Source organism: Pseudomonas sp. NFPP07, assembly GCF_900115645.1.
In the GTDB taxonomy this organism is placed as follows: Bacteria; Pseudomonadota; Gammaproteobacteria; order Pseudomonadales; family Pseudomonadaceae; genus Aquipseudomonas; species Aquipseudomonas chlororaphis.
On sequence record NZ_FOXG01000006.1, the window covers coordinates 456,470 to 512,869 of the forward strand.

At 64.0% G+C, this 56,400-nt stretch carries 52 protein-coding genes and 1 pseudogene (2 of these 53 only partly in view); 26 read left to right on the forward strand and 27 right to left on the reverse strand.

Features of this window, described 5'->3' with window-relative positions; genetic code table 11:
• The 7 genes from dnaB to BM019_RS17990 form a co-directional block, all read left to right on the forward strand.
• Positions 1 to 1,187 carry the 3' portion of a replicative DNA helicase gene (gene dnaB, locus BM019_RS17960; RefSeq protein ID WP_007921486.1) on the forward strand. Its footprint begins 211 nt before the window's first position, so the window shows 1,187 of its 1,398 coding nt (coding positions 212-1,398); its start codon lies off the left edge, out of view; it ends in the stop codon at positions 1,185 to 1,187.
• A gap of 226 nt (positions 1,188 to 1,413) precedes the next feature.
• Positions 1,414 to 3,714: a YgiQ family radical SAM protein gene (locus tag BM019_RS17965; protein WP_009041914.1), complete on the forward strand. Its 2,301-nt coding sequence runs from the start codon at positions 1,414 to 1,416 to the stop codon at positions 3,712 to 3,714.
• A gap of 112 nt (positions 3,715 to 3,826) precedes the next feature.
• Positions 3,827 to 4,345 (forward strand): hypothetical protein, encoded by a 519-nt coding sequence (locus tag BM019_RS17970; protein WP_092419094.1) that lies wholly within the window; start codon positions 3,827 to 3,829, stop codon positions 4,343 to 4,345.
• Between the two features lie 173 nt (positions 4,346 to 4,518).
• Positions 4,519 to 7,794: a transglutaminase family protein gene (locus BM019_RS17975; RefSeq protein ID WP_092419096.1), complete on the forward strand. Its 3,276-nt coding sequence runs from the start codon at positions 4,519 to 4,521 to the stop codon at positions 7,792 to 7,794.
• 87 nt (positions 7,795 to 7,881) lie between these two features.
• Positions 7,882 to 10,368, forward strand: coding sequence for a circularly permuted type 2 ATP-grasp protein (locus BM019_RS17980; RefSeq protein WP_092419098.1), 2,487 nt, complete (start codon positions 7,882 to 7,884; stop codon positions 10,366 to 10,368).
• The gene (locus tag BM019_RS17985) at positions 10,368 to 11,273 is read left to right on the forward strand and encodes a transglutaminase family protein (RefSeq protein ID WP_092419100.1); all 906 of its coding nucleotides are present in this window, start codon (positions 10,368 to 10,370) and stop codon (positions 11,271 to 11,273) included. The genes BM019_RS17980 and BM019_RS17985 overlap by 1 nt, the downstream gene beginning before the upstream one ends.
• Before the next feature lie 116 nt (positions 11,274 to 11,389).
• Complete coding sequence (locus BM019_RS17990; protein WP_092419102.1) at positions 11,390 to 11,809, forward strand: NUDIX hydrolase; 420 nt, start codon at positions 11,390 to 11,392, stop codon at positions 11,807 to 11,809.
• Between the two features lie 24 nt (positions 11,810 to 11,833).
• Here BM019_RS17990 and BM019_RS17995 read toward each other — a convergent pair whose 3' ends face one another.
• Positions 11,834 to 12,019: a hypothetical protein gene (locus BM019_RS17995; RefSeq protein WP_092419104.1), complete on the reverse strand. Its 186-nt coding sequence runs from the start codon at positions 12,017 to 12,019 to the stop codon at positions 11,834 to 11,836.
• A 69-nt stretch (positions 12,020 to 12,088) separates the two neighbouring features.
• Positions 12,089 to 12,676 (reverse strand): LOG family protein, encoded by a 588-nt coding sequence (locus BM019_RS18000; RefSeq protein ID WP_092419106.1) that lies wholly within the window; start codon positions 12,674 to 12,676, stop codon positions 12,089 to 12,091.
• Positions 12,677 to 13,025: 349 nt separating this feature from the next.
• Between BM019_RS18000 and azu the strand changes: the two genes are divergently transcribed.
• A complete protein-coding gene (azu, locus tag BM019_RS18005) occupies positions 13,026 to 13,472 on the forward strand; it encodes an azurin (RefSeq protein ID WP_007921507.1) in 447 nt (148 codons plus the stop codon).
• 223 nt (positions 13,473 to 13,695) lie between these two features.
• Here azu and nadE read toward each other — a convergent pair whose 3' ends face one another.
• The 3 genes from nadE to BM019_RS18020 all read right to left on the reverse strand — a co-directional run bounded on the left by nadE (position 13,696) and on the right by BM019_RS18020 (position 16,888).
• Positions 13,696 to 14,523: an ammonia-dependent NAD(+) synthetase gene (gene nadE, locus BM019_RS18010; protein ID WP_009041922.1), complete on the reverse strand. Its 828-nt coding sequence runs from the start codon at positions 14,521 to 14,523 to the stop codon at positions 13,696 to 13,698.
• A gap of 3 nt (positions 14,524 to 14,526) precedes the next feature.
• Positions 14,527 to 15,753, reverse strand: a complete 1,227-nt coding sequence (pncB, locus tag BM019_RS18015; protein ID WP_009046709.1) for a nicotinate phosphoribosyltransferase — start codon at positions 15,751 to 15,753, stop codon at positions 14,527 to 14,529.
• 229 nt (positions 15,754 to 15,982) lie between these two features.
• Positions 15,983 to 16,888: a LysR family transcriptional regulator gene (locus tag BM019_RS18020; protein ID WP_062823826.1), complete on the reverse strand. Its 906-nt coding sequence runs from the start codon at positions 16,886 to 16,888 to the stop codon at positions 15,983 to 15,985.
• A 163-nt stretch (positions 16,889 to 17,051) separates the two neighbouring features.
• Between BM019_RS18020 and BM019_RS18025 the strand changes: the two genes are divergently transcribed.
• From BM019_RS18025 to BM019_RS18070, 9 genes are all read left to right on the forward strand, one after another.
• Positions 17,052 to 18,542, forward strand: a complete 1,491-nt coding sequence (locus tag BM019_RS18025) for an L-piperidine-6-carboxylate dehydrogenase (RefSeq protein ID WP_092419108.1) — start codon at positions 17,052 to 17,054, stop codon at positions 18,540 to 18,542.
• Positions 18,543 to 18,750: 208 nt separating this feature from the next.
• On the forward strand, positions 18,751 to 20,034 hold the full coding sequence (locus BM019_RS18030) for an L-pipecolate oxidase (protein WP_009041925.1): 1,284 nt from the start codon (positions 18,751 to 18,753) through the stop codon (positions 20,032 to 20,034).
• A 362-nt stretch (positions 20,035 to 20,396) separates the two neighbouring features.
• On the forward strand, positions 20,397 to 21,533 hold the full coding sequence (locus tag BM019_RS18035; RefSeq protein WP_007925216.1) for a branched-chain amino acid ABC transporter substrate-binding protein: 1,137 nt from the start codon (positions 20,397 to 20,399) through the stop codon (positions 21,531 to 21,533).
• A 180-nt stretch (positions 21,534 to 21,713) separates the two neighbouring features.
• The gene (locus tag BM019_RS18040; protein WP_007925218.1) at positions 21,714 to 22,628 is read left to right on the forward strand and encodes an ABC transporter permease subunit; all 915 of its coding nucleotides are present in this window, start codon (positions 21,714 to 21,716) and stop codon (positions 22,626 to 22,628) included.
• Positions 22,629 to 22,630: 2 nt separating this feature from the next.
• Positions 22,631 to 23,926, forward strand: coding sequence for a high-affinity branched-chain amino acid ABC transporter permease LivM (livM, locus tag BM019_RS18045; protein ID WP_085533650.1), 1,296 nt, complete (start codon positions 22,631 to 22,633; stop codon positions 23,924 to 23,926).
• A complete protein-coding gene (locus tag BM019_RS18050) occupies positions 23,923 to 24,798 on the forward strand; it encodes an ATP-binding cassette domain-containing protein (RefSeq protein ID WP_009041928.1) in 876 nt (291 codons plus the stop codon). Before livM ends, BM019_RS18050 begins: the two co-directional genes overlap by 4 nt.
• Positions 24,795 to 25,514, forward strand: a complete 720-nt coding sequence (locus BM019_RS18055; protein ID WP_007925221.1) for an ABC transporter ATP-binding protein — start codon at positions 24,795 to 24,797, stop codon at positions 25,512 to 25,514. The genes BM019_RS18050 and BM019_RS18055 overlap by 4 nt, the downstream gene beginning before the upstream one ends.
• 1,007 nt (positions 25,515 to 26,521) lie before the next feature.
• On the forward strand, positions 26,522 to 27,289 hold the full coding sequence (locus BM019_RS18065; RefSeq protein ID WP_009041929.1) for an SDR family oxidoreductase: 768 nt from the start codon (positions 26,522 to 26,524) through the stop codon (positions 27,287 to 27,289).
• A 256-nt stretch (positions 27,290 to 27,545) separates the two neighbouring features.
• On the forward strand, positions 27,546 to 28,451 hold the full coding sequence (locus tag BM019_RS18070; protein WP_062823821.1) for a cation diffusion facilitator family transporter: 906 nt from the start codon (positions 27,546 to 27,548) through the stop codon (positions 28,449 to 28,451).
• A gap of 101 nt (positions 28,452 to 28,552) precedes the next feature.
• Here BM019_RS18070 and BM019_RS18075 read toward each other — a convergent pair whose 3' ends face one another.
• From BM019_RS18075 to BM019_RS18105, 7 genes are all read right to left on the reverse strand, one after another.
• Positions 28,553 to 29,686: an AGE family epimerase/isomerase gene (locus tag BM019_RS18075; protein ID WP_092419110.1), complete on the reverse strand. Its 1,134-nt coding sequence runs from the start codon at positions 29,684 to 29,686 to the stop codon at positions 28,553 to 28,555.
• Between the two features lie 170 nt (positions 29,687 to 29,856).
• Entirely contained in the window at positions 29,857 to 30,429 is a 573-nt protein-coding gene (locus tag BM019_RS18080) for a HupE/UreJ family protein (RefSeq protein ID WP_092419112.1), read from the reverse strand.
• 37 nt (positions 30,430 to 30,466) lie between these two features.
• Entirely contained in the window at positions 30,467 to 31,081 is a 615-nt protein-coding gene (ureG, locus tag BM019_RS18085) for an urease accessory protein UreG (RefSeq protein WP_007925234.1), read from the reverse strand.
• A gap of 231 nt (positions 31,082 to 31,312) precedes the next feature.
• Positions 31,313 to 31,987, reverse strand: coding sequence for an urease accessory protein UreF (locus BM019_RS18090; protein WP_085533656.1), 675 nt, complete (start codon positions 31,985 to 31,987; stop codon positions 31,313 to 31,315).
• Complete coding sequence (gene ureE, locus BM019_RS18095; protein ID WP_062823818.1) at positions 31,984 to 32,484, reverse strand: urease accessory protein UreE; 501 nt, start codon at positions 32,482 to 32,484, stop codon at positions 31,984 to 31,986. Before ureE ends, BM019_RS18090 begins: the two co-directional genes overlap by 4 nt.
• Before the next feature lie 269 nt (positions 32,485 to 32,753).
• Positions 32,754 to 33,386 carry a TetR family transcriptional regulator gene (locus BM019_RS18100; protein WP_009041936.1) on the reverse strand — a complete coding sequence of 211 codons (633 nt, stop codon included), beginning with the start codon at positions 33,384 to 33,386 and terminating at the stop codon, positions 32,754 to 32,756.
• A 238-nt stretch (positions 33,387 to 33,624) separates the two neighbouring features.
• Positions 33,625 to 34,089, reverse strand: a complete 465-nt coding sequence (locus BM019_RS18105; protein WP_092419114.1) for a hypothetical protein — start codon at positions 34,087 to 34,089, stop codon at positions 33,625 to 33,627.
• A 388-nt stretch (positions 34,090 to 34,477) separates the two neighbouring features.
• On the opposite strand from BM019_RS18105, the gene BM019_RS18110 reads away from it, so the two are divergent.
• On the forward strand, positions 34,478 to 36,553 hold the full coding sequence (locus BM019_RS18110) for an AsmA family protein (RefSeq protein WP_092419116.1): 2,076 nt from the start codon (positions 34,478 to 34,480) through the stop codon (positions 36,551 to 36,553).
• 131 nt (positions 36,554 to 36,684) lie between these two features.
• On the opposite strand, the gene BM019_RS18115 is transcribed toward BM019_RS18110, so the two are convergent.
• Positions 36,685 to 37,596 (reverse strand): LysR substrate-binding domain-containing protein, encoded by a 912-nt coding sequence (locus BM019_RS18115; RefSeq protein WP_092419118.1) that lies wholly within the window; start codon positions 37,594 to 37,596, stop codon positions 36,685 to 36,687.
• A gap of 142 nt (positions 37,597 to 37,738) precedes the next feature.
• Between BM019_RS18115 and BM019_RS18120 the strand changes: the two genes are divergently transcribed.
• The 3 genes from BM019_RS18120 (at position 37,739) to BM019_RS18130 (ending at position 39,719) form a co-directional block, all read left to right on the forward strand.
• Entirely contained in the window at positions 37,739 to 38,377 is a 639-nt protein-coding gene (locus tag BM019_RS18120) for an FMN-dependent NADH-azoreductase (RefSeq protein WP_092419119.1), read from the forward strand.
• A gap of 9 nt (positions 38,378 to 38,386) precedes the next feature.
• Positions 38,387 to 38,692 carry a DMT family transporter gene (locus BM019_RS18125; RefSeq protein WP_007932767.1) on the forward strand — a complete coding sequence of 102 codons (306 nt, stop codon included), beginning with the start codon at positions 38,387 to 38,389 and terminating at the stop codon, positions 38,690 to 38,692.
• A 136-nt stretch (positions 38,693 to 38,828) separates the two neighbouring features.
• Positions 38,829 to 39,719, forward strand: a complete 891-nt coding sequence (locus BM019_RS18130) for an esterase/lipase family protein (protein WP_092419121.1) — start codon at positions 38,829 to 38,831, stop codon at positions 39,717 to 39,719.
• 103 nt (positions 39,720 to 39,822) lie between these two features.
• Here the strand turns inward: BM019_RS18130 and BM019_RS18135 are convergent, their stop codons facing one another.
• Positions 39,823 to 40,710: a DMT family transporter gene (locus BM019_RS18135; protein WP_092419123.1), complete on the reverse strand. Its 888-nt coding sequence runs from the start codon at positions 40,708 to 40,710 to the stop codon at positions 39,823 to 39,825.
• A gap of 96 nt (positions 40,711 to 40,806) precedes the next feature.
• Here BM019_RS18135 and BM019_RS18140 point away from each other — a divergent pair, with 96 nt between their 5' ends.
• The 3 genes from BM019_RS18140 to BM019_RS18150 all read left to right on the forward strand — a co-directional run bounded on the left by BM019_RS18140 (position 40,807) and on the right by BM019_RS18150 (position 43,131).
• Positions 40,807 to 41,595: an AraC family transcriptional regulator gene (locus tag BM019_RS18140; protein WP_062823813.1), complete on the forward strand. Its 789-nt coding sequence runs from the start codon at positions 40,807 to 40,809 to the stop codon at positions 41,593 to 41,595.
• A 71-nt stretch (positions 41,596 to 41,666) separates the two neighbouring features.
• The gene (locus BM019_RS18145) at positions 41,667 to 41,957 is read left to right on the forward strand and encodes a PsiF family protein (protein WP_007932771.1); all 291 of its coding nucleotides are present in this window, start codon (positions 41,667 to 41,669) and stop codon (positions 41,955 to 41,957) included.
• A 163-nt stretch (positions 41,958 to 42,120) separates the two neighbouring features.
• Complete coding sequence (locus BM019_RS18150; protein ID WP_092419125.1) at positions 42,121 to 43,131, forward strand: AI-2E family transporter; 1,011 nt, start codon at positions 42,121 to 42,123, stop codon at positions 43,129 to 43,131.
• 126 nt (positions 43,132 to 43,257) lie between these two features.
• Here the strand turns inward: BM019_RS18150 and BM019_RS18155 are convergent, their stop codons facing one another.
• Entirely contained in the window at positions 43,258 to 44,523 is a 1,266-nt protein-coding gene (locus tag BM019_RS18155; protein ID WP_009041945.1) for an Hsp70 family protein, read from the reverse strand.
• Between the two features lie 299 nt (positions 44,524 to 44,822).
• Here BM019_RS18155 and BM019_RS18160 point away from each other — a divergent pair, with 299 nt between their 5' ends.
• On the forward strand, positions 44,823 to 45,761 hold the full coding sequence (locus tag BM019_RS18160; RefSeq protein ID WP_009041946.1) for a DnaJ C-terminal domain-containing protein: 939 nt from the start codon (positions 44,823 to 44,825) through the stop codon (positions 45,759 to 45,761).
• Positions 45,762 to 45,801: 40 nt separating this feature from the next.
• Entirely contained in the window at positions 45,802 to 46,104 is a 303-nt protein-coding gene (locus BM019_RS18165; protein WP_009041947.1) for a chaperone modulator CbpM, read from the forward strand.
• 180 nt (positions 46,105 to 46,284) lie between these two features.
• On the opposite strand, the gene BM019_RS18170 is transcribed toward BM019_RS18165, so the two are convergent.
• From BM019_RS18170 to urtB, 12 genes and pseudogenes are all read right to left on the reverse strand, one after another.
• Positions 46,285 to 47,421 (reverse strand): sensor histidine kinase, encoded by a 1,137-nt coding sequence (locus BM019_RS18170; RefSeq protein WP_085533669.1) that lies wholly within the window; start codon positions 47,419 to 47,421, stop codon positions 46,285 to 46,287.
• 389 nt (positions 47,422 to 47,810) lie between these two features.
• Entirely contained in the window at positions 47,811 to 49,511 is a 1,701-nt protein-coding gene (ureC, locus tag BM019_RS18175; RefSeq protein WP_009041949.1) for an urease subunit alpha, read from the reverse strand.
• Between the two features lie 141 nt (positions 49,512 to 49,652).
• A complete protein-coding gene (locus BM019_RS18180; RefSeq protein ID WP_009041950.1) occupies positions 49,653 to 49,961 on the reverse strand; it encodes an urease subunit beta in 309 nt (102 codons plus the stop codon).
• The gene (locus tag BM019_RS18185; protein WP_092419127.1) at positions 49,958 to 50,491 is read right to left on the reverse strand and encodes a GNAT family N-acetyltransferase; all 534 of its coding nucleotides are present in this window, start codon (positions 50,489 to 50,491) and stop codon (positions 49,958 to 49,960) included. Before BM019_RS18185 ends, BM019_RS18180 begins: the two co-directional genes overlap by 4 nt.
• 6 nt (positions 50,492 to 50,497) lie before the next feature.
• Positions 50,498 to 51,031, reverse strand: a complete 534-nt coding sequence (locus BM019_RS18190) for a GNAT family N-acetyltransferase (RefSeq protein ID WP_092419129.1) — start codon at positions 51,029 to 51,031, stop codon at positions 50,498 to 50,500.
• An 8-nt stretch (positions 51,032 to 51,039) separates the two neighbouring features.
• Positions 51,040 to 51,342, reverse strand: a complete 303-nt coding sequence (gene ureA / locus BM019_RS18195; protein ID WP_007927275.1) for an urease subunit gamma — start codon at positions 51,340 to 51,342, stop codon at positions 51,040 to 51,042.
• Between the two features lie 130 nt (positions 51,343 to 51,472).
• The gene (locus BM019_RS18200; RefSeq protein WP_092419131.1) at positions 51,473 to 52,312 is read right to left on the reverse strand and encodes an urease accessory protein UreD; all 840 of its coding nucleotides are present in this window, start codon (positions 52,310 to 52,312) and stop codon (positions 51,473 to 51,475) included.
• Between the two features lie 42 nt (positions 52,313 to 52,354).
• The gene (gene urtE / locus BM019_RS18205) at positions 52,355 to 53,053 is read right to left on the reverse strand and encodes an urea ABC transporter ATP-binding subunit UrtE (RefSeq protein WP_007932913.1); all 699 of its coding nucleotides are present in this window, start codon (positions 53,051 to 53,053) and stop codon (positions 52,355 to 52,357) included.
• Positions 53,054 to 53,078: 25 nt separating this feature from the next.
• Positions 53,079 to 53,156 (reverse strand): annotated as a pseudogene (locus tag BM019_RS31060) (transcriptional regulator); the annotation flags it as partial.
• A gap of 30 nt (positions 53,157 to 53,186) precedes the next feature.
• The gene (urtD, locus tag BM019_RS18210) at positions 53,187 to 54,047 is read right to left on the reverse strand and encodes an urea ABC transporter ATP-binding protein UrtD (protein WP_009041955.1); all 861 of its coding nucleotides are present in this window, start codon (positions 54,045 to 54,047) and stop codon (positions 53,187 to 53,189) included.
• Complete coding sequence (urtC, locus tag BM019_RS18215) at positions 54,044 to 55,123, reverse strand: urea ABC transporter permease subunit UrtC (protein WP_092419133.1); 1,080 nt, start codon at positions 55,121 to 55,123, stop codon at positions 54,044 to 54,046. The genes urtD and urtC overlap by 4 nt, the downstream gene beginning before the upstream one ends.
• Positions 55,123 to 56,400: the 3' portion of an urea ABC transporter permease subunit UrtB gene (gene urtB / locus BM019_RS18220; RefSeq protein WP_092419135.1), read on the reverse strand. 225 nt of this gene lie beyond the right edge of the window; the window shows 1,278 of its 1,503 coding nt (coding positions 226-1,503); its start codon lies off the right edge, out of view — the gene reads right to left on this strand; its stop codon occupies positions 55,123 to 55,125. Before urtB ends, urtC begins: the two co-directional genes overlap by 1 nt.

The window sequence follows — 56,400 nt, forward strand, 5'->3', positions numbered from 1 at the left end:
AGAACATGCCGATCGACGTCGTGACCCTGTCCGAACAGCTGGACAAGGAAGGCCAGACGTCCCAGGTCGGCGGCCTGGGTTACCTGGGCGAACTGGCGAAGAACACGCCGTCGGTGGCCAACATCAAGGCCTATGCGCAGATCGTTCGCCAGCGCGCCACCCTGCGCCAGCTGATCGGCATCAGTACCGAGATCGCCGACAGCGCCTTCAACCCCGAAGGCCGCACCGCCGAAGAGATTCTCGACGAAGCCGAACGGCAGATCTTCCAGATCGCCGAAGCGCGTCCGAAGACCGGCGGGCCAGTAGGCGTCAACGAGTTGCTGACCAAGGCCATCGACCGCATCGACACCCTGTTCAACACCGACAACGCCATCACAGGCCTGTCCACCGGCTACACCGACCTCGACGAGAAGACCAGCGGCCTGCAGCCCGCCGACCTGATCATCGTCGCCGGTCGTCCGTCCATGGGTAAGACCACCTTTGCCATGAACCTGGTGGAAAACGCCGTACTGCGCAGCGACAAGGCAGTGCTGGTGTACTCCCTCGAGATGCCAGGCGAATCGCTGATCATGCGTATGCTGTCGTCCCTCGGCCGTATCGACCAGACCAAGGTGCGTTCCGGCCAGCTGGAAGACGACGACTGGCCGCGCCTGACCTCGGCGGTCAACCTGCTCAACGATCGCAAGCTGTTCATCGACGACACCGCCGGTATCAGCCCTTCGGAAATGCGCGCGCGGACCCGCCGCCTGGTGCGTGAGCACGGCGACATCGCCCTGATCATGATCGACTACCTGCAGCTGATGCAGATCCCGGGTTCCAGCGGCGACAACCGGACCAACGAGATTTCCGAGATCTCCCGTTCCCTCAAGGCCCTGGCCAAGGAATTCAACTGCCCGGTAGTGGCCCTGTCCCAGCTCAACCGCTCCCTCGAGCAGCGCCCGAACAAGCGCCCGGTAAACTCCGACTTGCGCGAATCCGGAGCGATCGAGCAGGACGCCGACGTCATCATGTTCGTGTACCGGGACGAGGTGTATCACCCCGAGACCGAGCACAAGGGCATTGCCGAGATCATCATCGGCAAGCAGCGGAACGGCCCCATCGGCTTTATCCGCCTGGCGTTCATCGGCAAGTACACCCGCTTCGAGAACCTCGCGCCGGGCAGCTACAACTTCGACGACGACGAATAAACAGCCGTAGCCGCTGCCGCAGGCTGCGATAAGGGCCGCAGGAGCTTCGTTCGATGGGTAAGCGTTGCGTCTGCCGCGCAGCCGATCGCAGTCTGCGACAGCGACTACAGGCCACCGATTTCCGACCATAGTCGTCGGAATTGGTCATTTTTTGTGCTATATTCCGCGCCCGCGAATTTCTCTGTAAATAAACGCGCCCTCATCTACACCTATACCGGTCATCGACATGCAAGCAGCCAAGCCGTTATTTGACTATCCCAAGTACTGGGCCGAATGTTTCGGACCGGCGCCGTTCCTGCCGATGAGCAGGGCGGAGATGGATCAGCTCGGCTGGGATTCCTGCGACATCATCATCGTCACCGGCGATGCCTACGTCGATCATCCGTCGTTCGGCATGGCGATCATCGGCCGGCTGCTGGAGTCCCAGGGCTTTCGCGTCGGGATCATCGCCCAGCCGAACTGGCAGTCCAAAGACGACTTCATGAAGCTCGGCGAGCCGAACCTGTTCTTCGGCGTCGCAGCCGGCAACATGGACTCGATGATCAACCGCTACACCGCGGACAAGAAAATCCGCTCCGACGACGCCTACACCCCGGGTGGCCTGGCGGGCAAGCGTCCGGACCGCGCCAGCCTGGTCTACAGCCAGCGCTGCAAGGAAGCCTACAAGCACGTGCCGATCGTCCTGGGCGGCATCGAAGCCTCCCTGCGCCGCATCGCCCACTACGACTACTGGCAGGACCGGGTGCGCAACTCGATCCTGATCGACGCCAGCGCCGACATCCTGCTCTACGGCAACGCCGAGCGGGCGATTGTCGAAGTCGCCCAGCGCCTGTCCTACGGGCACAAGATCGAAGACATCACCGACGTGCGCGGCACCGCGTTCATTCGCCGTGACACGCCGCAGGGCTGGTACGAAGTGGACTCCACGCGTATCGACCGTCCGGGCAAGATCGACAAGATCATCAACCCGTACGTCAACACCCAGGACACCCAGGCCTGCGCCATCGAGCAGGAAAAAGGCCCGGTCGAAGATCCCCAGGAAGCCAAGGTCGTGCAGATCCTGGCCAGCCCGAAGATGACCCGGGACAAGACCGTGATCCGCCTGCCGTCCATGGAAAAGGTGCGTAACGATCCAGTGCTCTACGCTCACGCCAATCGGGTGCTGCACCTGGAAACCAACCCGGGCAACGCCCGTGCGCTGGTGCAGAAACATGGCGAGATCGACGTCTGGTTCAACCCGCCACCCATCCCGATGACCACCGAAGAGATGGACTACGTGTTCGGCATGCCGTATCAGCGCATCCCGCACCCGGCATACGGCAAGGAGAAGATCCCGGCCTACGACATGATCCGGTTCTCGGTGAACATCATGCGTGGCTGCTTCGGCGGCTGCACCTTCTGCTCGATCACCGAGCACGAAGGGCGGATCATCCAGAACCGTTCCGAAGAGTCGATCATTCGCGAGATCGAAGAGATTCGCGACAAGGTTCCGGGTTTTACCGGCGTCATCTCCGACCTCGGCGGCCCGACCGCGAACATGTACCGCATCGCCTGCAAGAGCCCGGAAATCGAATCCGCGTGCCGCAAGCCGTCCTGCGTATTCCCTGGCATCTGCCCGAACCTGAACACCGACCACTCGTCGCTGATCCAGTTGTATCGCAGCGCCCGTGCGTTGCCAGGGGTGAAGAAGATCCTGATCGCTTCCGGCCTGCGCTACGACCTCGCGGTCGAGTCGCCGGAGTACGTCAAGGAACTGGTGACCCACCACGTTGGTGGCTACCTGAAGATCGCCCCGGAACACACCGAGGAAGGTCCGCTCAACCAGATGATGAAACCGGGCATCGGTAGCTACGACCGGTTCAAGCGGATGTTCGAGAAGTACTCCAAGGAAGCGGGCAAAGAGCAGTACCTGATTCCGTACTTCATCGCCGCGCACCCGGGCACCACCGACGAAGACATGATGAACCTGGCCCTGTGGCTCAAGGGCAACGGTTTCCGCGCCGACCAGGTGCAGGCGTTCTACCCGTCGCCGATGGCCACCGCCACCGCGATGTACCACTCGGGCAAGAACCCGCTGCGCAAGGTCACCTACAAGAGTGACGGGGTGACCATCGTCAAGAGCGAGGAGCAGCGTCGCCTGCACAAGGCGTTCCTGCGTTACCACGACCCGAAAGGCTGGCCGATGCTGCGTGAAGCGCTGACCCGCATGGGCCGCGCCGACCTGATCGGGCCGGGCAAGAACCAGTTGATTCCTTTGCATCAGCCGTCGACCGACAGCTACCAGAGCGCCCGTCGCAAGAACTCGACGCCGGCTGGCAGCCACAAAGTGGCCAAGGAAACCACCAGGATCCTCACCCAGCACACCGGCCTGCCTCCACGCGGCAGCGACGGTAGCAACCCGTGGGACAAGCGCGAACAGGCCAAGGCCGCCGCGATGGCCCGCAACAAGCAGGCCGCCAAGGAGCGCACGGATGCGGCCAAGGGCAAAGGCAAGAAGCCGGCCCGCAAACCGGTCGTGCCCCGCTAAGGCCACTGCTGTACGGACACAACGCCAACCCCAGGGTTGGCGTTGTGCATTTCGGCGTTCGGGTTTGTTAAGGTGCGCCTCCAGGATTGGCATCAACTCAAGGAAGCGCCGCGTGTTACGTCGCCGCAAAACCCCGCAACAACGGCAGGTCGAAGACCGGCTGCTACGCCTCAAGACCGCCGAATGGCTCGCCTGGCAGCCCTATGTGCGGCGTTTCGGGGTGATTCATATCGCGGTGATGATGACGACGGTCTTCAGCATCTCGCTGACCGCCGCGCAGGTGCCCCATCTGTATTTCCCCCGTGACTTCCAGGTCGCCAACTACGCCGCGATGGCCATGCTGGGCGCTGGCCTGCTGATGAGCCTGTGTTTCCTGCTGGTGATCCGCGGCTACCCGCGTGGCGCCTGGGCCTTGTTCGGCGCGCTGGTGTTCTGCCTGGCATGCGCGCTGCTGGTCTCGCTGGACTCCCGCCAGCGACTGTTCCCGGCCTTTGTCCTGTGCATTCCCCTGGCCGGGCTGTACCTGATGAGCACCCGGCGCTACCAGCGCGGGCTCAAGGTGCTGCAAGTGGCGGCGCGCAAACGCCGGCGCCTGCAGCGACTGGAAGCCGGCCTGAAGCGCGTGCGCTGACCGCCGGTTACATCCTGTCGCCACATTTATGTGCAACCCTGCGCACGCCGAAGCACGCACCGCTCGCTTTTGGTGCTGTACTGCCCACAGCCGTTGGGGAAAGCCCCGGGACTGGTGCTCTGGCATAAGTCTTGCGCGCTTTCGTGTACGTTCAGGTCCGCAGGAGGCACGCCGTGTCGATCCATGTCGCATTGCACCATGTCACGCATTACCGCTACGACCGCGCGGTCGAACTCGGCCCACAGATCGTTCGCCTGCGTCCGGCGGCCCATAGCCGCACGCGGATTCTCTCCTATGCGCTGAAGGTTCAGCCCGAGCAGCACTTCATCAACTGGCAGCAGGATCCCCAGGGCAACTACCTGGCGCGCCTGGTCTTCCCGGAGAAGACCGACGAGCTGCGGATCGAAGTCGATCTGCTGGCGGAGATGGCGGTGTTCAATCCGTTCGATTTCTTCCTTGAGCCCTACGCCGAGAAAATCCCCTTCGCCTATGCCGCCGACGAGCAGCGCGAGCTGGCGCCTTACCTGGAAACCCTGCCACTGACGCCGAAGTTCAAGGCTTACCTCGAGGGCATCGACCGCACGCCGATACCGGCGGTGGATTTCCTGGTGGCCCTGAACCAGCGCCTGAGCGAAGACATCGGCTACCTGATCCGCATGGAGCCCGGCGTGCAGACGCCGGAGCAGACCCTGGACAAGGCTTCCGGCTCCTGCCGCGACTCCGCCTGGCTGCTGGTGCAGCTGCTGCGCAACCTGGGGCTGGCCGCGCGCTTTGTTTCCGGCTACCTGATCCAGCTGACCGCCGACGTCAAATCCCTCGACGGCCCGTCCGGCACCGAGGTCGACTTCACCGACCTGCACGCCTGGTGCGAGGTGTACTTGCCCGGCGCCGGCTGGATCGGCCTGGACGCCACTTCCGGGCTGTTTGCCGGGGAAGGCCATATCCCGTTGGCCTGCAGCCCCGATCCGTCCTCGGCGGCACCGATCAGCGGCCTGGTGGAGCCTTGTGAATGCGAGTTCGGCCACGAGATGTCGGTGGAGCGGGTCTGGGAAGCGCCGCGGGTCACCAAGCCCTACACCGAGGAGCAATGGCTGGCGATCCAGGCCCTGGGCCGGCAGATCGATGCCGATCTGCTGGCAGGCGACGTGCGCCTGACCATGGGCGGCGAGCCGACCTTCGTCTCGATCGACGACCCGGATGGCGCCGAATGGAACACCGCGGCCCTCGGGCCGAACAAGCGCCGGCTGTCCGCCGAGCTGTTCCAGCGCATGCGCAACCACTACGCGCCCAAGGGCCTGGTGCATTTCGGCCAGGGCAAGTGGTACCCGGGCGAGCAATTGCCGCGCTGGTCGCTGAACTGCTACTGGCGCCGCGACGGTGTGCCGATCTGGCACAACGCCGCGCTGATTGCCGACGAGCATGAAGACTATGGCGCCGACAGCGAGCTGGCCGGGCGTTTCCTCGCCAGCGTCGCCGAACGCTTGAAGCTGCCCGCGCGCTTTGTATTCCCGGCCTATGAAGACAACTTCTACTACCTGTGGCGCGAAGGCACCTTGCCGCAGAACGTCAGCGCCGAGGATTCGCGGCTGGCGGACGAGCTGGAGCGGGCGCGCCTGCGCAAGGTCTTTAGCCAGGGCCTGGACAAGGTCATCGGCCAGGTCCTGCCGCTGGCCCGTACCGCCAGGGGCGACCAGTGGCAGAGCGGCCGCTGGTACCTGCGCGACACCCATTGCCGGTTGATCCCGGGGGATTCGCCCCTGGGTTATCGCCTGCCGCTGGCGTCCCAGCCCTGGGTGACGGCGGCGGAGTACCCCTATGTGCACCCCACCGACCCGAACCAGGAGCTGCCCGAGCTGCCGGACAGCGCGCAACTGCGCGAACACGGCGAAGCGGCCGCAGCCGATGAGCGGGTGCCGCAGATCGACCAGTCCGCCGACTGGCTGACCCGCACCGCCTTCTGCGCCGAAGCGCGGGGCGGGCGCTTGTACCTGTTCATGCCGCCCCTGGAGCGCCTGGAGGATTACCTGGAGTTGGTCAGCGCCATCGAGGCCACCGCCGAGGAGTTGCATTGCCCGGTACTGCTGGAGGGCTACGAGCCGCCGAGCGATCCGCGCCTGAGCAACTTCCGCGTCACCCCCGATCCGGGCGTGATCGAGGTCAACGTGCAGCCGTCCGCCAGTTGGGACGAGCTGGTGGAGCGCACCGAATTCCTCTACGAGGAGGCCCGGCAGACCCGCCTGACCACCGAGAAATTCATGATCGACGGGCGCCACACCGGCACCGGCGGCGGCAATCATTTCGTGCTGGGTGGCGCGACGCCGGCGGATTCGCCGTTCCTGCGCCGGCCGGACCTGTTGCGCAGCCTGATCAGCTACTGGCACAACCACCCGTCGTTGTCCTATCTGTTCTCCGGGTTGTTCATCGGCCCCACCTCCCAGGCACCGCGGGTCGACGAGGCGCGCAACGATGCGTTGTACGAGCTGGAAATCGCCTTCGCGCAGATACCCGAACCGGGCGAGGAGTGCCCGCCATGGCTGGTCGACCGGCTGCTGCGTAACCTGTTGATCGATGTCACCGGCAACACCCATCGCGCCGAGTTCTGCATCGACAAGCTGTACTCGCCGGATGGCGCTACAGGCCGCCTGGGTCTGCTGGAACTGCGCGCCTTTGAAATGCCGCCCCATGCACGCATGAGCCTGGCCCAGCAACTGTTGCTGCGGGCCTTGGTCGCGCGCTTCTGGCGCGAGCCCTACGCACCGGCCAAGCTGGCGCGCTGGGGCACCGAGCTGCACGACCGCTTCCTGTTGCCGCACTTCATCGAGCAGGACTTCGCCGATGTCATTGTCGAGCTCAATGCCGCCGGCTACCCGGTGCGGGCCGAGTGGTTCGCCGCGCACCTGGAGTTCCGTTTCCCCAAGGTCGGCGATTACGCGGTCGGCGGTGTCGAGCTGGAGCTGCGCCAGGCCCTGGAGCCTTGGCACGTGTTGGGGGAGGAGGGCTCCGCTGGCGGCACGGTGCGTTATGTCGACTCGTCGCTGGAGCGCCTGCAGGTCAAGCTCACCGGGTTGGCGCCGCAGCGCTACCTGTTGACCTGCAACGGTGTCGCGGTGCCGCTGCAGCCCACCGGGCGAGTCGGGGAGTTCGTCGCCGGCGTGCGCTATCGGGCCTGGCAGCCGTTCAACTGCCTGCAACCGACCATCCCGGTACACGCGCCGCTGGTGTTCGACCTGCTCGATACCTGGATGCAGCGTTCCCTGGGCGGCTGCCAGTACCATGTGGCCCATCCGGGCGGGCGCAACTACGACAGCCTGCCGGTGAATGCCAACGAGGCCGAGAGCCGGCGCATGGCGCGCTTCTTCCGCCTGGGGCATAGCCCCGGCACCTTGTCGGTGCCGAGCCTGACGATCAACGACGAGTTGCCGATGACACTCGATTTGCGACGTTTCTAAAGCAGACGCGACGCCCGGATGTTTCGCATATCCGGGCGTCATGTGTCTGCGTTAATCTGACTTACCTTGCCGTCTGCCGAGCTTTCCATGCCTGACCTGCTTGACCACTACCCGCTGACGGCGGGTACCTACCACGAACTGCTCGACGCCAGTGGCGCGGTGCGCCCGCACTGGCGCCGGCTGTTCGACCAGTTGCAGCGCAGCACGCCGGCGCAGTTGATGCAGCGCCAGGCGCTGCTGACCCGGCAGATCCAGGAAAACGGCGTCACCTACAACGTCTATGCCGACCCCAAGGGTGCCGACCGGCCGTGGGAACTGGACCTGTTGCCCCATGTGATCGCCGCCGATGAATGGCAGCAGCTGTCCGCCGGGATCGCGCAGCGGGCGCGTTTGCTCAATGCGGTACTGGCCGACCTGTACGGCCCCCAGCGGCTGATCCGCGAGGGCCTGCTGCCGGCCGAGCTGGTCTTCGGCCATAACAACTTTCTCTGGCCGTGCCAAGGCATCCAGCCGCCGGATGGCGCCTTCCTGCACCTGTACGCGGTCGACCTGGCGCGCACCCCGGACGGGCGCTGGTGGGTCACCGCCGACCGTACCCAGGCGCCGTCCGGTGCCGGCTACGCCCTGGAAAACCGCATGATCGTGTCCCGGGCCTTTCCGGACCTGTACCGCGATCTGCAGGTGCAGCACCTGGCCGGGTTCTTCCGCACCCTGCAGGAAACCCTGGCCCGCCAGGCGCCCCGGGACGACGAAGCGCCACTGATCGTGCTGCTGACCCCGGGACGTTTCAACGAGAGCTATTTCGAACACCTGTACCTGGCGCGCCAGCTCGGTTATCCGTTGGTAGAGGGCGGCGACCTGACGGTGCGCGACGCCACGGTCTACCTCAAGACCCTGAGCGGCCTGCGGCGGGTCCACGCGATCATGCGCCGGCTCGATGACGACTTCTGCGACCCGCTGGAACTGCGTACCGACTCGGCCCTCGGCGTGCCGGGGCTGCTGGAGGCGGTGCGGCGGGGGCGGGTGCTGGTGGCCAATGCCCTGGGCAGCGGCGTGCTGGAGTCGCCAGGCTTGCTGGGTTTCCTGCCGAAGATCAGCGAGCACCTGTTCGGCGAAGAACTGATTCTGCCGTCCGTCGCCACCTGGTGGTGCGGCGAGGCGCCGGTGCTGGCCCAGGCCCTGGAGAAACTCCCGGAGTTGCTGATCAAGCCGGCGTTCCCGTCCCAGAGCTTTGCCCCATTGTTCGGTCGCGACCTTTGCGAGAAAGAGCGCCAGGCTCTGGCCGAGCGCATGCGGGCGCGACCTTATGCCTATGTCGCCCAGGAACTGGCGCAACTGTCCCAGGCGCCGGTCTGGCAGGCCGAGGACGGCCAACTGCAACCGCGGGCCATTGGCATGCGGGTGTATGCCGTGGCCAGCCGCGATGGTTACAGGGTACTGCCGGGCGGCTTGACCCGGGTGGCCGCCGAGGCCGATGCCGAGGTGGTATCGATGCAGCGCGGCGGCGCCAGCAAGGACACCTGGGTGCTGGGCGAGCGTGCGCCCAGCGGCGAACAGTGGAAAGGCCAGCGGACCATCGGCGTGCATGAACTGGTGCGGCGCGATCCGTACCTGCCGTCGCGGGTGGTGGAAAACCTGTTCTGGTTCGGCCGTTACTGCGAGCGTTGCGATGGCAGTGCGCGGCTGTTGCGGATCATGCTGGCGCGCTATGTTGACGGCGATGACCCGCAGGCCTTGCAGGCGGCGGTCGAGCTGGGCGAAAGCCTGATGCTGCTGCCGGACGAAGGCGAACTGCCCGAGCGTTTGTTGGCGGCCCTGCAGGGGGACGACTGGTCCTTCAGCCTGCGTTCCAACCTGCAGCGCCTGCAGTGGGCGGCGTCCCAGGTGCGCGGCAAGCTTTCGCGGGAGAATTGGCAGGCGCTGGTGGAATTGCAGCGCGAAGCCTTGGCGCTGGAAGCCCGCGAGCCGGACTTCGGCGAGCTGCTGGACTTCCTCAACCGCCTGGTGATGTCCCTGGCGGCGCTGTCGGGCTTCGCCCTGGACGACATGACTCGCGACGAAGGCTGGCGTTTTTTGATGATTGGCCGGCGCATCGAGCGCCTGCAGTTTCTCAGCAGCAGCCTGGCGGCCTTCCTGCGCAGCGCCACCGCGTTCGACCAGGCCGGGCTGGAGTGGCTGCTGGAACTGGGCAACAGCAGCATCACCTACCGTTCCCGCTACCTGGCGGTGGCGCAGTTGATCCCGGTGCTCGACCTGTTGCTGCTCGACGAACAGAACCCCCATGCGGTGCTGTTCCAGCTGAAGCTGGTGACCCGGACCCTCAATCGCTTGAACGACGAGTTCGGCGTACCGCGCGAGGCCGGTTTGCCCAAGCTGGTGGGGCGTCTGGGGCGCTTCGACCTGGGCTGTCTGGAAAACCCGCTGTTCGGTGAGGCCAGCGTGCGGGCGGCACTCGAAGGCCTGGCCGACCTGCTGCAGGAAATCGCCGATGCCAGCGGGCAGGTCTCCGACCGCCTGGCGCTGCGGCATTTCGCCCATGTCGACGATGTCAGCCAACGAACGGTATCCGTCTGATGAGCGCTCATTACCAGATATTCCACGATACCCATTACCACTACGACAGTCCGGTTTCCCTGGCCCAGCAGCTGGCGCACCTGTGGCCGCGCGCCTGCGCCTGGCAGCATTGCAGCCAGCAGGAGCTGCTGATCAGCCCCGGCCCTACCAGCCGTCGCGACGAGCTGGACGTGTTCGGCAACCCGCTGACCCGGCTGGCGTTCGAGCGGCCCCATGACGAGCTGCTGGTCAATGCGCAGCTGACGGTGGAGGTGCTGGCCAGGCCCGCGCTGGATTTCACCCGTTCATTGCCCTGGGACGCCACCCGCAGTGCGCTGACCTACAGCAGCCGGCCGTTGTCCGTGGCCTTGATGGAGGCGTGTCGTTACCGCTTCGAGTCGCCTTATGTGCACTTGAAGAAAAGCTTCGTCGAGTTCTCCGAAAGCTGTTTCCCCGCCGGGCGTCCGTTGTTGCTGGGGGTGCAAGCGTTGATGGAAAAGATCTTCAGCGAGTTCACCTTCGATGCCGAAGCCACCCAGGTGGCGACGCCGCTGGTGGAAGTGCTGGAGCGGCGGCGCGGGGTCTGCCAGGACTTCGCCCATCTGATGCTGGCGTGTTTGCGTTCCCGCGGCCTGGCGGCGCGTTATGTCAGCGGCTACCTGCTGACCCAGCCGCCACCGGGGCAGCCACGCCTGATCGGCGCGGATGCCTCCCATGCCTGGGTCTCGGTGTTCTGCCCGGTGCTCGGCTGGGTGGATTTCGACCCGACCAACAACGTGCAGCCGGCGCTGGAGCACATCACCCTGGCCTGGGGCCGGGATTTTTCCGATGTCTCGCCGTTGCGCGGGGTGATTCTCGGCGGCGGCAGCCACGACCCGGAAGTGCGGGTGACGGTGATGCCGCTGAATGAACGGATCTCTCTGTAGCCGCTGCAGCAGGCTGCGATAAGGTTCGCAGAACCTTCCAGCGGTCTAAAAAACACGGCCGCTACGCGCCCGAGCGCAGCCTTCGGCAGCGGCTACAGGCTTTACAGGAGTTACTTATGTTCCCGGTATCGATCAAGGGCGTGCTGCAATCCCCCGAGGGGTTGGTGGTGCTGATGCTCAACGAGCGTGACGAGTGGGAGCTGCCCGGCGGGCGTATCGAGCTGGGGGAGACGGCGCCGCAATGTCTGGCGCGGGAGATCGAGGAAGAGCTGGATGTGCGGGTGGCGGTGGGCGAGCCGCTGGATTCGTACCTGTTCGAAGTCATCCCCGGCAAGCAGGTCTTTATCTCGACCTATCGCTGCCGGCTCCTGGGCGGTTTTGTCCCGACCATCAGCCACGAGCACAAGGAAATCGGCCTGTTCGCGCCGGACCAGCTACCGGCCAACTTGCCACAGGGTTATCGCGATTCGATTGTCAAAGCGTTGGGTATCCGAGGGTCGGCAACGAATGGCCGCCCCCAGATCCCGAGGGCCTGATGGAAGTATCGGGCCTGGCGGGTCTCAGGCCTTGGGGGCCTGATCGTCTACTGCATCGACGTCGTCGACGGCCACGTCGTCTTCTGTATCCGGGCTTGGTGCGCCGGCTTCTTCAGCGGCCGCTTTCTTGCGTTGCAGCTTTTCCTCTTTCTTCTGCTCCTTTGCCAGGTCTCGCTGACGTTTGGCGAAGGAGTAATTGGGTTTAGCCATGGGCGATCCTCTGGGGTCGAAGGTGAGGTTTGAGCGGCGCGTATTCTGCCCTGTATCGGGGCCCGGCGGTTAATCGGGTTTCTGCTCGGCCCATTTGGGGGCTACCGTCGGTTGCCAGGCCTCCAGCGCCTCCAGCAGTTTGCGCGGCGATTCGCTCACTTGCAGCATGTCACGGTGCGGGGTGCGAACGAAGCCTTCGCCGACGATATGATCGAGAAAACCCGTGAGCTTCTCGTAGAAACCATTCACTTCCAGCAGCCCCAAGGGCTTGGCGTGATAGCCCAATTGCCCCCAGGTCCAGACTTCGAACAACTCCTCCAGGGTACCCAGGCCGCCAGGCAGCGCGATAAAGGCGTCGCTCAGCTCGGCCATGCGTGCCTTGCGGGCGTGCATGCCGTCGACCACCTCCAGGCGCGTCAGGCCCGGATGGCCGATTTCCTTGTCCTTGAGGCTCTGGGGAATGATGCCGATGACTTCGCCGCCAGCCGCCAGGGCCGCGTCGGCGACTATGCCCATCAGGCCGACGGCGCCACCGCCATAGACCAGGGTCAGCTTGCGTTCGGCCAGTTGGCGCCCGAGGGCTTCGGCGGCCTCGCGGTAGGCCGGGTTGGTGCCGGTGCTGGCACCGCAGAACACGCATACAGACGCTAAAGACATGCCTTACTCCATGGTCGGTGAGGGCCACAGAGTAATGGCTGGCCGGCCGCGCTCCAAGGGTCAATCCTCGCAGCGGGGGCTTTCATAGGTGCCGCTGGCACCACAGGCATAGGCGGCGAGCAGGCTGCGGAACAGGCTGTTGAGGTGCATGGCGGACACTCCGATAGTGATGTGCGCCGAGCATAGGCCCGGGGCCGCCAGCTGGCTGTTTGATTCTCTCGATCAGGCCGATAGCGCAAAGTTGTATACAATTTCTTGATGTAAATCATAGGAACTTGTGAAAAACTCAGGCAGTCTTCACCTTCATGGATTCAGATGGATTTTGTTAACCCTGCCTTGGAGATTCACCATGTTTGCCAAACTCGTTGCGGTATCCCTGTTGACACTGGCCAGCAGCCAGCTGATGGCCGCCGAATGTAAGGTCGATGTCGACTCCACCGACCAGATGTCCTTCAACACGAAGGAAATCACCATCGACAAGAGCTGCAAGACCTTCACCGTGAACCTGACCCACTCCGGCAGCCTGCCGAAGAACGTCATGGGCCATAACTGGGTATTGAGCAAAAGCGCGGACATGGCCGGTATCGCTACCGACGGCATGGCCGCCGGCATCGACAAGAACTACCTGAAAGAAGGCGACAGCCGCGTCATCGCCCACACCAAGATCATCGGCTCCGGCGAAAAAGACTCGGTGACCTTCGACGTGTCGAAGCTGACCGCTGGCGAAAGCTACGAGTTCTTCTGCTCGTTCCCGGGCCACAACTCGATGATGAAAGGCGCCGTGGTGCTGAAGTGATCGGTTGATTCCGTGTGATGAAAAAAGCGCCCTGCGGGGCGCTTTTTTTGTGCCTGGAACTGCGTATACAGACTTGTAGCCGCTGCCGAGCCTGCGAGGCTACGAGGACGCATTCCTCGCAAAACCTGCCCACGCGGTCCATCGAACCTACCGCGGCGCCTGGTTTGGCGACCGCTCTGCGGCCGTGCGCAGCCTCGCAGCCTCGGCAGCGGCTACGGGCTGTTTATGGCGCGAACGGCATCACGCGTTTGTGATGGGTCTTGTTGTAGGTGTTGCAGATGATCTTGAACGCCTCTTCGCGCACCGGCTGGCCATGGAGGAAGGCGTCGATCTCGGCGTAGGTCACGCCGTGGGACGCTTCGTCCGGCTTGCCGGGAGACAGGTCTTCCAGGTCGGCGGTAGGGATCTTCTCCACCAGCGACTCCGGCGCGCCGAAATGCCGGGCAATGGCCCGCACCTGGTTCTTCACCAGCCCGCTCAGCGGGGCCAGGTCGCAGGCGCCGTCGCCGAACTTGGTGAAGAAACCCATCACCGCTTCGGCGGCGTGGTCGGTGCCGATCACCAGGCCATGGGCGGCGCCGGCGATGGTGTACTGCGCGACCATGCGCATGCGTGCCTTGGTGTTGCCAAGGACGAAGTCCCGGCTTACCGCCTGATGGCCTTCGAAGGCCGCCACTTCATTGGCCAGGGACTTGACCGCCGGCCCGATGTTCACGGTGTGGCGCTCGTCGGGTTCGATGAAGTCCACCGAGGCCTGGGCATCGTGTTCGTCGAACTGCACGTCGTACGGCAGGCGCACGGCGATGAAACGATAGCCCTGGTCGCCACTGCTGGCGCGCAGTTCGCGTATCGCCCGCTGGGCCAGCAGGCCCGCGGTCAGGGAGTCGACGCCACCGCTGATGCCCAGCACCAGGGCCTTGAGCCCGGAATTGAGCAGGCATTGCTGGATGAACGCGACCCGCCGGGCGACTTCTGCCTCGAGATCGGCCTGGTCCTTGAAAGGGGGTTGGACCTTGAGCTGTTCAGCAATCTCACGCTGTACGGCTTGCATGATTCACTCCTTGCTTGATGTGCCAGAAAGGGCGGCAGGTACTTGGAAAACGTGGCGCAGATAAGCGACGAAGTTGGGATCCTTGCAATGGGTCTTGCCCGCTTCGTCGGAGATCTTGGCGACGGGCTGGCCATTGCAGGCGGCCATTTTAAGCACGATGCTCATCGGCTCGACACCGGGAATATCGCACGTCAGGTTGGTGCCGATACCGAAGCTGACATTGATCCGACCGCGCAACGCACGAAAAATCTCCAGGGACTTGGGCAGCGTCAGGCTGTCGGAGAACACCAGGGTCTTGCTCATCGGCTCGATACCCAGTTTCAGGTAATGGGCGATGGCTTTTTCCGCCCAGACGATCGGATCGCCCGAGTCGTGGCGCAAACCGTCGAACAGCTTGGCGAAGTACAGATCGAAATCGTTGAGGAAGGCGTCGGTGGTGATGCAGTCGGTCAGGGCGATCCCCAGCAGGCCGCGGTACTCGCGGACCCAGCAGTCGAGGGCGGCGATCTGGCTGTCGATCAGCCGCGGCCCCAGTTGCTGGTGGGCCATGATCCACTCATGGGCCATGGTGCCCAGGGGTTTCATGTCCAGCTCGCGGGACAGGTGCACGTTGCTGGTGCCGACGAAACGCCCGGGGAAGTCGTGCTTGAGCACGTTCACCACTTCTTCCTGGACCCGGTACGAGAAGCGCCGGCGGGTGCCGAAGTCGGCCACCTGCAGGTGCGACAGTTCATCGGCGCTGGCGTTGGCGCTCAGCCAGTCGAACTTGCGATACAGCTGTTCGCGCGCCTGTTCCAGGACGACTTCGCGGTAGCGATAGCGGTTACGCACCTCGCTGACGATCGCCAGCATCGGCACTTCGAACAGGATCACATGCAGCCAGGGCCCGCGCAGGCGGATGAACAGCTCGCCGTTCTCGATACCGGTATGCACATACCGCAGGTTGAAGCGGAACAGCCCGAGAAAACGCAGGAAGTCCGGTTTCAGGAAGCTGATGCGCTCGAGAAAACTCAACTGGTCGGCGCTCAGGCTCAGGTCGGCCAGGCGCTCGAACTGATAGCGGATCTCCGCCAGATAGGGGCGCAGGTCCTCGCTGTTGCGGCAGCGGAATTCCCATTCGACTTCCACATTGGGGTAGTTGTGCAGCACCGCCTGCATCATGGTCAGTTTGTAGAAGTCGGTGTCGAGCAGGTTCTGCACGATGCGATCGGCAAACACACTCTCGCTCATAACGGGAATCTCCATGCTGGCCGCGATGAAGGGCGCGGCTTTCCAGCTTTTTCAATGAAGGCAGTAGTGGCGCATATCCGCCGTGGGTTTTGCCAGTGTTTTTTGCTTGGGGACGATGTCGAGGCTGATGGCCTCATCGCGGGCAAGCTCGTTCCTACAGGTACGGCGCTGCTCTTGTAGGAGCGAGCTTGCTCGCGATGGCGTCCATTCGTCTGGCCTCCATCCCGGATCAGGCCGGCGTCGGGCTGTCGATCTGTTCCAGCATCCAGCGTACGAAGTCCCGCACCTTGGGCACTTCGGCCGCATGTTCGGGGTAGGCCAGGTAATAGGCGTCGTGGCTGGGCATGGCGTAGTCCCAGGCCAGCACCAGCTTGCCCTCGGCCAGCTCTTCTTCCACCAGGAACCGCGGCAGCAGGGCCACGCCGCAGCCGACCTGGGCGGCCCGGATGCACATGTAGAAGGTTTCGAAGCGCGGGCCGTGATAGCTGTGCTCGGTGTGGTAACCCTGGCTGTCGAACCAGTCATGCCAGGCCTGCGGCCGCGAGGCCAGTTGCAGCAGCACCAGCTCGGCCAGCTGCGTCGGGTCGGTGAACGGCTTCTGCGGCAGGCTGCCCGGGGCGCAGACCGCCACCAGCTCTTCGCCGAACAGCTTCAGGCACTCGGTGCCCGGGCGCGAACCCTGGCCGAAGTAGAACGCCATGTCGCTGCGGCCCTGCAGCAGGTCGTCGGCTTCCTGCTCGTTGCACAGGTCCAGGTGGATCTGCGGGTGGCGCAGGCGCCAGCCCTTGAGGCGCGGCACCAGCCAGCGCGCACCGAAGGTCGATGGGGTGGACACCCGCAGGACTTCGGTTTCGCCGCCGTAGGAGCGCAGGTAATGGGTCGACATCTCGATCTGCGAGAGGATCTTGCGCACCTCCACCAGGTACAGGTCGCCGGCCGGGGTCAGTTGCAGGCGCCGACGTACCCGGCGAAACAGCAGGTGTTGTAGGAGTTCTTCCAGCTGCGCGACCTGCTTGCTGACCGCGCTCTGGGTCAGGTTCAGCTCCTCGGCGGCGCGGGTGAAGCTCAGGTGCCGGGTGACGGCCTCGAAACACTGCAGGGCGGTGATCGAGGGCAGGTAGCGTTTGTTCAGCATCGAGGGTTCCTTGTTCGTGTCCCGGCTGCGCAGCATGAATAAACGGAATGATATCTCGCCTAATCGTCGTTTGTTGGCAAGTCTCGGGCCGGCTACAACTACAGTCCTGAATAGCTGTGTCAACGGCTACGACTTTTTGCTTTCCATTTGTAAGGAGTGACCCATGGTTGCCGCATTGCTTGATCGTCTTGGTGTGAACCCGGCCCTGTATCAATCGGGCAAGCAGCCCGTGCATTCGCCGATCGACGGCAGCCGCATCGCCTCGGTGAACTGGCAGGGCGCGGCCGAGGTGGAGCAGCAGGTCAGTCGCGCGGAGCATGCGTTCGAGTTGTGGCGCAAGGTGCCGGCGCCGCGGCGTGGCGAGCTGGTGCGCCAGTTCGGCGAAGTGCTGCGCGAATACAAGGCCGACCTCGGTGAGCTGGTGTCCTGGGAAGCCGGCAAGATCACCCAGGAAGGCCTGGGCGAAGTGCAGGAAATGATCGACATCTGCGACTTCGCGGTCGGCCTGTCGCGCCAGCTGTACGGCCTGACTATCGCCTCCGAGCGCCCGGGCCACCACATGCGCGAAACCTGGCACCCACTGGGCATCGTCGGGGTGATCAGCGCGTTCAACTTCCCGGTCGCGGTCTGGGCCTGGAACACCACCCTGGCGCTGGTCTGCGGCAACCCGGTGATCTGGAAACCCTCGGAAAAGACCCCGTTGACCGCCCTGGCCTGCCAGGCGCTGTTCGAACGCGTGCTGAAGAACTTCAGCGATGCCCCCGAGTACCTGAGCCAGGTGGTCATCGGCGGGCGTGACGCCGGCGAAGCGCTGGTGGACGACCCGCGCGTGGCCCTGATCAGCGCCACCGGCAGCACCCGCATGGGCCGCGAAGTGGCGCCGAAAGTCGCCGCGCGTTTCGCCCGCAGCATCCTCGAGCTGGGCGGCAACAACGCGATGATCCTGGGGCCGAACGCCGATCTGGACATGGCCGTGCGCGCCATCCTGTTCAGCGCCGTCGGCACCGCCGGCCAGCGCTGCACGACGTTGCGCCGGCTGATTGCCCATGAATCGGTGAAGGAAGAAATCGTCACCCGCCTCAAGGCCGCCTATTCCAAGGTGCGCATCGGCCATCCGCTGCAAGGCAACCTGGTCGGCCCGCTGATCGACAAGCACAGCTTCGACAACATGCAGGATGCGCTGGAGCAGGCCCTGAGCGAGGGTGGCCGGGTGTTCGGCGGCAAGCGCCAGCTGGAAGAGCAGTTCCCCAACGCCTATTACGTGTCGCCGGCGATCGTCGAAATGCCGGAGCAGAGCGACGTGGTGTGCAGCGAAACCTTCGCGCCGATCCTCTACGTGGTGGGCTACAGCGATTTCGCCGAAGCGCTGCGCCTGAACAACGCCGTGCCGCAAGGCCTGTCGTCCTGCATCTTCACCACCGATGTGCGTGAGGCCGAGCAGTTCATGTCGGCGGTGGGCAGCGACTGCGGCATCGCCAACGTCAACATCGGCCCGAGCGGCGCGGAAATCGGCGGCGCCTTCGGTGGCGAGAAAGAAACCGGCGGCGGCCGCGAGTCCGGCTCCGATGCCTGGCGCGCCTATATGCGCCGGCAGACCAACACCGTGAACTACTCACTGGAGTTGCCATTGGCGCAGGGTATTACCTTCGACTGATCGACCCCGATCGCGCCCGCCTGCCGGGCGCTGTAGCCGCTGCCGAAGGCTGCGATAAGCTCCGAAGGCGCTTGGTTCCCGATCTCCTGTCGGGCCTGCGGCGGCCTTCAGTTCGCCGCGACCGTACCGGTCGATCGCAGCCTGCGGCAGCGGCTACAGGGGAGGTGCTGGTTCATGGTCTGTGGTTCGTTGATTTCGGAGTCTGGCAATGCCGTTACGCGAAGAATGCCTGTGGGAAAAACTGACGCCGCAAAGGCCTGACAATGCCGCCCTCAAGGGCGAGGTCAGGGTGGATGTCTGCGTGATCGGCGCGGGTTTTACCGGCCTGTCGGCCGCCGTGCACCTGCTGGAGCAGGGCAAAAGGGTTTGTGTACTGGAAGCCCACCGCACCGGTCACGGTGGTTCGGGACGCAACGTGGGGCTGGTGAACGCCGGGATGTGGATCCCGCCGGACGAGATCGAGGCCGGTTTCGGCGAGGCGGTCGGCAGCCAGCTCAACCGCATGCTGGGGGCGGCGCCGGCCCTGGTGTTCAGCCTGATCGACAAATACCGCATCGATTGCCAGCTGCGCCGCGAAGGCACCTTGCACATGGCGCACAACGCCCGGGGCGAAGCCGACCTGCGCAGCCGGGAAGCCCAGTGGAAACGTCGTGGCGCGCCGGTCGAGCTGTTGACCGGCGCGGCCTGTGAAACCGCCACCGGCACCAGGAAGATCGCCGCCGCCTTGCTCGATCGCCGGGCCGGTACGGTCAATCCGATGGCCTATGTCAGTGGCCTGGCCAAGGCCGCGGTCGACCTGGGTGGCCAACTGTTCGACCATTCGCCGGTGACCCGTCTCGAACGCCAGGGCCAGCGCTGGTCGGTGCAGACCGCCCAGGGCTCGGTGCTGGCCGAGCAGGTGGTGATTGCCTCCAATGCCTACACCGAGGGCGACTGGACCGAATTGCGGCGCAATTTTTTCCCCGGTTACTACTATCAGGTCGCCTCCAGGCCGCTGACCGAGGAAGCCGCGCAGCGGATCCTGCCGGGTGGCCAGGGTTCCTGGGATACCCGCCAGGTGCTCAGCAGCATTCGCCGGGACGCCGACGGTCGCCTGTTGCTGGGCAGCCTGGGCAATGGCAACCAGAAGCCGGCCTGGTTCCTCAAGGCCTGGGCCGACCGGGTACAGCAGCACTATTTCCCTTACCTGAAAACGGTGGAGTGGGAGTGCACCTGGACCGGTTGCATCGCCTTTACCCCCGATCACCTGATGCGTCTGTTCGAGCCGGCGCCCGGTCTGGTGGCGGTCACCGGCTACAACGGCCGGGGCGTGACCACCGGCACCGTGGTCGGCAAGGCGTTCGCCGATTACCTGTGTAACGGAAATCCTCAGGCCTTGCCGATTCCCTTCGCCCCCATGCAGCCCCTGGCCGGCGTGGGCTTGCGCAGTTGCCTGTACGAGGCCGGGTTCTCCCTGTATCACGCGGGCCAGTGCCTGCGGATCGTTATCTGACAAAGGAAATATGTTGCCGGGTGCGGCGCTTTTCGGCGCAGCGACTAGCCTGTAGTGGTGCGGGGCGTAGCAGTCCTGCACCAGTAGTGTGCAGTTCGGTTACGCAGGCTGTTACAGGCTGGTTGCACGTTGATTTGCGCTGCGGTTGCAATGATGGCGCAGGCGGGTTGCGCCTGATGTTTTGTAAGGTTTCACCTTCCGCGGTTTAGACGGTTGCACGCCCAATAAAAAAGGGCTCGAAACAGTCGAAATAACAATAAAAGAGCGACTTTTTTCAGAATAAAAAACCAATGGCACGGCCCTTGCTCTGAGCATTCGGTGAAGTCGCAGTGCCAACTAAAAAAACCTTGGAGCACCACCTCATGTCCCAGACGTTTTACAAGAAAGGCTTTCTGGCCCTCGCAGTGGCAGCTGCGTTGGGTGTTTCTGCGTTTGCTCAGGCCGACCTCAAGATCGGCGTAGCGGGTCCCATGACAGGCGCCAACGCGGCATTTGGCGAGCAGTACATGAAGGGTGCACAGGCAGCGGCTGACGAGATCAACGCCAAGGGCGGCGTCAACGGCGAGAAGATCGTCCTGGTCAAGGGCGATGACGCCTGCGAACCGAAACAGGCCGTGGCCGTGGCCAACCGCCTGGTGGACCAGGACAAGGTGGCCGGTGTGGTCGGTCACTTCTGCTCGTCGTCGACCATTCCGGCTTCCGAGGTTTACAGCGATGCGGGCGTGATCGCCATCACCCCGGGCTCCACCAACCCGCAGGTCACCGAGCGCGGCCTCTCCGCCATGTTCCGCATGTGCGGGCGTGACGACCAGCAGGGCATCGTCGCCGGCGACTACATCGTCGACGTGCTCAAGGGCAAGAAAGTCGTGGTCCTGCACGACAAGGACACCTACGGCCAGGGCCTGGCGGATGCCACCAAGGCCCAGTTGAGCAAGCGCGGCGTGACGCCCGTGCTGTACGAAGGCCTGACCCGCGGCGAGAAAGACTTCAGCGCCGTGGTCACCAAGATCCGCGCCGCCGGTGCCGATGTCGTCTACTTTGGCGGCCTGCACCCGGAAGCCGGTCCGCTGGTACGCCAGATGCGCGAGCAGGGCCTCAAAGACGTCAAGTTCATGTCCGACGACGGTATCGTCACCGATGAACTAGTGACCACCGCCGGCGGTCCGCAATACGTCGATGGCGTGTACATGACCTTCGGCGCCGACCCGCGCCTGCTGCCGGACAGCAAGACCGTGGTCGACGCTTTCCGCAAGGCCGGCACCGAGCCTGAAGGCTACACCCTGTACGCCTACGCGTCGGTCCAGGCACTGGCTGCCGGCTTCGGCGGGGCCAAGTCCAACAAGGGCGAGGACGCCGCCAAGTGGCTCAAGGCCAACCCGGTGAAAACCGTGATGGGCGAGAAGACCTGGGACGCCAAGGGCGACCTGAAAGTCTCCGACTACGTGGTTTACCAGTGGGACAAGGACGGCAAATACCACCAGCTGGAAAAACAGAAGTGACATGAGCGTCTGGGCAGGCCGGCCCTTCCTCCAGGGGAGGGCGCAGGCCTGCTGCATGCGTGTCCGTGCAGTACCTGTCTTTTCTCGTAGAGCTGCACAACTGTCGTGTTGCGCGGGTGGGTGAACCCCAAGGCCGTCGTATCCGCTGTGTGCAGTCTCTCAAATGCGTGAGATTGCGTTATGGATGGTATTTTCCTGCAGCAACTGATCAATGGACTGACCCTCGGGTCCGTCTATGGTCTGATCGCCATCGGCTACACAATGGTCTATGGCATCATCGGCATGATCAACTTCGCCCACGGCGAGGTTTACATGATTTCCGCTTACCTCGCGGCAATCAGTCTGGCTCTGCTGGCCTACTTCGGCATCGAATCCTTCCCGCTACTCATTCTCGGTACCCTGGTCTTCACCGTCGTCGTGACGGGGATCTATGGCTGGGTCATCGAGCGCGTCGCCTACAAACCCCTGCGTAACTCCACCCGCCTGGCGCCGCTGATCAGCGCCATCGGTATCTCGCTGATCCTGCAGAACTACGCGCAGATCAGCCAGGGCGCCAAGCAACAAGGTGTACCGACGCTGCTGGCCGGCGCCTGGAAGGTCGACATCGGCACCGGTTTCGTCCAGCTCACCTACACCAAGATCTTCATCCTGGTGGCGGCATTCGCCGGCATGGCGGTGCTCACCTACATCATCAAGTACACCAAGCTCGGCCGCATGTGCCGCGCCACCCAGCAAGACCGCAAGATGGCCTCGATCCTCGGGATCAACACCGACCGGGTGATTTCCTACGTGTTCATCATCGGCGCCGCCATGGCGGCGCTGGCGGGCGTACTGATCACCATGAACTACGGCACGTTCGACTTCTATGCCGGCTTCATCATCGGCATCAAGGCGTTCACCGCGGCGGTACTCGGCGGCATCGGCTCGCTGCCGGGCGCGATGCTCGGCGGGATCATCCTCGGGATCTCCGAGTCGCTGTTCTCCGGTCTGATCAACTCCGACTACAAAGACGTGTTCAGTTTCTCGCTGCTGGTGCTGATTCTGATCTTCCGTCCCCAAGGCCTGCTGGGTCGCCCACTCGTGGCGAAGGTATAAGTATGTCTGCTGCCAATAAACCGATTGATATCAAAAAGAGCCTTATCGACGCCGTACTGGCCGGGCTGATCTCGCTGATCGTGTTCGGTCCTATCGTGGGCGTGGTACTCGAGGGCTACAGCTTCAACCTGCAACCGGCCCGCGTCGGCTGGCTGGTGGCGATCGTGATGATCGGTCGTTTCGCCTTGAGCCTGTTCCTGCAGACGCCCAAGGGGTTGAAGATCCTCCAGGGTTTCGAAAGCACCGGTTCCGGTGTGCATGTGCTGGCGCCGGACTACAAGTCGCGGCTGCGCTGGATCATCCCGGCGCTGATCGTGATCGCCATCGTCTTCCCGTTCTTCGCCAACAAGTACCTGCTGACCGTGGTCATCCTCGGCCTGATCTACGTGCTGCTCGGCCTGGGGCTGAACATCGTGGTCGGCCTGGCCGGGCTGCTCGACCTGGGGTATGTGGCGTTCTACGCCATCGGTGCCTACGGCCTGGCGCTGGGCTACCAGTACCTCGGCCTGGGTTTCTGGACCGTGCTGCCCCTGGCGGCCCTCGCCGCGGCGCTAGCGGGATGCATACTCGGCTTCCCGGTGTTGCGCATGCACGGTGACTACCTGGCCATCGTGACCCTGGGCTTCGGCGAGATCATCCGCCTGGTTCTCAACAACTGGCTGTCCTTCACCGGCGGCCCGAACGGCATGCCGGTTCCGTCGCCGAGCATTTTCGGTCTGGAATTCACTCGGCGGGCGAAGGATGGCGGGGTGCCGTTCCACGAGTTCTTCGGCCTGGAATACAACCCCAACCTGAAGTTCCTGTTCATCTACATCGTGCTGTTCATCGTGGTGCTGCTGGTGCTCTACATCAAGCATCGCCTGACCCGCATGCCGGTCGGCCGGGCCTGGGAAGCGCTGCGTGAAGACGAGATCGCCTGCCGCGCCATGGGCCTGAACCACGTGCTGGTGAAACTCTCGGCCTTCACCATCGGTGCCTCCACCGCGGGCCTGGCCGGGGTGTTCTTCGCCAGCTACCAGGGCTTTGTGAATCCCTCGTCCTTCACCTTCTTCGAGTCGGCGCTGATCCTGGCCATCGTGGTCCTGGGCGGCATGGGGTCGACCGTGGGCGTGGTGATCGCAGCGTTCGTCCTCACCGTGGCGCCGGAGCTGCTGCGCAGCTTCTCCGAGTACCGGGTGCTGCTGTTCGGCATTCTCATGGTGTTAATGATGATCTGGCGGCCGCGAGGCCTGATTCGTATCAGCCGTACCGGGGTAACCCCGCGTAAAGGTGCCTTGGTCGAGAGGAGCGCGCCATGAGCGATGAAGTCATTCTCAAGGTAGAGAACCTGATGATGCACTTCGGTGGCATCAAGGCCCTGAGCGACGTCAGCCTGGAGGTCAAGCGCAACTCCATCTTCGCCCTGATCGGCCCCAACGGCGCGGGCAAGACCACGGTGTTCAACTGCCTGACCGGTTTCTACAAGGCCACGGGCGGGCACATCGCCCTCAATACCCGGGGCAAGCCGACCAACGTCATCAAGCTGCTGGGCGAGCCGTTTCGCGCGACCGACTTCGTGTCGCCCAGGCGCTTTGCCAGCCGGCTGTTCTACAAGATGTTCGGTGGTACCCACCTGGTGAACCGGGCGGGCCTGGCGCGGACCTTCCAGAACATTCGCCTGTTCAGGGAAATGTCGGTGCTGGAGAACCTGCTGGTGGCCCAGCACATGTGGGTCAACCGCAACCTGGTGTCCGGCATCCTCAACACCAAGGGTTACCAGAAGGCTGAAAGCGACGCCCTGGACCACGCCTTCTACTGGCTGGAGGTGGTGGACCTGGTGGACTGCGCCAACCGCCTGGCCGGCGAGTTGTCCTACGGCCAGCAACGCCGCCTGGAAATCGCCCGCGCCATGTGCACCCGGCCGCAGATCATCTGCCTCGACGAACCGGCCGCCGGCCTCAACCCCCAGGAAACCGAAGCGCTCAGCGCGATGATCCGGCTGCTGCGCGACGAGCACGACCTGACCGTGGTGCTGATCGAACATGACATGGGCATGGTGATGAGTATTTCCGACCATATCGTGGTGCTCGACCACGGCAACGTGATCGCCGAGGGCGGGCCCGAAGCGATTCGCAACGACCCGAAAGTGATCGCCGCCTACCTGGGTGCGGACGAAGAGGAACTGGTATGACGACTGCGCCTATCCTCGAACTCAAGGACCTGGACGTGTACTACGGGCCGATCCAGGCCCTGAAGAAAGTCTCGCTGCACATCAACGAAGGTGAAACCGTGAGCCTGATCGGCTCCAACGGTGCCGGCAAGTCCACGCTGCTGATGTCGATTTTCGGCCAGCCGCGGGCCGAGTCCGGGCAGATCATCTATCGCGGTGTGGACATCACCCACAAGTCCTCGCACTACATCGCCTCCAACGGCATCGCCCAGTCGCCGGAGGGGCGCCGGGTGTTTCCGGACATGACGGTGGAAGAGAACCTGCTGATGGGCACCATCCCCATCGGCGACAAGTACGCCAGCGAAGACATGCAGCGCATGTTCGAACTGTTCCCGCGGCTCAAGGAACGTCGGACCCAGCGGGCCATGACCATGTCCGGCGGCGAGCAGCAGATGCTCGCCATCGCCCGCGCGCTGATGAGCCGTCCCAAGCTGCTGTTGCTGGACGAACCGAGCCTGGGGCTGGCGCCGATCGTGGTGAAGCAGATCTTCGCCACCCTGCGCGAGCTGGCCTCCACCGGCATGACCATCTTCCTGGTCGAGCAGAACGCCAACCACGCGCTGAAGCTGTCGGACCGCGCCTATGTGATGGTCAACGGCGAGATCCGCCTGAGCGGCACCGGCCAGGAACTGCTGGTCAACGAGGAGGTGCGTAACGCGTATCTGGGCGGTCACTGAGCCTGAGTACCGTGGATAAGACATGCCCCGCCGGTTCGCACCGCCGGGGCATTTTTTATCCCCTTGATCTTGTAGGAGCGAGCTTGCTCGCGATGCTCGTCAACGGTGACGCTGGCTGTCTGGATATACGCGTCGTTCTCGGGTTCTTCGCGAGTAAGCTCGCTCCTACAGAGGCTGGATGACCTTGTCCACAGCAGAAAACGCAAATTGTGGAAAACATTCTGCGCAAGCTGGCAAAGCGCGGCATAAAGACGCTGCAAATAGTTGTTTTGTCACGGTTTTGACTTGTCCCCGTTTGCTGTGGAACTGGCTGTGGGTAACGTGGGAGTAGCTGGCTGGACGCCTTGAATGGCGTGGCCTGCAGGCTGGCGATCGTTTTTTGATCAGGCGTTTTTGCCGGACCTTGAGCGGCCGTTGTCAACCTTTTTATTGTCGCAGGCAAAGGGCGGAAACCCCCTGGACAAGCCTGTGGATAAGTCTGTGATTAAACTCTGGAAAGACTCGCCGAGGCAGCGTCGTTACTGGCTTGAAGCCATCCCTTGCTTGACCGTCCGGTCGCCTGTATCGGCCGGGGCTGCATGGACGCCATGCTCAGGTCAAGCAAAAAACTTTCTAAAATCGCCTGCAGCCCCTGTGGATAGGGGCTTGCGGACTTTTGCACTTGCCCCCAAAGACTGTGGAGCGTCCTGTGGATAAGGTGCGTGCATGTGGCTGCGGGCCACGATTTGCCTGGCTTGGCGGTGGTTGGTTGTTTTTTGTACAGTTGCGTCTCTGTAGCCGCTGCCGAAGGCTGCGATAAGGCCCGGAGGGCCTTTCAACGATCTTGAAGAGCACGCCCTCTTCGAACGGAATGCCGCCCAGACCGATCGCAGCCTTCGGCAGCGGCTACAGGGGAGGCTGATAGCCTGGCTCGCACAACCTCCGGTTGCCGCTGCGATTCAGGCCGGGCATGCTGCGAAACGATTTTTCATTTCCACGGCGGTTCGACGCCCAGCAAGGAGAACACCATGACTTCCACCCTGTTTATTACCGGCGCAACCTCCGGTTTTGGCGAAGCCTGTGCCCGTCGTTTTGCCGAGGCCGGCTGGTCGCTGGTGCTGACCGGTCGCCGCGAAGAGCGTCTCAACGCCCTGTGCGCCGAGCTGTCGAAGCAGACCGAGGTGCACGGCCTGGTGCTCGATGTGCGGGACCGCAAGGCCATGGAAGAAGCGATCGCCAACCTGCCGCCGTCCTTCGCCAAGCTGCGTGGGCTGATCAACAACGCCGGCCTGGCCCTGGGGGTCGACCCGGCGCCCAAGTGCGACCTGGACGACTGGGACACCATGGTCGACACCAACATCAAGGGCCTGATGTACAGCACCCGCCTGCTGCTGCCACGGCTGATCGCCCATGGCCGCGGCGCCGGCATCGTCAACCTCGGCTCCATCGCCGGTAACTACCCGTATCCGGGTAGCCACGTGTATGGCGCGAGCAAGGCGTTCGTCAAACAGTTCTCCCTGAACCTGCGTTGCGACCTGCAAGGCACCGGTGTGCGGGTGACCAATATCGAGCCGGGCCTGTGCGAAAGCGAGTTCTCCCTGGTGCGCTTCAAAGGCGACCAGGAGCGTTACAACGCCACCTACGCCGGTGCCGAGCCGATCCAGCCGCAGGACATCGCCGACACCATCTTCTGGGTGCTCAACACCCCGGCCCACGTCAATATCAACAGCCTGGAGCTGATGCCGGTGAGCCAGACCTGGGCCGGTTTCGCCATCGAGCGCAACGCCAAGGGCTGAATGCTCCGCCTGTAGCCGCTGCCGTAGGCTGCGATGGTCCGGGCCACGTTGGTCGCAGGACCTTCAGCGATCTTGAGTCCTGCGACCGGTTCCCGGTCGATCGCGGCCCGCGGCAGCGGCTACACTCCGCGTGCCGATGCGTTTGGCAACACAGCCGTTCAGGCCTGAATCAGCCCGCACAAGGTAGACTCCCGCTCCGCAACCCACCGCAGCCTTGCATCAAGGCCGCGAATTCAAAGGTTCTCGAGGAGGAAATGTGAGTAACCGAGGTGAGCAGGTACTGCTCAAACAATCGACCGTCCTGATGTTCGCCGTGGCGATCGCCGCTATCGTCACGGGGTTTTTTTCCGGTTCCCAATCGATTCTGTTCGATGGTTTTTTTTCGCTGATCGCGACCGTCATCAAGGTCTTGATGCTGATCACCGCCAAGCTGATCGCCAAGGAAAGTAACCAGCGCTTTCAGTTCGGCTTCTGGCACCTGGAACCGATGGTGCTGCTGATCGAAGGCAGCTTTTTGTTGCTGATTGCGATCTACGCCTTTCTCAGCGGTATGTTCGGCATCATCAACGGTGGCCGCGAGATCGAACTGGGCCTGGTGATCCCTTTTGCGATGGTGCTTAGCGTCGTCTGCTTCGCCTATTTCTTCTACGTCCGTTATCGCAATCGCACGTTGAAATCCTCGTTGATCCAGTTCGACAACATCAGCTGGCTGGTGGACGCGATGCTCTCGGTCGGCTTGCTGGTGAGCTTTCTCATCGCGTTGCTGCTCAAGACCCAGGGTTATGGCCAGTGGGCCGCTTACGTCGACCCGTCAATCCTGATCCTGCTGGCCCTGAGCATGCTCGCGCCGGCCTTCAATATTCTCAAGCCAGCGTTACGCGATGTACTGGGGATTGTCCCGGACCAACTGGATGACAAAGTTCGCCAAGTGATGGACGAGGCGAAAGTCGAACACGGCTTTGCCGACTATGTCTCGTATGTGCAGAAGCACGGACGGGCGCGGTTTATTGAGATTCACATCGTGCTGCCGCAGGACTATCCATTGCAGGGTGTGGCGACGCTGGACAAGCTGCGCGAGGAGATATCCACACAGCTCGGCAAGGCGGATGCGGCGCGCTGGCTGACCATCAGCTTTACCGGCGATCGCAAGTGGATTGCCTGAGGCCTTCCTGAGCGCAGGCGCGCAATCGCGAGCTTCGCTCCTACAGAGGCATGCTCGTTTTTCTGTAGGAGCGAAGCTTGCTCGCGATAGCGATGTAAAGATCAGCCGAAGTATTCAGCCAGGCCGAGATAACAGGTCGCCAGGTGATAAGGCGTGGTCGACGGCATGTCCCGGCGGCTGAGTCCGCCATGGGCGTCCAGGCATTCGTTCCAGCCCTTGGCATGCAGGAAGTGTTGTTGCAGCGCCAGCAACTGGTGCTGCAGGCGTTCGGCGCTGTCCTGGCACAAGGTCAGGGCGCGCAGGTATTCGGCCTGGGCCCAGATGCGCTGGGTCGGGTCGAGCACATCGCCATCGATGCTCAGCATCCCACTCACCGCGCCGCTGGAGTTATCCACGCCAACCTGCTCGGCATAGGCGAAGGCCCGCTCCAGCGAGGCGTGCAGCGGGCAGCCACGCAGCAGAGGCGAGGATTGCAGCAGGAAGAACCATTCGAACTGGTGCCCCGGCTCGAACCAGTTATCCACAGCCCCCAGCGGTTTCTCCATCATCAGCCCATGCCGTGGCTCGATGAAGCGCTGCTGCATGGCCGTGCACAGGGCCAGCAGCGCGCTTTGCACGGCGGCGTCGTCACGCACGGCCAGGGTGGCGAGGAAGGCTTCGGCCAGGTGCATCAGCGGGTTCTGCAAGGGGCCGCAAGCCTGGGACGACCAGTCCTCCGCGAGGACCGCTTCGTACAGGCCATCGCCGTTGGCAAAACGCTCGGCCACCACTTTCAGCGCGGCATTGAGCACCGATTCCACCAGCGGCTCGCGGACCCTGGCCCAGTAATGGGCGCAGGCAAAGACGATGAAGGCGTGGGTGTAGAGGTCCTTGCGCCTGTCCAGCGGCGCGCCCTGGGCATCGATGCTGTAGAACCAGCCACCGTGCTCGGCGTCGTGGAAGTGCCGTTGCAGGGAACGGAACAGCGCCGCGGCGCGCTCTTCAGCAAGCGGCGTACGGCCATCGCCGATCAGGCTGGAAAACAGGTACAGCTGCCGGGCGCAGGCCATGGCCCGATAACGCTGAGGTGGCAGCGGGGCATGCTCGGCGTCTAGCGCCTCGAAGGGCAGCGCCAGTTCCGGATTCCAGCCCGGCCCCTGCCAGAGCGGCACGATCACGCTGTGGAAATGCTGTTGCACGGCCGTAAACAGGGCGGTCGATTCAGACGGGGAAGTGGGGCTGGAAACATCGGGCATTGGCTGGCGTCGTCACGGCAGGGTGGAATGCGCGACATGGTAGCAGAGAAGGCCCTGGGGATCGTGGTTGGGCCGGAGCCCTTAATCGCGAGCAAGCTCGTTCCTACAGTGGCGGCGTTGTTCCTGTAGGAGCGAGCTTGCTCGCGAAAAAAAGCCTCAAACGACGCGCATCAGCCGGCCAGCAACCACACGCCAGTCGCGGCGGACGCCGCGCCCGCCAGGCGCACCAGCAGCGCAGCGGCCTGTGGCAGGACCCGGACCACGGCGTAACCGGCCGCGTGCAGTGCCGCGGTGGCGGCGACGAAGCCTGCGGCATAGGTCCAGGGGCTGGACATGTCCGGCAGTTCCAGGCCGTGGGCCACACCGTGGAACAGGGCGAACAGCGCGGTGGCGGCCACCGCCAGGCTCAACGGCGGACGCACCGCCAGGGCCACGGCCAGGCCGAGGGCCAGGACCGAGGCGGCGATCCCGCTTTCCAGGGCCGGCAGGTTCAGCCCTGCAAAACCCAGCACGCCGCCGATCAGCATGGTGCCGACGAAGGTGCAGGGCAGTGCCCAGCGCGCCGCGCCTTGCTGCTGCGCGGCCCACAGGCCGACCGCAACCATCGCCAGCAAGTGGTCGAGGCCACCGATCGGGTGGCTGATGCCGGCTATCAGGCCGTTGTCGCCGTGACCCGGGTGAGCGAAGGCCAAAGCTGGAGTCAGCAGCAGGGCGAGGGTGCCGAGAATGCGTTTGAGTGTCATGGACAGGCTTCCTTGTTGAGCTTTTTGAAAAGAGCGATCAGGCCGCGATCAGCAGTCCCTGGCGTTCGATAAAGGCGATGATTTCCTCCAGGCCCTGGCCGGTCTTCTGATTGCTGAAGACGAACGGCTTGCCACCGCGCATGCGCTGGGTATCGCCGTCCATCATCTCCAGCGAAGCGCCGACCAGGGGCGCCAGGTCGATCTTGTTGATCACCAGCAGGTCGGACTTGCAGATGCCCGGGCCACCCTTGCGCGGCAGCTTGTCGCCCGCCGACACGTCGATCACGTAGATGGTCAGGTCGGACAGCTCGGGGCTGAAGGTCGCCGACAGGTTGTCGCCGCCGGACTCCACCAGAATCAGGTCGAGGCCGGGAAAACGCCGGTTCAGCTGATCCACCGCTTCGAGATTGATCGAGGCGTCTTCGCGAATCGCCGTGTGCGGGCAGCCGCCGGTTTCCACGCCGATGATGCGCTCGGGCGCCAGGGCCTGGTTGCGTACCAGGAAGTCGGCGTCTTCGCGGGTGTAGATATCGTTGGTCACCACCGCCAGGTTGTAGCGTTCGCGCAGGGCCAGGCACAGGGCCAGGGTCAGGGCGGTCTTGCCGGAGCCCACCGGGCCGCCGATGCCGACGCGCAGAGGTTGTGCGTTCATGTGACTCTCCACAATAAAAGGCACCAAGTAAAAGGCGCCAAACTAAAAGGACCTAGGCTCTGTACGAAAAGTGGCTGCGCGCTGGGCGCCTTCGGCGCTACGCGGGCCATGCTGCGTTAAAAACAGGCTCGGGATGCTCATTTAGGCCCCTAAAGTCGAACGCGACCCCGGCCGTTCCTCGCCTGTTTTTGCCTTGCCTGACCTTCGCTCGCCGACTTTTCGTACAGACCCCTAGGAACGGAACAGGCGGCTGTACTGGCGCTCATGGGCCATGCACGCCAGGGACAGGCCGAAGGCGGCGCTGCCGTAATGTTCGGGGTCGAGGTTCGAGGCATTGCGCTGGGCCTCTTGCAGCAACGGCAACAGTTCGCTGGTCAGGCGCTGAGCAGCCTGCTGGCCCAGGGGCAGGGTTTTCATCAGCACCGCCAGCTGGTTTTCCAGCCAGCTCCACAGCCAGGCGGCCAGGGCGTCCTGCGGGCTGATCCGCCAGGCCCGCGCGGCCAGGGCCCAGCCCAGGGCCAGATGCGGCTCGGCGATCTGCGCGAGAAAGGCGCGGGCCGGCGGATCCAGCTCCGGCAGGCCGTTCAACAGCTGTTGCAGGGAATAGCCCATTTGCCGGCTTTCCTGGTGCAGCTCGCGGGTTTCGCGGCTGGCGCGATGTTCCTGGCACAGCTGCAGCAATTGCGCCCAGTCCTCGTCCGCGGCCGCCTGACAATGGGCCAGCAACAGCGGTGCTTCGAAGCGCGCGAGGTTGAGCAGCAACTGGTCGCCGATCCAGCGTCGGGCGCTGTGCGGATCGTTGACCGTGGCCTGTTCCACGGCCATTTCCAGGCCCTGGGAATAGCTGTAGCCGCCAATCGGCAGCTGTGGGCTGGCCAAGCGCAGCAGGGCCCAGGCCGGGTTCATGGGCGCACGCCAAACTGGTGCAGCCGCGGCGCGTAGTTGAAGTCCTCGTCGCCGTGGCGGGAATGATGATGGCCGCCGCCGTAGGCGCCGTGTTCCGGCTGGAACGGCGCCTCGATGGTTTCGGTATTGGCGCCGAGCTGTTCGAGCATGGCCTTGAGCACATAGTCGTCGAGCAGGCGCAGCCAGCCATCGCCGACTTGCAGGGCGACGTGGCGGTTGCCCAGGTGGTAGGCGGCGCGGGTCAGTTCGAAGGCATTGCGGCAGGTGACATGCAACAGGGTTTCCGGACGCGCGCAGACCCGCACGATCCGGCCGTCTTCGGCTTGCAGGCATTCGCCGTCGTGCAGCGGCGGCTGGCCACGCTCCAGAAACAGCCCGACGTCCTCGCCGTCGGCACTAAAACAGCGCAAGCGGCTTTTGCTGCGGGCTTCGAAGGTCAGGTGCAACTCGGCGGACCAGTCGGGTTGCGGCGCGATTCTGCGATGAATCACCAGCATTGGAAGGCTTCCAGCTATGAGCGATGCAGGGTGTAGAGCAAGTGCCTTGCCAATCGCCCGGTCTGATCGGAAACGGGTGGAAAGCGCCTGAAAATGGGGCGGGCTTATGTTTTATTTTGTTACAAATTCAGGGTGTGCGCTGATTTATAGCACTGACTTGGTGCGTTGTGCTGTTTTTTGATGCGCGGCGAAGCGCCGCTCTGGCGCGAGCCATGGCGGGCAGATGAGGCGGTGGAGGAGGTGGTGCGGTTGAGCGCAGCGGCGGGGGGTTATTCGGTGCTGCCCAGCCCTTGCCAGTGCTTGAGGCCGATAAAGATGAAGCGCAGCTGCTGGGTGATTTTCGCCTGGGGCGTGAGGTGCTCGGGCAGGGCTTGCGCGGGCGGGTCGATGATGTCCGGCAAGGTGGCGAACACACTTTTGACGATCAGGTCGGCCATCACCGTCAGGTCGGCGATGTTCAGGTGTTGCAGCTTGGGCATCAGGGTCAGGTCGGCCGCCAGGTCGGCGCTGATGTTTTCCCGCAGGCTGGCGATCGCTTGGCGCACCGGCAGCGAACCGCCGTACTGCTCGCGGGCGAGGAACAGGAACTGCGAGCGGTTGGCTGCCACTACATCGAGGAAGATCCGCACCGAGGCATCGATGATGCCGCCCATGACAAATTCGTTATGGCGCACCAGGCGGATGGTTTCACGGAAGGTCTGGCCGACTTCGCTGACCAGTACCAGGCCAAGCTGGTCCATATCGTCGAAATGCCGGTAGAAACCGGTCGGCACTATGCCGGCGGTTTTCGCCACTTCGCGCAGGCTCAGGCTGCCGAATCCGCGGCCGCATTCCATCAGGTGGCGGGCAGCGTCCATCAGAGCGTTGCGAGTCTGTTGTTTCTGTTCGGCGCGGGGCAGCATCGGCGGGCTGGTTTTCTGATCAAGAGAGCGGCGCACTCTAGCAAATCAACTTTGCCGGCGTCGAACCTGGTGGGGGCGGTGAGCTGAAGGCGAGACCTGGATCGGAGCGGTGGACGCAGAAAAAAACGGCGCGGCTCAGGAAAAAACAAAGCCCGATCCAGGGACCGGGCTTTTCTGTAGAGGCATCATAGGCTTGACTCACAGCTGGGTTGCGTTAGGCCAAACGGTCGTTGCCGTCTTAAACCAGACCTTTCTCTTCCAGGCGATCACGGCCGCCTTCGGCTACAGCCTGGCCCAGGGGAGTGCGATCGAAGCCGTCTTCAGCCAGGGTCTGACCTTGTGGGGTACGGTCGCCGCCATCGGAAGCCAGGGTTTGGCCTTGTGGGGTGCGGTCGCCGCCATCGGAAGCCAGGGTCTGACCTTGTGGGGTACGGTCGCTACCGTCGGAAGCCAGGGTCTGGCCTTGTGGGGTGCGGTCGCCGCCATCGGAAGCCAGGGTTTGGCCTTGTGGGGTGCGGTCGCTACCGTCGGAAGCCAGGGTCTGGCCTTGTGGAGTGCGGTCGCCACCGTCGGAAGCCAGAGTCTGGGTGAATACCGAGGTGCTGGCCTTGACTTGTGGGGTAGCCTGTTCAGCGGCTGGCAGGGCGAAAGCGTTGGCTGCCAGGATCGAGAGGGTCAGGCTAAGCAGTAATTGGCGTTTCATGATGGGTTGCTCCTTGGGAGGGCGATAAAGTGGGTACGGAGCCAATGTTACGCGCGCAAAATCGATATAAAAGTTCATAAAGACAATGGTAATAATCAACAGAATTGATTGTTCTGCCCGAGGGCTCTAGAACGGGCGTTTCCGAAGAGAGGTTTTGCACCGGGGTGGGTATTTTCGACCCATCTGCGCCTCGCAAAAGTGCGGCGGCGGTAACGCCAAGCTGGCGCTTCGGTCAGGAAAAACCGTGCTTTTGTGTCTGATTCGCGGCTTTGGGTTAAACCTGCGGGCCGTTTGTCAGTCCTAGTTTTCATGACCGGTGGATTTCAACCCCGGCCGTTCACCGGGGCGTCGTTATCCCGGCGCCCTTCAGTAGTCAGGAGCCCTGTGCATGACGCGCACTCGTAAAATTCTCGCCTGGACAGTCGGTAGCCTTTTCCTGCTGCTGGCCGTGCTGGTACTGATCATCGCGTTCTTCGATTGGAACCGGATCAAGCCGCCACTCAATGCCAAAGTCTCCGAAGAACTGCATCGCCCCTTCGCCATCAACGGCAACCTGGCGGTGATCTGGCAGCGCGAGCCCGACGAAGGCGGCTGGCGGGCCTGGGTGCCGTGGCCGCATGTGGTGGCCGAAGACCTGACCCTGGGCAACCCCGACTGGTCCAAGGCGCCGCAGATGGTCAGCCTCAAGCGCGTCGAGTTGCGCATTTCGCCCCTGGCATTGCTGGCGCAGCGCGTGCGCATTCCGCGTATCGACCTCACCGAGCCGAACGCCGCTCTCGAACGCCTGGCCGACGGCCGCGCCAACTGGACCTTTCAGTTCGACCCGAAAGACCCGAACGCCGAACCCTCCAACTGGGTGGTGGACATCGGCGCCATCGGCTTCGACAAAGGCCATGTCATCCTCAATGACCAAAGCCTGAAAACCCGCCTCGACCTGCTGATCGACCCGTTGGGCAAGCCGATTCCGTTCAGCGACATCGTCGGCGACAAGGCAGCGAAGAAAGCCGAGGAGAAAGGCGCAGCTCCCCAGTCCTACGCCTTTGCCTTCAAGGCCAAGGGGCAATATCACGGCCAGGCGCTCACCGGCTCCGGCAAGATCGGCGGCTTGCTGGCGCTGCAGGACGCGAGCAAGCCGTTCCCGCTGCAAGTCCAGGCAACGATCGGCGATACCCGCGTCGAACTGGCCGGCACCCTGACCGACCCGCTCAACCTTGGCGCGCTGGATCTGCGCATGAAGCTCGCCGGCACCAGCCTGGGCAACCTGTACCCGCTGACTGGCGTGACCCTGCCGGACTCGCCGGCCTATGCCACCGATGGCCACCTGAGCGCGCAGTTGCGCGACCCGGCCGGGGCGAAGTTCCAGTACCAGGATTTCAACGGCAAGATCGGCGACAGCGACATTCACGGCAACCTGACCTACGTCGCCAGCCAGCCGCGGCCCAAGCTGACCGGTGCGCTGGTGTCCAATCAGTTGCTGTTCAGCGACCTGGCGCCGCTGATCGGCGCCGACTCCAACGCCGAGCAGAAGGCCCGTGGCGGCGACAGCAAGCAGCCGGCGGACAAGGTGCTGCCGGTGGAAGAGTTCCGCACCGAGCGCTGGCGCGACATGGACGCCGATGTCGAGTTCACCGGCAAGCGCATCGTCCACAGCGCCGATTTGCCCTTCACCGACCTGTACACCCACCTGGTGCTCGACGACGGGCGCCTGAGCCTGGAGCCGCTGCGTTTCGGCGTGGCCGGCGGCAAGCTGGATGCGCAGATTCGCCTCAACGGCCAGGCCACGCCGCTGGAAGGCCGGGCCAAGTTGACCGCGCGCAACTTCAAGCTCAAGCAGCTGTTCCCGACCTTCGAGCCGATGAAAACCAGCTTCGGCGAACTCAATGGCGATGCCGATATCGCCGGGCGCGGCAACTCGGTGGCGGCCCTGCTCGGCAGCGCCAACGGCGAGCTGAAGATGCTGATCAACGACGGCGCCATCAGCCGCAGCCTGATGGAGATCGCCGGGCTCAACGTCGGCAACTATGTGATCGGCAAGATGTTTGGCGACAAGGAAGTGAAGATCAATTGCGCCGCCGCCGACTTCGGCATCAAGACCGGCCTGGCCACCACTCGCCTGTTCGTGTTCGATACCGAGAACGCGATCGTCTACATCGACGGCACCGCGAACATGGCCAGCGAGCAACTGGACCTGACCATCACCCCGGAATCCAAGGGCTTGCGCCTGTTCTCCCTGCGCTCGCCGCTCTATGTGCGAGGCAAGTTCATCAAGCCGGAGGCCGGGGTCGAGGCCGTACCGCTGATGTTGCGCGGTGCGGGCATGGTGGCGCTGGGGGTGATCGCCGGGCCGGCGGCCGGGTTGCTGGCGCTGGTGGCACCGAGCGGCGGCGAGCCGAACCAGTGCGCGCCGCTACTCGAGCAGATGCGTTCGGGCAAGGCGCCGGTGGCGGTCAAACCGACGCATTGAGAGCAAACGGAGTTTTCCTGTAGGAGCGAGCTTGCTCGCGATAGCCGCGAAGCGGCGACCTGTCTGCCAAAACTGGTCATCCTTGGCGATCTTTTCGTGAGCAAGCTCGCTCCTGCCTGGTCCCTGGGGCATTAGCCAGCGGCGAGCATCGGATGCCCGGCCGCCTGGGCCTCTTCGCGCAGCCACTGGAAAAACGCCCGCACCGGCGGATGCCGTTCGCGCCCGGGCACGCACAAGGCGCTGTAGCCCGCGCCGTCGACATGGATCTCCGGGCGATACGGCAGCAGCAGGCCGCTGGCCACGCTTTCCGACACCAGGATATTGCTGGCCAGCACCAGGCCCTGGCCGGCAATGGCCGCCTGCAGGGCGTAGTGTTCCTCGTCGTATTCACGAATCACCGGACGGCCCTGCATCCAGCTTTCCTGCGCCTTGTCGCACCAGGCCTCCCAGCCATGGGCGTAGAGCTTGGAATTGTGCCAGCGCACGCTGATCAGTGTCGGCGTTTGCTCGCGGGCCAGGGCCACCTGTTCCGGCGAGCCGTAGACCGCGAAGCATTCGTCGAACAGGCACAGCCCATAGAGATTCGGGTAGTCGTCCAGGCTGTAGCGGATCACCAGGTCGACGCTGGCATCCTGCTGCAGGTCGATGACCTCGCAGTTAGTGTCCAGGCGCAGGTTGATGTTCGGGTGCCGGGCATAAAAACGCCCCAGGCGCGGCACCAGCCACAGCGCGGCGAAGGCCGGCGTGGTGGAGATCATCAGGTTCGCGCCGCTGCGTTGCGGGCGCAGGCTGTCGACGCTCTGTGCCACTTCCAGCAAGGCGCCGTGCAGGCTGTGGAACAGCCGTTCGCCGCATTCGGTCAGGCGCACCTGGCGCGGCAGGCGCTGGAACAGCGGCACGCCCAGCCAGCTTTCCAAGGAGCGGATCTGGTGGGAAATCGCCGTGGGTGTAACCGACAGTTCCTCGGCGGCGGCCTTGAAACTCAGGAGCCGGGACGCCGATTCGAAGGCGCGCAGGGCGGTCAGCGGCAGGTTGGCAAACATACTGGGTCACCTTATGGGTGAAATGGATTCATCCTGATCAACTATTGCTCATTTGTTCCAGGGGGCCTGCATCAATAGCTTTATTCCTCGCCCAGGAAGGCTTTTACGGTCTTCCAGAATGATCCGGGATGAGGAATGACAGATGAGCAGAATTCTAGCAGTACATGGCAGCCCCCGTGGCGAACGCTCCCATTCGCGGCGGCTGACGGAGCGTTTTCTCCAGGCCTGGCTCGAGGCCCATCCCCAGGGCCGGTTGACCCGCCGGGAAGTCGGCCGTGCCTCGCTGCCCCATGTCAGCGAGGCCTTCGTCGCCGCGGCGTTTTATCCCGAGCCCCAGGCGCGGCCCTTGTCGATGCAGGCCGACCTGGCCCTGAGCGACGAGCTGGTGACGGAGTTGCTGGGACATGAGCTGCTGGTGATCTCTGCGCCGATGTACAACTTCAGCGTGCCCAGCGGCCTCAAGGCCTGGGTCGACCAGATCGTGCGCCTGGGCCTGACCTTCAATACCGTCCAGGACAACGGCATCGCCCAGTACGAGCCGCTGGTGCGGGGCAAGAAAGCGCTGATCGTCACCAGTCGCGGCGGCTTCGGCTTCGGCCCGGGCGGCGAACTGGAGGCCATGAACCATGCCGATCCATGGTTGCGCACCGCGCTGGGCTTTATCGGGATCGAGGACGTCACGGTGGTCGCGGCCGAAGGCGAGGAGTCGGCCGAGCGCACGTTCCAGGTGTCCTGCGCCGAAGCCGAGCAGCGCCTGCTGGCACTGGCGCGGACCTTCTGAGGAGGCGACATGGCCTGGCTGTTCTTGCTGATCGCCGCCGCCTTCGAAGTCACCTTCGCCATGGGCATGAAGTACGCCGAGGGGTTCACCCGGCTCTGGCCGTCGCTGCTGACGGTGGTGGCCGCGCTGGGTGGCATCTATTTCCTGACCCTGGCGATGCGTGAACTGCCGGTGAGCATCGCCTACCCGATCTGGACCGCCATCGGCTCCCTGGGCACGGTGTTCCTCGGTTTCGCCTTGCTGGGGGAGAGCCTGACGCTGGTCAAGCTGCTGTCGGTGGGGCTGATCGTGGCCGGGGTGGTGGGGTTGAAGTAGAAGGGATGGAACCCGGGGGAATGTCATACAGTGGTCGTGAAGCTGTCATCTTGGCTGTCGATGCTCTTGGCTGCTGTCTGCATCCAGCCTCGGGCGCCGCGGTCCCTGATACAAGTCCGATCACAAGGATGTTCCCATGTCCCAAGAGCTTGCCACGCGTTACCCGTTGGTCCTGGTCCCCGGCATGCTGGGGTTTATCCGGCTGGTGCTGTACTCCTACTGGTTCGGCATCGAGTCGGCGTTGCGCCGCGGCGGGGCCACGGTGATTGCCGTGCAGGTCTCGCCGCTGCACTCCACGGAGGTGCGCGGCGAGCAATTGCTGGCGCGGATCGAGGAGATCCGCCGCGAAACCGGCGCCGACAAGGTCAACCTGATCGGCCACAGCCAGGGCTCGCTCACCGCCCGCTATGCCGCGGCCAAACGGCCGGAATGGGTGGCCTCGGTGACTTCGGTGGCCGGGCCCAATCATGGCTCGGAGCTGGCCGACTACATCGAACGCCACCATTCCATCGACACCCTGCGCGGGCGCGTGCTGAGTTTTATCCTGCGGGTGATTGCCGTGCTGATGAGTTGGCTCGACACCGGCTATCGTGGGCCGAAGCTGCCGGCGGATATCCATGCTTCGCACCGCTCGCTGACCAGCGAGGGCGTGGCGCTGTTCAACCGGCAGTATCCCCAGGGCCTGCCGGACACCTGGGGCGGGCAGGGGCCGGAAGAGGTCAACGGGGTGCGCTACTACTCCTGGTCCGGCACCTTGCAGCCGGGCAAGACCAATCGCGGGCGCAACCTGTTCGACGGCACCAACCGCACCTGCCGGCTGTTCGCCAGGACCTTTGTCCGCGAGGCCGGGCAATGCGATGGCATGGTCGGCCGCTACAGCTCGCACCTGGGCACGGTGATTGGCGACGATTACCCCCTGGACCACTTCGATATCGTCAACCAGTCGCTGGGGCTGGTGGGCAAGGGCGCCGAGCCGATCCGGCTGTTCGTCGAGCATGCGCAGCGGTTGAAGGCGGCGGGGGTATAGCCAGAGAGGGATGTGGCGGTCTTGAGATTTATCGCGAGCAAGCTCGCTCCTACAGGTAGGGCGCTGTCTGTGTAGGAGCGAGCTTGCTCGCGATTGCGATGGGTCAGGCAACGCCAACCTTGCGCCCCAGCGCGGTGGTCCAGCGTTCCGACAGAATCACCCCGCCCAGGGTCAGCACCCCACCCACCAGGTGATACAGCGCCAGCTGTTCATGCAGCACCACGGCGGCAATCAGCGCGGTGATCAGCGGCAGCAGGTTGAAGAACAGTGTGGTGCGGCTCGGTCCCAGGCGTACCACCGCCTGCATCCAGGCCAGCGGCGCGAGCATCGAGGCCAGCAGGCAGGCATAGAGCACCAGGGGAATGTTGTGCAGGGTCAGGCCGGTTTTCGGCGAGGCCAAAAACAGCGGAAACAGCACCACCACGGCCACCAGCACCTGCAGATACAGCAGTACCAACGGCGGCAGGCGCAGCTGCCATTTTTTCAGCAGGGTGCTGTAGATCGCGTAGGCCAGGGTGGCGATCAGCATCATCGCGTCGCCCAGGTTCACCCCCTGTTCCAGCAGCACCTCGAGGCTGCCGGACGACACCACCACCAGCACCCCGGCAAACGACAACACGGCACCGGCCAGGGCGCCGGCCGTCAGGCGCTGGCCGAGGCTGGCGATGGCCATGGCCAGCGACATCAGCGGCATCAGCGAGAGGATGATGCCCATGTTGGTGGCCGAGGTCAGGGTCGCGGCGAAGTAGGCCAGGCTCTGGTACACCGCCATGCCCAGCACGCCGAGGATGAAGATCTTGCCCAGGTTCGGGCGGATCACCGCCCAATGGGCGACCACTGCCTTGAGCATGAAGGGCGTGAACAACAGGCCGGCCAGCAGCCAGCGATAGAAACCGATCTCCGCGGGAAAGATCGCCCCGACCGCCAGTTTGTTGATGACGGTATTGCCGGCCCAGATAAAGACGGCCAGTAACGGATAAGCGTATTGCATGAGGAAAACCAGAACGTTGATGAAGGGTGATTATCCCTCTGTCTGGATCCAGGCCTATACTTCGATCCAGACAACCCGCCCCTGAATCCGGACAGCATGAGCAAAAAACACATCGACCTGCTGCCCTTCAGCGGTCTGCCGGCCCCGGTGTACTTCCGCTACGCCGATTTCGACGCCCACAGCCATGCGCTGGAACATCGCCACCCCTGGGGCTGCCTGGAATATTCGGCCCATGGCGTGATGCACATGGAAATCGCCGGCCAGCGCTTTATGTCGCCGCCGCAGTACGCCATCTGGATTCCGCCGGGCACCGAGCATAGTTTCTACAGCCCGCAGCCGATCGTGTACCGCGCCGTGTGCCTGGCCCCGGAGTTGTGCCAGGCGCTGCCGCAGCAGGCCTGCACCCTGGCCATCAGCGATATCCTCAAGGCGATCCTCAAGGACTTCGCCGCGCGCGATGTGCAGATCCCCGAGCAGGAAGCGGACAGCCGCCTGGCCCAGGTGATGCTCGACCAGTTGCAACAGGCGCCGGTGCATGACGGTTACCTGCCGTATGCCAGCAGCCCGGCCTTGCTCGGTGTGCTGGAAGCGTTGCAGGCCGCCCCGGGGGATAACCGCGCGCTGGCCGATTGGGCGCGGCAGATCCACGTCAGCGAACGCACCCTGGCCCGGCAATTCGTGCGCGAGCTGGGCATGAGTTTCGGCGAGTGGCGCCAGCGCCTGCGCTTCCTGGCGTCCATCGAGGCGCTGGACAGCGCGCGCAGTGTCCAGGAAGTGGCGTTCGACATGGGCTACAGCAGCGCCTCGGCATTTATCGCGATGTTCCAGCGCCAGGCCGGTTGCACCCCCGAGCAGTACCGGCGCACCAGCCTACAGAACAGGTGAACCTGTAACAGGGTTTGTCTACACTGCGCTGGAGGCCGCGCCCGTCGGTGCGGTAACAAGGAGAAAACTCCATGAAGATGCTGCGTATCCCTTTGTTGATGGTTGGTCTGCTGCTCTGTTCCCAAGGATTTGCCGCCACCGCCCAGCAGAACAAGATGACCACTTGCAACGCCGACGCCACCGCGAAAGCCCTCAAGGGCGATGAGCGCAAAGCCTTTATGAGCACCTGCCTGAAAGCCACCCCGGCTGCCGCGGCAACCCCGCAGGAACGGATGAAGACCTGCAACGCCGACGCCACTGCCAAAGCCCTCAAGGGCGATGAGCGCAAGACCTTCATGAGCACGTGCCTGAAGAAGCAATAACCTTCTCCCTTGCAGGCGCGAGCTTGTTCACGATCCGGTCGCGGCGGTTTGCCTGACACACCCTGTATCGTTGATCGCCAGCAAACCCGCGCCTGTCGGCCTCGCATCGCCAGTGCAACGCTGGCAGACTGCCAATCCTTTCACGCTGTTTGTTTGAGGCTGTATGCCAACGTTTTCTCAGCGTCATCTGTTGTTGTTCAGTTGGGTGATTATCTTCGGCGGCCTGTTGCTGGTAATCCCGTTGCGGCTATTACCGAGCCTGCTGGCGGGCCTGCTGGTGTTCGAACTGGTCAACATGCTCACCCCGCAACTGCAACGGCTGATCGAAGGTCGGCGGGCGCGCTGGTTGGCGGTGGCCCTGCTCGGCACCCTGGTGGTCAGCGTGCTGACGCTGCTGTTCGCCGGCGCCATCAGCTTCCTGCTGCACGAAGCGGAGAACCCGGGGGCTTCCCTGGACAAATTCATGACGGTGGTGGACAAGGCGCGCGGCCAGCTGCCGCCGTTCCTCGACTCCTATCTGCCGGCCAGCGCGGCGGAGTTCCAGGTGGCCATCGGCGCCTGGGCCAGCAAGCACCTGAGCGAGCTGCAACTGGTAGGCAAGGACGCAGCGCACATGTTCGTGACCTTGCTGATCGGCATGGTGCTGGGGGCGATCATCGCCTTGCAGCGCGTACCCGACCTGACCAAGCGCAAGCCACTGGCGGCCGCGCTGTTCGACCGCCTGCACCTGCTGGTCCAGGCCTTTCGCAACATCGTGTTCGCGCAGATCAAGATTTCCCTGCTCAACACCTTCTTCACCGGGATCTTCCTCGCGCTGATCCTGCCGATGTTTGGGGTCAAGCTGCCGCTGACCAAGACCCTGATCGTGCTGACCTTCCTGCTGGGGCTGTTGCCGGTGATCGGCAACCTGATCTCCAACACCCTGATCACCATCGTCGGCATGTCGCTGTCGATCTGGGTGGCCGTGGCGGCGCTGGGCTACCTGATCTTTATCCACAAGCTGGAATACTTCCTCAACGCGCGGATCGTCGGCGGGCAGATCAGTGCCAAGTCCTGGGAGTTGCTGTTGGCGATGCTGGTGTTCGAGGCGGCGTTCGGCCTGCCGGGGGTGGTGGCCGGGCCGATTTATTACGCCTACCTGAAGAGTGAATTGAAGCAGGCGGGGTTGGTTTGACCTGACGCTATCCCTGTAGCCGCTGCCGCAGGCTGCGATCGGCCGAAGGCCGTAGCGATCTCAAAATCGCTGAAGGTCCTGCGGACCTTATCGCAGCCTGCGGCAGCGGCTACAGGCGATGCCTTTTTAGCCGTAGCGCTTCTTCGCTTCGATCGCCAGGCCGCTGCCGATGCTGCCGAAGATGTTGCCTTCGACGTGGCGGGCGTTGGGCAGCATGTCCGCGACGCTCTGGCGCAGGGCCGGAATGCCGCTGGAACCGCCGGTGAAGAACACCGTATCGACCTGGCCGACGCCGACATTGGCATCGCCCAGCAGTTGCGTGACGCTGCCGCGGATGCGTTCCAGCAGGCTGTCGATGGACGACTCGAACAGCGCCCGGCTCAGGTCCACGCTCAGGCCGGCCTCGATACGGTCCAGGGGCACCACGCGGTTGTCGGCGTGGGTCAACTGGATCTTGGTTTCTTCCACTTCCATGGCCAGCCAGTGCCCGGCGCGCTGCTCGATCAGTTTGAACAGACGGTCGATGCCGCCGGTGTCCTCGATGTCGTAGCGCATGCTGCCCAGGGCCAGCTGGGACTTCTGCGAATACACCGAGTTGATGGTGTGCCAGGTCGCCAGGTTCATGTGGGTGCTGGTGGGCATGTAGGCGCCGCTCTTCATCCGGCTGCCGTAGCCGAACAGCGGCATCAGCCCTTGCAGGCTCAACTGCTTGTCGAAGTCGGTGCCGCCGATGTGCACGCCGCCGGTGGCGAGGATGTCCTCGTGGCGGTTGTCCAGACCACGGCGCTCGGGCGACAGGCGCACCAGGGAGAAGTCAGAGGTACCACCGCCGATGTCGACGATCAGCACCAGCTCTTCGCGCTCGATGGTCGACTCGTAGTCGAAGGCCGCGGCGATCGGCTCGTACTGGAAGGAGACTTCCTTGAAGCCCAGCTTGCGCGCCACTTCCACCAGGGTGTCCTGGGCCTCCTGGTCGGCGGCGGCGTCGTCATCGACGAAAAACACCGGACGACCCAGCACCACTTCCTCGAACTCCCGGCCGGCGGCGGCTTCGGCGCGGCTCTTGAGCTGGCCGATGAACAGGCCCAGCAGGTCCTTGAACGGCATCGCCGTGCCCAGCACGCTGGTGTCGTGCTTGATCAGCTTGGAGCCCAGCAGGCTTTTCAGCGAGCGCATCAGCCGGCCTTCGTAGCCTTCCAGGTATTCGTGCAGCGCCAGGCGGCCATACACCGGACGGCGTTCTTCGATGTTGAAGAAGACCACCGACGGCAGGGTGATCTTGTCGTCTTCCAGCGCAATCAGCGTTTCCATGCCGGGGCGCAGCCAGCCGACCGTGGAGTTGGACGTGCCGAAGTCGATACCGCAGGCACGGGCCGCAGATGCGTTTTTCATGTCTTTCGAGTTCCGGTTGGAAAAAACGGCCGCGCAGTGTATGCCAGTCGTTCGCAGAATCGAAGGCCGACTATCCGCTAAATCGTAACCCGCAAGCCTTGAAAGACTATTCTTCACCCCAAACTTGCAGGCATGGGCCGGGCAGCCATCGGGCGGTCGCAAGAACCGCCGCCAGCTGCCGATAAACTTCTGCTGCGCCGCGTGAGTCACAGTATTGAGATCGATCAGCCTTGACGCTGTTCAAGAGTGCATGCTGTACATCCCGCCGCGCCACATTGATAACGGATGGTGATCCTTAGATGGACTTCAAAGACTATTACAAGATTCTCGGGGTGGAGCCGACGGCGGACGACAAGGCGATCAAGGCCGCCTATCGCAAGCTGGCGCGCAAATATCACCCGGATGTCAGCAAGGAAAAAGACGCCGAAGCCAAGTTCAAGGACGCGTCGGAAGCCTACGAAGCGCTGAAAAGCGCGGACAAGCGGGCCGAATACGACGACCTGCGGCGTTATGGCCAGCACGGCCAGCCGTTCCAGGGCCCACCGGGCTGGAAGGGCCACGCGGATGCCGGCGGTTTCGGCGATGGCGGGGATTTTTCGGACTTCTTCAGTTCGATCTTCGGCAACCGCGGGCCGGGTTTCGGCGGTGGACAATCGCGCAGCGCCGGGCGCAGGGGGCAAGACGTGGAAATGGAGTTACCGATCTTTCTGGAAGAGACCCTGTCGGCCGAGTCGAAAAAGGTCAGCTTCAAGGTGCCGCAGTACAACGCTGCCGGCCAGCACGTCAGCAACACCAGCAAGAGCCTGAACGTGAAGATCCCGGCCGGCGTCACCGACGGCGAGCGCATCCGCCTCAAGGGCCAGGGCGCGCCGGGTGTCGGCGGCGGGGCCAATGGCGACCTGTACCTGACCATTCGTTTCGCGCCCCATCCGAAGTTCGATATCGAGGGCGAGAACCTGATCATCACCTTGCCGCTGGCCCCTTGGGAGCTGGCGCTGGGGACCGAGGTCGCGGTGCCGACCCTGACCGGCAAGATCAACCTCAAGGTGCCGGCCGGCAGCCAGAACGGCCAACGCATGCGCGCCAAGGGCCATGGCCTGCTGAACAAGGCCGGGCATCGCGGTTATCTGTTCGTGCAGCTCAAGGCCGTGATGCCCAAGGCCTCCGGCGACGACGTCAAGGCGCTGTGGCAGGAGCTGGCGAAAAAGGCCGCCTTCAATCCGCGGGAGCATTTCTGATCTGCAACCCATTCTGATCTGAAACAAGGAGTCGCTAACCATGAGCACCCTGATCGTTCAGCTGGATATGGAAGAGTTCTGCGAGGTGGCCGATCTGCCGGCCGCCTATGTGATGGAAATCGTCGAGCACGGGATCCTCGATCCCCATGGCTCGGCGCCACGGGACTGGCGTTTCACCGATTACGAACTGGCGGTCGCCAAGCGCGCCGCCAAGTTGCGGCGTGATCTGGAACTGGAGTGGGAAGGCGTCGCCCTGGCGCTGGAGCTGCTCGACGAAGTCCGTGAATTGCGCACGGAAAACCAGATGCTCAAGCAGCGCCTGGGGCGTCTGCTCAGCGACTGACGAGCGTCTGTAGCCGCTGACGAATTCGCGAGCTGCGTTCGAGGACGCAGTCCTCGCAAAACCTGCATTAGCGGTTTACCTGAAGGAAAGCAGTGCCCGGTTTACGACCGCTTCGCGGTCGAGCGCAGCCTCGCAGGCTCGGCAGCGGCTACAGGGATGTCGGCAATTTGCTCTCTACGACTATTCGGCGTGGGACACCCGCGGCAGGGTCACGGTGAAGGTGGTGCCATCGGCCTCGCTGGAGCTGACCTCGATGCTGCCCTGGTGGGCGGTGACCACTTCCTTGACGATGAACAGGCCCAGGCCGAGGCTGGTGGAGGGGCTGCCGAGTTCTTCGTTGGCGCTGCGCACCAGCGGATCGAAGAGGCTACTCAAGGCTTCCTTGGGTATCGGCGGGCCGTAGTTGTGGATGGTCAGCAGCACCTGTTCGGCGCCACCCGTGAGGGTAACGGTCACGGTGCGGTTGCCGTTGCCGTGCTGCAGGGCATTGCCGATCAGGTTCTGCAGCATCTGCTCGATGCGTCCGCGATCCCAGATGCCGTGGCTGTCGCCATGGAAGTTCAGCGCCGGCGTGCAGTCCGGCTGGCCGGCGCAGGCTTCGTCCATGGCTGCCTTGATGGCACTGGCCATGTCCATGGGCGCCGGCTCGATGGGCAGGCTGCTGCCCAGGCGGCTGCGGACGAACTCCAGCAGGTCGCCGACCATCGCCGCCATGTGCCTGGCGCCACTCTTGATCCGCGACACATAGGCCAGCGCATCGGCATCCAGCGCGACTTTGCGCGCCAGCATCTCGGTGGACATGCTCACCGCCTGCAAGGGGGTACGCAGGTCGTGTCCGAGAATCGCCAGGAAGATATCCCGCGAACGGTTGACCTGTTCGGCATAGGCCGCGGTGGACTCGGCCAATGCTTCGTCGATGGCTTCGTTGAAACGGATCATGTCCTGGAAATAGGCCAGTTCCGGCGACTCCAGGCTGGCGACCCAGAGGCGGATCACGCAGGCGCGCAGGTGGCGGAATTCCGAGGTCATCTGCACCAGGTCGAAGCCCACGTTGTGGCGCAACTCGCCATGGCTGGCGGCGGCTTCGTCGAGGCTTGGGCTGTTCTCCGGGCCTTCGCCCCTGGCCTTGGCCGCCTGTTCGCTGGCGGTCTGGGCGGTGCGCATGTCGCGAGCGGCGGCCAGCAGGATGGACTTGGCGTGGTCACGCAGTTGCAGGCGGGTCAGGGAGTCGGTTTCGGGGGCGATGGATCGGGCGAATTGCTCCCACTCATCAACGATTCGATCAACGTGTTGCACGATGAAGTCGGGTAGACGCATGGCCGGGAACCTTGTCAGGCAGCAAGAGTGAGGACGGCCTGTCGAATTCTAGCCGCGATTGAGCCGTTCAACACAGCAAGACGTCCGGCTTTGCTGACCGTTGGGCGGCCCGGATGGGCGCCCGTTGGATCCAGGTTTCTAGGCTCTGTACGAAAAGTGGCTGCACGCTGGGCGCCTTCGGCGCTACGCGGGCCATGCTGCGCTAAAAACAGGCTCGTGCGCGAGTCCGATCGGAATGCTCATTTAGGCCCCTGAAGTCGAACGCGACCCCGGCCGTTCCTCGCCTGTTTTGATTCGCTGCGCTCACCCTTCGGGCCAGCCCTTGGCTGTTACTCCCGTTGGTCGTTGCGCCTTGCCTGACCTTCGCTCGCCGACTTTTCGTACAGACCCTAGAACAGGAAGTAGCGCTGCGCCATCGGCAACACGTCCGCCGGTTCGCACCAGAGCAGCACGCCGTCGGCCTTGACCTGATAGGTCTGCGGGTCGACCTCGATATCCGGCAGGTAGTCGTTGTGGATCAGGTCGCTCTTTTGCACGTTCCGGCAACCCTTGACCACCGCGATCTGCTTTTTCAGCCCCAGTTGCTGCGGCACCCCGGCCGCCAGCGCGGCCTGGCTGATAAAGGTCAGGCTGGTGGCGTGCCGGCTGCCGCCGTAGCTGGCGAACATCGGCCGGTAATGCACCGGTTGCGGGGTCGGGATCGAGGCGTTGGCATCGCCCATCAGGCTGGCGGCGATGGCTCCGCCCTTGAGGATCAGCGTCGGCTTGACCCCGAAGAACGCCGGCCGCCAGAGCACCAGGTCGGCCCATTTGCCGATTTCGATGGAGCCCACTTCGTGGCTGATGCCGTGGGTGATCGCCGGGTTGATGGTGTATTTGGCGATGTAGCGCTTGACCCGGAAGTTGCTGTTGCCGGCGCCGTCGCCCGGCAGCGGGCCGCGCTGGCGGTGCATCTTGTCGGCGGTCTGCCAGGTGCGGGTGATGACCTCGCCGACCCGGCCCATGGCCTGGCTGTCGGAGCTGATCATCGAGAAGGCGCCCAGGTCGTGGAGGATGTCTTCGGCGGCGATGGTTTCGCGGCGGATGCGGCTTTCGGCGAAGGCCACGTCCTCGGCGATGCTCGGGTCGAGGTGGTGGCAGACCATCAACATGTCCAGGTGTTCGTCGATGGTGTTGCGGGTGAACGGCCGGGTCGGGTTGGTCGAGCTCGGCAGCACGTTGGGCAAACCGCAGGCCTTGATGATGTCCGGGGCGTGGCCGCCGCCGGCGCCTTCGGTGTGATAGGTGTGGATGGTGCGGCCCTTGAAGGCGCCGAGGGTGGTTTCGACGAAGCCCGACTCGTTGAGGGTGTCGGTGTGGATCGCCACCTGTACGTCGTACTGGTCGGCGACGTTCAGGCAGTTGTCGATGCTGGCCGGGGTGGTGCCCCAGTCTTCGTGGAGCTTGAGGCCGATGGCCCCGGCCTTGACCTGCTCGATCAAGGGTTCCGGCAGGCTGGCGTTGCCCTTGCCGGTGAAGCCGATGTTCATCGGGAACGCGTCCGCCGCCTGGAGCATGCGCGCCATGTGCCAGGGCCCCGAGGTACAGGTGGTGGCGTTGGTGCCGGTGGCCGGCCCGGTGCCGCCGCCGATCATGGTGGTGACGCCGCTCATCAGCGCCTCTTCGATCTGCTGCGGGCAGATGAAGTGGATATGGGTGTCGATGCCACCGGCGGTGAGGATCATACCCTCGCCGGCAATGACTTCGGTGCTGGCGCCGACGGCGATGGTCACGTCGGGCTGGATGTCCGGGTTGCCGGCCTTGCCGATGGCGGCAATGCGTCCGTCCTTGAGGCCGACGTCGGCCTTGACGATGCCCCAGTGATCGATAATCAGCGCGTTGGTGATCAGGGTGTCGACCACCTCGGCCGCCAGCAGCTGGCCCTGGCCCATGCCGTCGCGGATCACCTTGCCGCCGCCGAACTTCACTTCTTCGCCGTAGGTGGTGAAGTCCTTCTCGACTTCGATCCACAGCTCGGTGTCGGCCAGGCGCACCTTGTCACCGACGGTGGGGCCGAACATGTCGGCGTAGGCTTGGCGGGAAATCTTCATTGCACCTTCCTAAGAATTGAGTCGGGCACCTGTAGCCGCTGCCGAAGGCTGCGCTAAGGGCCGAAGGACCTTCGTTCGCTTTGAAATGCTGGGGCCGCTGCGCAGCCATCGCAGCCTGCGGCAGCGGCTACCGGGATTGCATTAGTCCAGGTCGCCCATGACCCGCCCGGCAAACCCGAACACCCGGCGATGCCCTGCCAGGTCCACCAGTTCCACCTCGCGGGTCTGCCCCGGCTCGAAGCGCACGGCGGTGCCGGCCGGGATGTTCAGGCGCATGCCACGGCTGGCGGCGCGGTCGAAGGTCAGGGCGTCGTTGGTTTCGAAAAAGTGATAGTGCGAGCCCACCTGGATCGGCCGGTCGCCGCTGTTGGCGACGCTCAGGCTGAGGGTGCGGCGGCCGGCGTTGAGTTCGATGTCGCCGGGCTGGATCTGGTATTGGCCTGGAATCATACGGGTTGCCCCAGAGTCTTGAAGTAAATGGCGGTCGGGCTGTAGGTGCCGTCCGGGCTTTGGCAGTAGTTCGGCAGTTCGCCGACGCGGGTGTAGCCCAGGGCGCTGTAGAAGGCTTCGGCGTCCGAACCGGCCTGGGTGTCCAGGTACAGCAGGCCGCGCTTGTGCTGGCGCGCCGCCTGCTCCACGGCGTGCATCAACTGCTGGCCCAGGCCACGGCGGCGAGCGTCATGGCGCACCTGGAGCTTTTGTACCTCGGCGCGATTGAGGCCGTTGGGCTTCTGGCACAGCGCCAGTTGCACGCTGGCCAGGACCCGCTCGTCCTGCACCACCACCCACAGCAGCAGGCTGCCGTCGGCCACGCTGGCCTGGACGCTGTTGACGTAGGCGCGGGCCTGTTCCTCGTCGAGGTCGGCCATGAACCCGACCGAGGCGCCGTGGCCCACGGCGTCGAACAACAGATCAATCAACCCCTGGCGATAGTGGGCAAAGCTCTCCGTATGGACTCGACGCAGTTGGGCGGCGTTCATCGGGTATCACTCCTTGTGGATGGTGGGCGGTGGCGCCCCCGGATCGAGGGTCAGCTGCATGAACGTCAGGTCCAGCCAGCGCCCGAACTTGGTGCCCACTTGCGGCATCTGTCCGGTGGTGACGAAGCCCAGGCGTTCGTGCAGGCGGATCGAGGCGGCATTGCCGCTTTCGATGGCCGCGACCATCACGTGCTTGTCGCAGGTTTTGGCGCGTTCGATCAGCGCTTGCATCAGGCGCGGGCCGAGGCCGTTGCCGCGCTGGTCGTTGCGCACATAGACCGAGTGCTCGACGGTATGGCGGAAGCCGTCGAAGGGCCGCCAGTCGCCGAACGAGGCATAACCGAGCACGCTTTCGTCGGCGTCGACCGCCACCAGGATCGGATAACCCTGGGCCTGGCGGGCGCTGAACCAGGCCTGGCGATTGCCCAGGTCCACGGCCTGTTCGTTCCAGATCGCCGTGGTGTTGAGTACGGCGTCGTTATAGATATCGCGGATCGCCGGCAGGTCGGCATGCACCGCATCGCGGATGGAATACGTCATGGGCGGCCTCAGGCGATCGGTTGGTGGACGGTGACCAGCTTGGTGCCGTCGGGGAAAGTCGCTTCCACCTGGATTTCCGGAATCATCTCCGGGATGCCTTCCATTACCTGTTCGCGGGTCAGCAGGGTGGTGCCGTAGTGCATCAGCTCGGCCACGGTCTGGCCGTCGCGGGCGCCTTCGAGCAGCGCCGCGGAAATGTAGGCCATGGCTTCCGGGTAATTGAGCTTCACGCCACGGGCCAGGCGCCGTTCGGCCACCAGGCCGGCGGTGAAGATCAGCAGTTTGTCTTTTTCGCGTGGGGTCAGGTCCATCGTTCAAAATCCGTTGTTGTAGGAGCGAGCTTGCTCGCGAAAAGTCTTGACGATAATGCGTACTGCCTGAAGGAATGCGGTGACTTGGCGTTTTTCGCGAGCAAGCTCGCTCCTACAGGGGCGTGGATATTCATGTGTTCCAGATCCTCGGCGGCAGCGCCTCGCGCCCCAGCAGGGCCGGGCGCAACAGGCGCCACAGGTCGATCAGCCAGGCGCGGGCCAGCAGCGCTTCGCTGGCCAGGCAGCGGGCCACCAGCAGGCCGGGCAGTTGCGTCAGGTCGCCGCGCACGGCATGAGGCAGCGAACGGCAACGCTCCAGCAACTGGCTGTCGATTTCGCCGGTGGCCAGCAGGGTGGCGAAGACCGGCTGGCCGTTCAGGCCGATCGGTGAGTCGAGCAAGCCGTCGCCGCCGCCGATGCGCTGGCGTTCGTGCCAGAGCAACTGGCCGTCGCGGCGGATGTCCAGGTGCGACTGGAAATGCCCGAGGTCGAAGCGCTCGTCGCTGGCCGGGCGGCCGAGCGCCACCACGTCCCAGTAGAACAGCCGGGCGTCGCCTTGCAGCTCGATACGGGTGCTCAGTTCGGCCTGGGCGGCGCTGAACACGATGGTTTCCTGGGGCAGCCATTCCAGGGTGGCGCCGGCGGCGACGTTCAATTCCAGGGTCTGATAGGCGGGCCCGTTGGCGCGATACCACTTGGCGGCGCCGGGGCTGGTCAGCTGCGCCCAGGCATCGCGGTCGACGCTGGCGCGGATCTGCAGGCGGTCGCCGCCGGCAATTCCGCCGGGCGGATGCACGATGATGTGCTGGCAGACCTCGGGGCCTTCTGCATACAGGTGCTTCTGCACCCGCAGCGGGCCCTTGTGCCGGCGCTGCACCGGGCGCGTGCTGTCGCCAAAGCGGGCGTAGCCGAGTTCCAGCTCGGCGTGCCAGCTGGGGGTGAACAGGGCGGTGTGGGCTGGCAGGTTCATGGTTTGTGCTTAGTGTCTGGACGTTACAGGCTAGATCGTAACTTAGATGGTAACCAGGCCGCGTACACCCTCGGCTTGCATATTTTCACCGCGGCCCTGCTGGACGATTTCGCCCCGGGACATCACCAGGTACTGGTCGGCCAGTTCGGCGGCGAAGTCGTAGAACTGCTCCACCAACAGGATCGCCATATCGCCGCGGGCCGCGAGTTTCTTGATCACCGCGCCGATTTCCTTGATCACCGACGGCTGGATGCCTTCGGTGGGCTCGTCGAGGATCAACAGCCGTGGCCGGCTGGCCAGGGCCCGGCCGATGGCCAGCTGCTGTTGCTGGCCGCCGGACAGGTCGCCGCCGCGCCGCTGTTTCATTTGCAGCAGCACCGGGAACAGCTCGTAGATGAAGGCCGGCACTTCCTTGGCCTCTTTCGCGCCAAAACGGGAAAGCCCCATCAACAGGTTTTCTTCCACGGTCAGGCGGCCGAAGATCTCCCGGCCCTGGGGCACGTAGGCGATGCCGGCATGCACCCGTTGATGGGGCTTGTAGGCGGTGATGGCCTGGCCTTCCCAGTTCACCGTGCCTTCCTTGGCCGGCAGCAGGCCCATCAGGCATTTGAGCAAGGTGGTCTTGCCCACCCCGTTGCGCCCGAGCAGGCAGGTGACTTCGCCGACCTTTGCCTCGAAGCTCAGGCCGCGCAGGATGTGGCTACCGCCGTAGTACTGGTGCAGCTTGTCGACTTGCAGCATGTCTGGTTTTTCCTTCAATTCTTTTTGTAGGAGCGAGCTTGCTCGCGAAGAGCCTGAGAACGGCGCGCTCATCCAGGTAGCGCGCGTTATCGTTGACCTCCATCGCGAGCAAGCTCGCTCCTACAAGGAGCTGTCAGCGGCCGAGATAGACCTCGATCACCCGTTCGTTTTCCTGCACCTGTTCCAGCGACCCTTCGGCCAGCACGCTGCCCTGGTGCAGCACGGTGACGTGGTCGGCGATCGAGCCGACGAAGCCCATGTCGTGCTCCACCACCATCAGCGAATGCTTGCCCGCCAGGCGCTTGAACAGCTCGGCGGTGAACTCGGTTTCGGCATCGGTCATGCCCGCCACCGGCTCGTCGAGCAGCAGCAACTGCGGGTCCTGCATCAGCAGCATGCCGATTTCCAGGAACTGCTTCTGGCCGTGGGACAGCAGGCCGGCCTGGCGTTCCACCGAGGCCGTCAGGCGAATGGTTTCCAGCACTTCGTCGATGCGGTCTTTCTGCTCGCCGGAGAGTTTCGCCCGCAGGCTGGCCCACACCGACTTGTCGGTGTTCTGCGCCAGCTCCAGGTTTTCGAACACGCTCAGGGCTTCGAACACCGTGGGTTTCTGGAACTTGCGGCCGATGCCGGCCTGGGCGATCTGCACCTCGCTCATCTGCGTCAGGTCCAGGGTTTCGCCGAACCAGGCCTTGCCGTGGGTGGGCCGGGTCTTGCCGGTGATCACGTCCATCAGGGTGGTCTTGCCCGCGCCGTTGGGGCCGATGATGCAGCGCAGCTCGCCGACGCCGATGTACAGGTTCAGGTCGTTGAGCGCCTTGAAGCCATCGAAGCTGACACTGATGTCTTCCAGGGTCAGGATGGTGCCGTGGCGGGTGTTCAGGCCCTTGCCGGCGGCCTGGCCGAGGCCGATGGCGTCGCGGCTGCTGCCGGCGTCTTTGTTGGGCTCAAGGATAGGTTCGAGCATGAATTCGGCCGTCGCTGTGATTCTCATGATTCGCCCCTTTTCTTCAGCAAGCCGATGATGCCTTTGGGCAAATACAGGGTGACGATGATGAAGAGCGCCCCAAGGAAGAACAGCCAGTATTCCGGGAAAGCCACGGTGAACCAGCTCTTCATGCCGTTGACCACGCCGGCGCCGAGCAGTGGGCCGATCAGCGTGCCGCGACCGCCCAGGGCGACCCACACGGCGGCCTCGATGGAGTTGGTCGGCGACATTTCGCTGGGGTTGATGATGCCCACTTGCGGTACATACAACGCCCCCGCCAGGCCGCAGAGCACCGCGCTCAGCACCCAGACGAACAGCTTGAAGCCGCGTGGGTCGTAGCCGCAGAACATCAGGCGGTTTTCCGCGTCCCGCAGCGCGGTCAGTACCCGGCCGAACTTGCTCCGGGCCAGGCGCCAACCGATATACAGGCTGGCCACCAGCAACAGCACGGTGGCCAGGAACAGCACCGCGCGGGTCCCTGGCTCGGTGATGCCGAAGCCGAGGATGGTGCGGAAGTTGGTGAAGCCGTTGTTGCCGCCAAACCCGGTTTCGTTGCGAAAGAACAGGAGCATGCCGGCGAAGGTCAGGGCCTGGGTCATGATCGAGAAATACACGCCCTTGATCCGCGAGCGGAAGGCGAAGAAACCGAACACCAGCGCCAGCAAGCCCGGCGCCAGCACCACCAGGCACAGGGCCCAGAGGAAGCTGCCGGTGCCGCTCCAGTACCAGGGCAACTCGGTCCACGAGAGAAAGGTCATGAACGCCGGCAGGCTGTCCCCCGCGGCCTGGCGCATCAGGTACATGCCCATGGCGTAGCCGCCGAGGGCGAAGAACAGGCCATGGCCCAGGGACAGCAGCCCGGCATACCCCCAGACCAGGTCCAAGGCCAGGGCGACGATGGCGTAGCAGAGGATCTTGCCCACCAGGGTCAGGGTGTAGGCCGAGACGTGCAGCGGGTTGTCCGGCGCCAGCAGCGAGAGCAGCGGCAGGGCCAGCAGCACCACCAGGATCAGCGCGCCGACGGCGCCGGAAACCTTGGGCCCGGCCTTCTGGCTGGCGGTAATGAGCAATGGTTGATTCATCAGTCGATCACCCGTCCTTTCAATGCGAAGAGGCCTTGCGGACGTTTCTGGATAAACAGAATGATCAGCGCGAGGATCAGGATCTTGCCGAGCACGGCGCCGATCTGCGGCTCCAGAATCTTGTTGGCTATCCCCAGGCCGAACGCGGCGAACACGCTACCGGCCAGTTGGCCGACACCGCCGAGCACCACCACCAGGAACGAGTCGATGATGTAGCTCTGGCCCAGGTCCGGGCCGACGTTGCCGATCTGGCTCAGGGCCACGCCACCGAGGCCGGCGATGCCGGAACCGAGGCCGAAGGCGAGCATGTCGACCCGTCCTGTCGGTACGCCGCAGCAGGCGGCCATGTTGCGGTTCTGGGTGACCGCGCGCACGTTCAGGCCCAGGCGGGTCTTGTTCAGCAGCAGCCAAGTGAGTACGACGACAAACAACGCGAAGGCGATGATCACGATGCGGTTGTAGGGCAGCACCAGGTTGGGCAGCACCTGGATCCCGCCCGACAGCCAGGCCGGGTTCGACACCTCGACGTTCTGCGCGCCGAACACCAGGCGCACCAGCTGGATCAGCATCAGGCTGATGCCCCAGGTGGCGAGCAGGGTTTCCAGCGGCCGGCCGTAGAGATGGCGGATCACCGTGCGTTCCAGGGCCATGCCGATGCCGGCGGTGACGAAGAACGCCACCGGCAGGGCGATCAGCGGGTAGAACTCGATGGCCTGCGGGGCGTAGCGCTGGAACAGCAGCTGCACCATGTAGGTGGAGTAGGCGCCGAGCATCAGCATCTCGCCGTGGGCCATGTTGATCACCCCGAGCAGGCCGAAGGTGATCGCCAGGCCCAGGGCCGCCAGCAGCAGGATCGAGCCCAGGGACATGCCGCTGAAGGCCTGGCCGAGCACCTCGCCCACCAGCAGCTTGCGCTTGACCTGGGCCAGGCTGGTTTCGGCGGCGGTGCGCACCCCGGCATCGGCTTCCACGCCGGGTTCGAGCAGGCCCTCGAGGCGGGTGCGGGCCAGCGGGTCGCCGGTTTCACCCAGCAGGCGCACCGCGGCCAGGCGCACGGCCGGGTCGCTGTCCACCAGTTGCAGGTTGGCCAGGGCCAGGCTCAGGGCGTCGTGTACGGCCTGGTCCTGTTCGGCGGCCAGGCTGGCATCGAGGAATTTCAGCTGCGCCGGCTTGGCGCTTTTCTGCAACTGCTGCGCGGCGGCCAGACGGATCTTTGCGTCGGCGGCGAGCAGTTGATGGCTGGCCATGGCGGTGTCGATCAGACCCCGCAGGCGATT

Bases quoted from the DNA above. Each gene is read 5' to 3' on its own strand.
- BM019_RS18170 (WP_085533669.1), bottom strand. From the start codon at position 47,421: ATGCGTCTACCCGACTTCATCGTGCAACACGTTGATCGAATCGTTGAT.
- BM019_RS17985 (WP_092419100.1), top strand. From the start codon at position 10,368: ATGAGCGCTCATTACCAGATATTCCACGATACCCATTACCACTACGAC.
- urtE (WP_007932913.1), bottom strand. From the start codon at position 53,053: ATGCTGCAAGTCGACAAGCTGCACCAGTACTACGGCGGTAGCCACATC.
- BM019_RS17990 (WP_092419102.1), top strand. From the start codon at position 11,390: ATGTTCCCGGTATCGATCAAGGGCGTGCTGCAATCCCCCGAGGGGTTG.
- BM019_RS18110 (WP_092419116.1), top strand. From the start codon at position 34,478: ATGACGCGCACTCGTAAAATTCTCGCCTGGACAGTCGGTAGCCTTTTC.
- BM019_RS18055 (WP_007925221.1), top strand. From the start codon at position 24,795: ATGACGACTGCGCCTATCCTCGAACTCAAGGACCTGGACGTGTACTAC.
- BM019_RS18160 (WP_009041946.1), top strand. From the start codon at position 44,823: ATGGACTTCAAAGACTATTACAAGATTCTCGGGGTGGAGCCGACGGCG.
- BM019_RS18120 (WP_092419119.1), top strand. From the start codon at position 37,739: ATGAGCAGAATTCTAGCAGTACATGGCAGCCCCCGTGGCGAACGCTCC.
- BM019_RS18080 (WP_092419112.1), bottom strand. From the start codon at position 30,429: ATGACACTCAAACGCATTCTCGGCACCCTCGCCCTGCTGCTGACTCCA.
- BM019_RS18150 (WP_092419125.1), top strand. From the start codon at position 42,121: ATGCCAACGTTTTCTCAGCGTCATCTGTTGTTGTTCAGTTGGGTGATT.
- urtD (WP_009041955.1), bottom strand. From the start codon at position 54,047: ATGAGAATCACAGCGACGGCCGAATTCATGCTCGAACCTATCCTTGAG.
- BM019_RS18065 (WP_009041929.1), top strand. From the start codon at position 26,522: ATGACTTCCACCCTGTTTATTACCGGCGCAACCTCCGGTTTTGGCGAA.
- BM019_RS17965 (WP_009041914.1), top strand. From the start codon at position 1,414: ATGCAAGCAGCCAAGCCGTTATTTGACTATCCCAAGTACTGGGCCGAA.
- BM019_RS18100 (WP_009041936.1), bottom strand. From the start codon at position 33,386: ATGCTGCCCCGCGCCGAACAGAAACAACAGACTCGCAACGCTCTGATG.
- nadE (WP_009041922.1), bottom strand. From the start codon at position 14,523: ATGCAAGCCGTACAGCGTGAGATTGCTGAACAGCTCAAGGTCCAACCC.
- ureA (WP_007927275.1), bottom strand. From the start codon at position 51,342: ATGGACCTGACCCCACGCGAAAAAGACAAACTGCTGATCTTCACCGCC.
- BM019_RS18140 (WP_062823813.1), top strand. From the start codon at position 40,807: ATGAGCAAAAAACACATCGACCTGCTGCCCTTCAGCGGTCTGCCGGCC.
- BM019_RS18180 (WP_009041950.1), bottom strand. From the start codon at position 49,961: ATGATTCCAGGCCAATACCAGATCCAGCCCGGCGACATCGAACTCAAC.
- BM019_RS18190 (WP_092419129.1), bottom strand. From the start codon at position 51,031: ATGACGTATTCCATCCGCGATGCGGTGCATGCCGACCTGCCGGCGATC.
- BM019_RS18105 (WP_092419114.1), bottom strand. From the start codon at position 34,089: ATGAAACGCCAATTACTGCTTAGCCTGACCCTCTCGATCCTGGCAGCC.
- BM019_RS18030 (WP_009041925.1), top strand. From the start codon at position 18,751: ATGCCGTTACGCGAAGAATGCCTGTGGGAAAAACTGACGCCGCAAAGG.
- BM019_RS18020 (WP_062823826.1), bottom strand. From the start codon at position 16,888: ATGCTGAACAAACGCTACCTGCCCTCGATCACCGCCCTGCAGTGTTTC.
- BM019_RS18125 (WP_007932767.1), top strand. From the start codon at position 38,387: ATGGCCTGGCTGTTCTTGCTGATCGCCGCCGCCTTCGAAGTCACCTTC.
- ureG (WP_007925234.1), bottom strand. From the start codon at position 31,081: ATGAACGCACAACCTCTGCGCGTCGGCATCGGCGGCCCGGTGGGCTCC.
- BM019_RS18075 (WP_092419110.1), bottom strand. From the start codon at position 29,686: ATGCCCGATGTTTCCAGCCCCACTTCCCCGTCTGAATCGACCGCCCTG.
- azu (WP_007921507.1), top strand. From the start codon at position 13,026: ATGTTTGCCAAACTCGTTGCGGTATCCCTGTTGACACTGGCCAGCAGC.
- BM019_RS18035 (WP_007925216.1), top strand. From the start codon at position 20,397: ATGTCCCAGACGTTTTACAAGAAAGGCTTTCTGGCCCTCGCAGTGGCA.
- ureE (WP_062823818.1), bottom strand. From the start codon at position 32,484: ATGCTGGTGATTCATCGCAGAATCGCGCCGCAACCCGACTGGTCCGCC.
- BM019_RS18185 (WP_092419127.1), bottom strand. From the start codon at position 50,491: ATGAACGCCGCCCAACTGCGTCGAGTCCATACGGAGAGCTTTGCCCAC.
- BM019_RS18145 (WP_007932771.1), top strand. From the start codon at position 41,667: ATGAAGATGCTGCGTATCCCTTTGTTGATGGTTGGTCTGCTGCTCTGT.
- BM019_RS18165 (WP_009041947.1), top strand. From the start codon at position 45,802: ATGAGCACCCTGATCGTTCAGCTGGATATGGAAGAGTTCTGCGAGGTG.
- BM019_RS18200 (WP_092419131.1), bottom strand. From the start codon at position 52,312: ATGAACCTGCCAGCCCACACCGCCCTGTTCACCCCCAGCTGGCACGCC.
- ureC (WP_009041949.1), bottom strand. From the start codon at position 49,511: ATGAAGATTTCCCGCCAAGCCTACGCCGACATGTTCGGCCCCACCGTC.
- urtC (WP_092419133.1), bottom strand. From the start codon at position 55,123: ATGAATCAACCATTGCTCATTACCGCCAGCCAGAAGGCCGGGCCCAAG.
- BM019_RS18155 (WP_009041945.1), bottom strand. From the start codon at position 44,523: ATGAAAAACGCATCTGCGGCCCGTGCCTGCGGTATCGACTTCGGCACG.
- BM019_RS18090 (WP_085533656.1), bottom strand. From the start codon at position 31,987: ATGAACCCGGCCTGGGCCCTGCTGCGCTTGGCCAGCCCACAGCTGCCG.
- pncB (WP_009046709.1), bottom strand. From the start codon at position 15,753: ATGAGCGAGAGTGTGTTTGCCGATCGCATCGTGCAGAACCTGCTCGAC.
- BM019_RS18000 (WP_092419106.1), bottom strand. From the start codon at position 12,676: ATGTCTTTAGCGTCTGTATGCGTGTTCTGCGGTGCCAGCACCGGCACC.
- BM019_RS17980 (WP_092419098.1), top strand. From the start codon at position 7,882: ATGCCTGACCTGCTTGACCACTACCCGCTGACGGCGGGTACCTACCAC.
- BM019_RS18135 (WP_092419123.1), bottom strand. From the start codon at position 40,710: ATGCAATACGCTTATCCGTTACTGGCCGTCTTTATCTGGGCCGGCAAT.
- BM019_RS18040 (WP_007925218.1), top strand. From the start codon at position 21,714: ATGGATGGTATTTTCCTGCAGCAACTGATCAATGGACTGACCCTCGGG.
- BM019_RS18130 (WP_092419121.1), top strand. From the start codon at position 38,829: ATGTCCCAAGAGCTTGCCACGCGTTACCCGTTGGTCCTGGTCCCCGGC.
- livM (WP_085533650.1), top strand. From the start codon at position 22,631: ATGTCTGCTGCCAATAAACCGATTGATATCAAAAAGAGCCTTATCGAC.
- BM019_RS17995 (WP_092419104.1), bottom strand. From the start codon at position 12,019: ATGGCTAAACCCAATTACTCCTTCGCCAAACGTCAGCGAGACCTGGCA.
- BM019_RS18115 (WP_092419118.1), bottom strand. From the start codon at position 37,596: ATGTTTGCCAACCTGCCGCTGACCGCCCTGCGCGCCTTCGAATCGGCG.
- BM019_RS18025 (WP_092419108.1), top strand. From the start codon at position 17,052: ATGGTTGCCGCATTGCTTGATCGTCTTGGTGTGAACCCGGCCCTGTAT.
- BM019_RS18050 (WP_009041928.1), top strand. From the start codon at position 23,923: ATGAGCGATGAAGTCATTCTCAAGGTAGAGAACCTGATGATGCACTTC.